We start from the raw sequence: 43,033 nt of genomic DNA, 5'->3' as shown, positions 1-43,033 counted from the left end.
AAATCAAGAAGGGGGGAAATAAATAAGGGTGTCGCTATCCTTCCCCAATCCGCTTTGCTGAGATTGGGGACTGTCGCAACGAACGTTCAATTCATTAAACAACCTGCTATTAGCCGTGTAATTTATTGCAAGGTGGGTAACGATACTAACCCAAAATTACAAAACCCAGCGCCCTCCACCAAACTCTTTTAAAAGATGCTGAAAAAATTTTAGATAAAATAATTAATTTTTTACATTGATTTGCTCTTGATAATTATTAAAATAATTATTAATAGTGGTGATCACTTATTATCGCTAATTAATGAAGTTTTAGAGCTATCAAAAATAGAAGCAGGGCAAATTAAAGTTAATAAAACGGTTTTTAATATAGTAGAACTATTAAACTCTTTACGTTCAATGTTACAAATGAAAGCTAATGAAAAATATCTTGATTTAGACTTTAAAATAGCGCCCGACATCCCAGAATATATCGTTAGTGATGAGCGTAAATTAAGACAAATTTTACTTAATTTGATCAGTAATGCTTTAAAATTTACTGAGGAAGGTAGTATCACCGTTGATGTTAAATTAGCAGAAGATAATCGAGTGAATCAAAAACTGCTAGTTAGTTTACTCAAAAAACTTAATTATCCTGCTGATATTGCTAGTGATGGTGTGGCAGTTTTGAGGGCGCTGGAAAAGCAAAATTATGATTTAATTTTTATGGATATAGAAATGCCAGAAATGGATGGTATTAGTGCAACTAAGACTATTTATGATACTATAGAAAAAAGTAAAATCCCTTTAATTGTTGCGATGACAGCGCATGAAGATGAAGAAAAACGTCAGATTTGCCGAGATGCAGGAATGAAAGATTATATTACTAAACCAATTAAATTAAATGAATTAGAAAGAGTTTTTAATCAGTATTTTAATGACTAAATACACTTATTTATTATTTTATAAACCTTATAATGTTTTGTGTCAATTCACTGATGATAGCGCCCTCCGCCATGGGCGAGAAACCTTAAAAGATTATATTAAAATTCCTGATATTTATTCAGTGGGAAGATTAGACTTAGATAGTGAAGGATTGCTATTATTAACCGATAATAATAGAGTAAAACATCGTTTATGTGACCCTAGTTTTGCCCATCCGCGCACCTACTGGGTGCAAGTGGAAAATATCCCTAATCAAGAAGCATTAAAAACATTGAAAAAAGGGGTAATTATACAAGGAAAAAAAACTAAACCAGCTAAAGCAAAATTATTAAATCCAGCGCCCCTCACCGCCCCTAGAACCCCCCCCATTAGGTATCGTAAGAGTATTCCGACCCAATGGCTAGAATTAACCCTCACAGAAGGCAGAAACCGCCAAGTGAGACGCATGACAGCGCAAATAAATCATCCTACCCTGCGTTTAATCCGTTATAGTATTACGATAAATCCTCAAGTTAAATTAACTTTAAATGGCTTAAAAATTGGTGAGTTTCGCTACCTTACTGATGAAGAGCGGAGGGCGCTGGAACATTTATTTAGAATGTAGAATGTAGAATGTAGAATTTAGAAAACAATTACTTCTACATTCCTTCAATTATCAATTGTAAATTATCTTCACCACTTTTTCATAAAACTCTAATTCGTAACCACCCGAAAACCGATAAAATTATAGGCAGAATCAGCTGAATAACTACTACGTTTAGCACTACGACAGTAACTAGAATCTAAAGACCATGAACCACCCCTGACAATGCGGGGTTGATTACTTATTTTAACCTCAAAAGCTGAACCATCCTTAGGTTTTTGTAGATAAGTAGGAGCATAATGATCTTCACACCATTCCCATACATTACCATGGGTATCATACAACCCAAAGGGATTTGGGAAAAAATTATCCACAGGGGTAGTTTTGCGGTCATATTTGCCTTCTTTTTTGTCGTCTTTTGATGTTTTGCGCCCGTCATAATTAGCAAATTCAGGGGTAATAATATCACCAAACCAAAAAGATGTATTTGTAGCACCACGACAGGCATATTCCCATTCTGCCTCGGTGGGTAAGCGGTAACTACGTTTAGTGAGATTACTCAAACGTAAACAAAATTCCTGTGCATCATACCAAGATACCCGATCCACTGGTAAATTATCCCCTTTAAAAGAAGAAGGATTATTTTTCAGCGCCCTCCCCACCCTAGGTAAATTGCTAACAACACGCCATTGTAACTGGGTGATGGGATATTTGCCTAAGAAGAAGGGCGCTATTTTTATTCTCGTTTGTGGCGTTTCATCTTTTTCTTTTGATTCATCTGTACTACCCGATCCCATTAAAAATGAACCGGCTGGAATGGCAATCATGTCCAAATTTACTGCTTCCCCCAAATACTCCACAAAAAAACGTCCTTGTTTGGTGACAGTATTTTTTTCTAAGCCTTCCATCAAACCAAATAACTTTTTCTTTTGAATAACGGTAAAAGTTTCAAATTCAAAAGTATCAATTTTAGGGTTTAAATCATTCTGAACAGCATTAGTAACCGATGGTAGAACAATACCATTATCATCAATGATAATGTCATCTTCTGGCGCAAAAGCAGATATAACTTCTTCATCTCGCGCTTTTACCGTCTCCATCGGCACAGTGGTAGCATCATCATCAAAACTACGTTGGGGAGGGGTGGAGGGCGCTGTATCACCCCGAAACAAATAAAACCAATCTCGAATACACTGAGGACGATCTTGCGGGTCTAAACTCATACCCCTTAGAATAGCTAAATTAGTATGATCCCTCAAAGTTGGGCTATACTGCTGGGGTGGTATTAACTCTTTATACTGACGAAACTGAGAGGGCGTAGGTAATTGCCCCGTCACTAAAACATATAAAGTAGCAGATAAAGAATAAATATCGCTAGAAAAACCCATCCTCATGCCTGTGCCAGAAATTTCAGGAGACGAGAAATAATCCATCATGGCATTTTTTGCCCGGCGCACGTCGTAGGAAAATAACTTAATAGCTAACCCATAGTCTAATAGAATTGGTTCTTGGGATTTTTTTTCAATGATAATATTTTGAGGTTTAATATCTTGATGAATGGTGCGATTTTGGTGTAATAAATTAATGGCTGAAGCAATTTTAGTAATTAATTTGAGTGCCGAATACTCATCTAATTTACCGTAGGTATCCAAATAAGTAGCTAAATCATCCCCTTCCAAATAATCCATCACCATATAAACAATCTCATCTTCTTGTAAGACATAAGGTTCGATTTTCACAAGATGGGGATGTTGACAGCGCGCTATTTTTTCGGCTTGTTTGACCAATTTTAGTTCTAAATCTTGACTATGGGGCTGACCTTGCCATACTTTTGGGGTAGTTTGAATAGTAACGAGTTTTCCGTTGGCAATTTCTTTGGCACGATAAGCAATTCCAGCGCCTCCCCGCAAAGACATAGACTCAATAACATATTGACCATGATTCAGCTGTTTTCCCTTTTTCCAGTTACTCATCGATATTTTTTCTTGATACTCTTATGTCAAATCCTATCTTAAATCAGTTGTGGTGAGGATTATAATTATTGTGAAAAATGATTTTGAGATTTAAATGTGATATTGACTGATGTTACGCAAAAATAGAATTAATTGTTGGTATCAGGTGTCGGGTGTTAGGTTAAAGAATTGACAAGAAACTTCTGTTTATTGATCTTTTTCTTGTACAAGAGTCTATGGAGGGAAGGGTTTTAAACCTGAAACCTGCTACCTGAAACCTCCCTTAACTTAACATTTGAATCAATGGGTAACGTCAGATATTAACATGAATGCAAAAATATTATTAATTGGTAGTACAGGACAAGTTGGCAGAGAATTATCTTTTACTTTATCATCTCTCGGTGAGGTGGTGGAGGGCGCCCGTCACCCCCATGCAAAAAATATGATTAAATTGGATTTAACAAATAATGAGCAAATTAGAGAAGTAATCCAAACCATTAAACCAGATTTAGTAGTTAATAGCGGTGCTTATACTGCCGTAGATAAAGCAGAATTAGAACCAGAATTAGCCTATCAAATCAACGCCATAGCGCCCTCCATCCTCGCTGAAGAAATGTCAAAATTAACAGGAAAATTAATCCATATTTCTACGGATTATGTCTTTGATGGCAGTAAAAATACACCTTATTTAGAGACAGATAAAACTAATCCTTTGGGGGTGTATGGCAAAACAAAATTAGCAGGAGAAGAAGCCATACAAAATACTAATGTTGATTATATTATTTTAAGAACGGCATGGGTTTACGGTATTTATGGACAAAAAAATTTTGTCAAAACTATGGTAAGATTAGCCCAAGAAAAAACACAATTTACCTACAGTGGCGCAAAACAATTAGTACCAGTTGCCAATAAACCAATTTTATGGTATGGCATTGAAGCTATCGTCAAAGCAGGGATTACAGACATCGGCATTATTATTAGCCCTGAAACTGGCACGGAAATTGAGCGGGTGACGGGCGCTGGGGAAAAATTTGGAGCAAAAATTACCTACATCTTACAAGAAAGCCCCGATGGTTTAGCCCATGCCGTGAAAATCGCTCAACCTTTTTTGGCAGATTCTCCATTTATTATGTATCTGGGAGATAACTTAATTGCTGATGATTTAGAAGAGTATTTAACAGAGTTTAAAAGTAATAATTTATCAGCTTTAATTCTGCTGAGAAAAGTATCAAATCCTTCCGCTTTTGGAGTAGCAAAAATTGACGAAAAAGGTAATATTTTAGCATTAGTCGAAAAACCAACCAATCCTCCTTCAAATCTTGCTTTAGTGGGCATTTATTTTTTTTCCCCCATAATCCATGAAATTATTGAAAATTTACAACCTTCCCCAAGGGGAGAGCTAGAAATTACTGATGCTTTACAAGGTTTAATCACAGAAGGGAAAAATGTTAAAGCCTGTCAACTCAAGGATTGGTGGTTAGATACGGGTAAAAAAGATGATTTACTAGAAGCAAATCGTATTATTTTAGACACTAATTTAACGTCAAATAATCAAGGCATTATTCAAGGTAATAGTCAAATTATCGGTAGAGTTGCCATTGGCAAAGATACAAAAATTATTAACTCAACCATAAGAGGTCCAGTTATAATAGGTGATAATTGTCATATTGAAAACTGTTTTATCGGACCTTATTCAAGTATTGCTAATAATGTGATTTTAACGGATGCAGATTTAGAACATAGTGTCATTTTAGACTCGGCACAATTAAAAGGTATTCATCATCGTATTGTCGATAGTGTCATTGGACAACGGGCTAAGTTAATTTTAGCACCCCAGCGCCCGAAAGCTCTCAGTTTTATGATCGGTGATGATTCATATATTCAATTAGTTTAATTTTTTATCAACACTTAACTAGGAAAGTTATGGTTTTTTACAGTGGTTATGATAAATTAATAAAGAACAATGCTTATAATTATTACTGAATAAGACTTACAGCAAAATAAAAATTAAAAGTTTATAAATTATTATTTAATAATTCTCTTTTCCCTCTTCCCTTTTCCCTATGTCAACCAGCAATTTATCATAATAAGAGAGCCAAAATTGTATTTATGAAAATTACTTTAGAATTACCAGATATTCCCAACGTGGATAAAATAATTGGCGTTGCTGAATCAAGGTATGAAAAGAAAAATCGAACTATCTCAAACAATGGTTATTTAATCGTTTCGTGATTGGTACTGAATAGAAATCATACTCAATATCAGCAAAGCCAATATACTTATACTTGCAATGTTTAAATGAAGATTTCTGAAATCAAAGTAATAATGGCTGAAACCTTTAAATACTAAGCATTTTAGACACAGATTGCCCCTGGTTGCACGAACCTTCTATTTACGACGCCTAACCATGAAAAACGCTATAAATAGATAATTTTTCCATCGATAATTTCAATTAATCCTAAATCCTGTAATCCTATCCATTGCCAAGTTGTAAATAATTGATAGAATTGTTGCCAATCTAAATATATTTTTTCTTCCTTTTCCGTTGCACATGCTTTTATTGCATCTAAGGTTTTTTTGGCATCTTCTAAATCAGGATGAATTCTACTAGCGGTAAATTGAACTAAGGCTAAATATTGATTCCAAGATTTTTTTCTTTTCGGGTTAATATACCAACAACCAATCATTATATAGTCTTGATATTCATCTACTATAGTAAATAAAGGCTCTCTAGCGTAGTATGGAACTTCTGAATCTTCTGATTTGAGCATAATACAAGTTAAGTCGATCGTAGGATGCTCCCTATCATGTCCTATTTCTTGCCATTGGGGAAATGTGATTAAAACGATTCGATGATCTGATAAATAATTAACAGTAGGTTTAGGATACAACCAACGTGCTAAATCTTTGAGATGATTAATCATTAGTGATTTCTTAGAAGTTAGTATTTTTAAGGAAAATGTCGAGGAAAATCAAAATTTGTGCCTCAAAAGTTCGATCGAACTCTATGATGTTTTAAGAATCTTCTGGTTTTTAATTCCTGTATTTGACGATTAGCTTCTTTTTTAGCCAGTAACCCACATTTATTAATTGAAGTTGTAGAGAGGAGATTAACAAATTGAGGGCGGTTAAAATTACCCATAAATGCCCCATAAGCACAAATAGCTTCAGGGTATTGAGTCACTAAACCGTAGTTTAAATCACGGGGTATCTGGGGGATATATTTTTCCCAACGAAATTCATCTACAGTTAACCATGCAGTAATAGCGATGGGCGCAATGACTCGATGAATGTCAGATTCCATCAATGATAGCAATACAGGGTGGTTATCTTGGGGAGAAACGCTATAGTCTCGCTGACTAATTTCTAATATTTGTTCGACAATTTCTGATCCTAATGCTAATAAACGAAAATAGCTAGAGACAAAATCGGGGATAGCGTAGTAACGACACCAGCCTTTTTGATGTAAGGGAGGAAAAGTAACGGCGGTTTCAGTAGCTAAAAACCAGTGGGCTTGATTGTGCAAAATTTTTTCACGGTAATAATTTCGTATAGTGATAGGGGGATATTGTTCTAAATAGCTGTTTTGGCTCATTTTGTTACAATTTATTTTGCTACTCTACTACTTTAATTCAAAGATTAAGAATTTAGTTGATCTCTGATGCTAATGACGAATTAAGTGTTTAATAGAGGAACGATCGAGTGGTCTGGAATGCGTTTTAATTCAATATAATGATTAATTTCTTCTGTAAATTCACTCTCTATAAGCAAGGGCAGAAAATACTTGACAAGGGACTTAAATGAAGCATTCGGTTAGAGATTTCTTCGGGTGTAATTCCCCATTATCATAATCTACTTTAATTTCATTCTGAATTATTTTAACTCTAATATTGTAAATACTTCATTTAACGGATTCTTACTATTATAATTAAAGATATTCTCTAGTTAACTCTTAAGGAACGATGGAAACAATTACCATTCAAGTTGATCCTGAAATTGCCAAGGCTTATCGAGAAACCAAACCTGAAAAACAGCAAAAAATTGGTATGTTTCTCAATGTAATGCTAAAAAAGGCTATTAATCAAAAACCACTGCTAGACATTATGGAAGAAGCAAGTCAACAAGCGATCTCTAATGGAATGACTCCAGAAATTTTACAATCAATTCTCAATGATGAAAACTAAACGAATCGTCATTGACACGAATGTAATAGTAAGTGCGTTGATTTTCTCTCAATCTACCACTATGCAAGTTTTTAGAATTTATCGCAGAAATCAACTAATAAAAAATGCGATCGCCCTAACAGAAGTACGAGTACCTTCAATAATTGGTTCACCGTTAAGAATTGATGAATCAGAAACAATATAACGATATTGTGTTGCCTGTAACATTTTTGTTAAAACATTAATTTAATTTTTAGGTTAACATTTTGAGGGAGATCAAGGGGGAAAAAAGGAAGTAAATATAAGTATAAAATGGTAATTCAATGGTATAATTTGGACTGAATTAGAAAATATGTCATAAAATACGGCAAACAATGAGTCTATCGGAAAAACAAAGATTTATTGAACAATTATCAAAAGAAAAGTCAGAATATAAATACCGAAGCCAAGCGGAAGATTCAGCAAACTCATTAGATATACTTTCCAATGATATATATTCAGAAAGTGAAAGATTTATCTATGAATTAATCCAAAATGCCGATGATGCTTCTGATGATTCAACAAAAGGAGTCAGTGTTATTATTGAATTTACGGATAATTTTATTATTATTTCTCATACGGGAAAAGAATTTACAGAAAAAGATATTAGATCTATTTGTGGAGTTGGAAAAAGTCAAAAATTAGAAGATCCCAATAAAACAGGATATAAAGGAATTGGGTTTAAATCTGTTTTCGGTAAATCAAATTATGTTTGTATTAAATCAAATGATTTTTGTTTTCGCTTTGATAAAAAACATTGGGAAAATAAAGAATATAAAATGCCTTGGCAAATAATTCCTATTTGGACAGATATAAATAATATTTCAGAATTAAAATCTGTGTCTTTTATTCATTTTTATAAAGTTTCTACTATTATTAAATATGAAAAAACGGATGAATTAAAACAAGATTTATTAAAGCTCTTAGAACATCCCCAAATAATGCTTTTTTTGAGAAAAGTAAATAAAATAATTATTAGGGAAAATAGTAAAGATATTGTAACGGTAGAAAAATTAACCACAAATGAAACTATAACTTTGAAAAAAAATGGATATATTGAAAGTGAATGGATAAAAAAAGATTTTATGGGATTTCCTATTAGTAAAGAAATACAAGAAAAGCTAAAAGGAGATGAATATTCACCAAAAAAACTAAAAGAAGCAAAATATTCTAGTATTTCTTTTGCCGCAAAAGTTGAAAATAATAAAATCATTCCCTTAAAAAATGATGAATCTTTAATTTTTACTTATCTGCCCACAAAAATTAGTTTAGGTTTTCCATTCCTGATCAATGCAGATTTTCTCACAAATGCACCAAGAGAGGGATTCCATGAAGATAGAGTTTGGAATCAATATCTTTTTGAACAAGTTGCTTTTAAGTTATTAGAATGGTTAGCAGAATTAGCTAAAAATCCAAGATATAAATATCAAATAAGTCAATTGATTCCTGATAAGTTAAAAGGTTATAATAAAATTATAGAGGCATTCAATAATGGATTAAATAAAGCTAAAAATAGTATTGCATTTATTCCTAGCGAAAGTTATAAATTATTGAAAATAAGTGAATCTTTGATTGATAAAACAGATATTAATTATGTTATAGGAAAAGAATCATTTTTGGAGTATTATAAAATAGCAATTAATAAAAATATTTCTGTTTATTTAGTTAATCATAATATTATTCATGTTAATAAATTAATTAATTTTGGGGTTAAAGAGTTTTCGTTAAAAGATATACCAAATTTATTTGAATCTGATATTTTTCAAAGTCAGTTATCTATAGATGATACATATCAGCTTATTGAATTTTTATACAATAAAGCACAAGATGAACAACAAGGAAAATACTGGAAAGAAAAACTGCCGAGTTTACCATTTCTTTTTAATCAATATCAACAATTAACTTCTCCTAATAAACCTATCTATTTTCCTGTAGAAGAATTAGATATGGATGATGAGGATGATGATTTAGTTGCTCATAACCAAGAACTTTCTTTTATTAATGAAGAAGTATTAGCACAAATATCTGAGAATAAATTGATATTGCAATGGCTGCAAAAAGACTTAAATATAACTTATCCAACCCAAAGTAATATTCTTGACAAAAATATTTTACCAAATCTTGATTCTCTGAGTGAAACTGCTGAAAAATCTATTCAAATTGTTAGATATTTATTTGATGCTCATAAACAAGGAGAAATAAATGAAAGTAATATATATCAATTAAAAAATTTATATTTGATAACTAAAAATAGTTTACCTTGTAAGTTATCAGAATATCATTTATATTTATCAGATGAATATGAACCTGAGTTGAATTTGGAAGAATATTTGGAGTCAAAATATTTTATATCATCTGAATATATTAGAGAAAATGATAATATAAAAGACTGGAATTATTTTTTTGTTTTGATAGGAGTAAAGGAAAAGATAGGAATCGAAGAAATACAAGAAAGAACAACGATAAGTAAACTAGAAAAGATATTTTCTACTGAATATTTTGATTTTTTGAAAAATACTCAACAATATCCTTTCACTGTATACCCACATTTAATGAGAAGTGACAATGAAATAAAATCATTAACAAAATTAACTTTTGTAGAAGAAACAAAAAATTATAAATTTTCTCGTTTTTTTTGGGAAAAAATTGTTAAAAATAATTTTTTATTAAAAATTAGTAATATAATTCAATATTATTGGGGGTATGGTAATCGAACAGGTAGATCTCAAGGAGATAATGTTGAACCAAATTATCTTATCTGGTTTTTAACACATGAAAGTTGTATTCCGACAGTTAAAGGTGAATGTTATAAAGCTGAAGAAGTAATTATTAATAGAAAAGAATTTCAGAAAATAGGAGGAAAAGATTTATCAATACTAGATTTAAAAGTAGAAATAAAACCAGAATTACAAAAATTATTTAACTTTAGAGAAACTATTAATCTTGAAGAATATCTTGATGTTTTGATGATAATTTCAGAAACCCAAGATGAAGATAAAGATATAAGTAATATTATTGAACGCATTGGATTAATTTATCAAGCTCTTACTAAATATGATCAAGACTATGAAAAAGAAATGATCAAGAAATGGGGAGAATCAAATAAGGTTATGGCAATTGATAACTCTTTTTATTCTCCTCAAGATTTATATTGGGTTGACACAAAAATTTGTGAACTTCCTGCTAATATTAATAATTTTGTAAAATTACCTAAAAAAGATTCTGAAGTTATAAATCTACTCAGATTATGGGGAGTAAAAATAATTACTGATGAGGACTTAAATTTTGTTACAAGTGAAGATAAAAATGAAGTATCAGATCTAAAAAGAAGATTAAAAAGTCGTTTACCTCTTATTGCTTTAGTTTCATCTACTCAATTAGAAGAAGATTGGCAAAATGTGTTTAGTAAAATGAGTAAAATTTTAGATGAAACCATTTTTTATGAAGTAAGCGAACTTTATATATCTTGTGAACAAAATGGAGTAGAAATATTTACACAAAAAAGAAATGCTCGGTTTAATCCTCAAAGTCAAGAGTTTTATTTTTCAGGGAATTGGGATAGTCCAAGAACTTTATATTCACTAACAGAAGAATTAGGAAGTCTCCTAAAAAATAAAAGGATGGAAAAAGAGTTAAATTTATTAATTTTAGATAATATAAGTAGTGGTTTAGAATGGCTAAAAGAACAAGGATATGATACTACACAAATTCTGTCTCAGTACTTAGAAGAAGAGCAAGAATTTATATTGCCCACTACAGATAGTTTAATTAACAATTCGTTGGCGAGGTCAAATGAACAAAAACAATTTGACGCTGAAACTGGAAAACTTGGAGAAGAATTTTTGTATAAAGAATTATTAGAAATAATTAAAGCAAATTATCAAGTATCAGATAATGAATTTAAAAATACAGAAAAAGGTTGCCGAGTAGAGATTAGAAAAGAAAATTGTCCGAAAGAGATTGAAATTGTTTGGGAGAATAAAAATGGAGAATCAACAAAACCTTATGACTTCAAAGTTATTAAATATTTTAAAATTATAGAAAATAATAGGTTACAAATTAAAGAACAAGTTATTTATATTGATTCAAAAGCAACCACAACAGATAAAATTAATAATGAATCAATACCATTTTATTTATCGCCCCAAGAATGGGTTTTTATGGATGAAAATAAAGATAATTACTATATTGCTAGAGTATTTAATGTGAGAACAAATCCATATATGAGTATCTTAAGAGGAAGTAATTGGAATAATTTATTAGATAGCAAAGATGATTTCTTGTTACAAATTTAATCATCTCGAAACTGATCCCATGCCGCATCATTAAAACTATCAGGATCTCCCCAATCTACGTCATCAAAAGGATCTGGATTACTATAGTAGTAATCATCATCATCATCATTATGGTCTTGATAATAATTTTGTTCTGGTTTTTCCTCATCCCAATCTTCTTCATCTTCTACATCATTGTCAAAAAAATCATTATTTTCCTGCTCTGATTCTATTGGGGAAACTTCTAAACCATTATCCCTAAATTCTTTGACGATTTCATCGATAGGATCTTCTAATAAATCTAACAATTTTTCAGGAGAAATTTTATCTTTATCAAGTTGTAAGGCTTCAATTAAATATTCTCCTATTTTGATATTTTTGCGACTATTCCAAGCCCCAACATATAATAGGATATTACTGCTTTTTTGATAATAATTATATAGATGTTGTTGGTAGTCTATCTCGGCTAAGTAGTAGTAAAGTTTATCAGGATTTTGAATGTTTAATTTAGATAAAGCCTCGCCAATTTTCTCATCATAATGATTCACTAATGCCATGTCTGTAGCGTTAGTCAAATAAACTGCTATATAGTAAGCACGTTCCTTAATTAATTTAGGTAAAATTTGGCACTCATTTTTATCATTACAACATATTTTAATTGTTAATAATTTTTGCTCAATTTGATTGTTAATACTTTGTAGAATTTCGGCTGATTTATCCCTTACTGCTGTATGTTGTCCAATTAATGAAGTTAAGGAATATTCTGATAATTGCCAAGGTTGAATAAGTTGCTGAAAAATGATTTTATCCTCTGTGTTAGGATTAGTCATAATTGGTTTTGGTGTTAGTTTTTAACGATTATATTTATCATAATCCGACATTTGTGAGATTATCTATCATTCAATGCGAATGAGGAAAATAATAGCCATGTGGAAATTTTGTATTATTCTTGGTCAGTTCTGTAGGTAATAATAAATGTACGCTATTACTCAAGATTTTGGATTTAATTAAATCACGCAAACCATTAATGTGGATGTCTAGTATGTTTACCATAAGTTTAATTCTATTTTGATTGTATTTATGGGGGGTATATAACAAAATATATATACGCTATAGCTTTATACTTGAGGTATATTTTTGGGGTTACATACTAATAATTTCGATGTCCGTAATATAATAGTGAAATATCTTCTCCTAACTTCTTAACTTTATTCACTAATTCAGGGGGATTAATTACCTTAACTTGTCCACCAAAACCAACAATCCACCGTAATAAATCAATGTCTTCTAATGACCATAATGGTAATTTTACTTGAAAACGATTAGGATAATTTTTATCTTCTGTCTTTTTAAGGGTAAAAGGTGGTTTTTTATGGTTGGTTTTATGAAGAGGGGGAGACATTTTCATTTGTTGTAAGGGAAAGCGATTTGTGCCTTCACTGATAAACTTAAAAATATAATCGTTGAACCATAATTCTATAGTTATTTCAGCCTTACTTCTCTGTTTTTTATCGAGGTATTCTTTTTGCCATTTAACATTATTACCGAGAAAGATTCCCCCACTAGCTTGATATAGTTCTTGCAATTTGTTTAGAGCGTTTACCTGTTGTTTTACATCCCTTAATTTATCTGTTTTTCTGCCTAAAAATAATCTATCTAATCTTTCAAATTTAAATAAACCTTTGTCTATTCCCTCTGCATATTCATAGGCTAAATACCAACCAATGTTATGAAAAACTATTTGTAATGGATACGCTAAAAAATAATTGTTATTAGTGGTAGTTTGACTAAATTTGGCACTGCCTGAAAAGCGATTTAATTCTAATAAATGTCCAGAGGCGATCGCACCTTCTAAGACATCAATTTTTTTGGCTAAAGAATCATTAGAAATACTGTTTAAATCGACAATGTTTTTATTATAAATTGCCCTGACGGGATAACTTTCGGGATGAGCAATTTTAGCATCTCCGAGACGATTTTTAAAAGTTTCATAAATAGATAAGGCAACAGGATCTGATAAACTATTAGCTTGAGCTTCCAATAGGCGAAAAACTTTAATTAAATCTGTTTGAGATAAAATGCCTGTGCCGATAAAATAGCCTTTTTTCATGGTAAAATCGGGGAAAATGCCAAAGGGTTTTAAAACTTTTTCTATATCTTTACGAATACTATCACCACAGTTAATATGGATAATTTGTTCATCTTGCATGGCTTGAACTAAACTTTGCAAACATCCTTCTTTTTTTTTGTAAATTAGGGGATGATGGATAATAAAATGAATAGTTTTTATTAGTCTGGTAAATGGTTCAATATCTGAGTAGGGATGGGTTACTAAATCATCAATATTTACTATTTCAATATCTGGTAATAGTTCATAATTTTGTAGATGAATAATGCCCATTTTCTCTAACCAGATTAAGTCTTGTTTAATGGCTTCGGGTTGGGCATAAATAGGGCTTATTTTCTTGGCTAAAATGGCACAAATTTCTTCGATTTCACAGGCAAATTTAGTTTCTTCCCCTAAGATTTCTGTGATTAATTCGGGGTTGGATTTAGATAAGTTGCCGAGGTTAGGATATTTAATTATAAGGCTAATTAAGTGGAAGATGCGATCGAAGTCTAGTAACCTTGAATAAGGATGAAATTGTATTTTACTATTGGCGGTGCGATTAGTGCGATTAACTTTTACTCGATTTAGTTTTGAAAGTTGATTATTAAACTCATTAACTTCTAATTTACCATCTTTAAATGGTATGTCATAAACAGCTAAAAACCCCTCCGCAGGAAGAGGTGGAAAATTTCTGAGGGATTGATATAAATTAGTTATAACATCATCTGGTACTTGTCGAGAACGCTTTTTATTCCAGTCTAAACAAACATTTAAAGGAGTTTTTAAATACCAACCAATCCAGTTGACATTTTCATATTCTGCTAACTTTTCTAAAAGAGTCATTCGCCACCATCTTTGAGCGTTAGTAGCATCATAAATAATCGGTTTTCCTACTTGAATATAACTGTCAATTTGTTTAAATATTTCTGCTTCAATTAATTGCCAATCTCTTTGTATATTTTCATCACCAAAAAGTTGTTTTCTAATGCTATCGGTGGAAATAATTTGATAATTTGAGTCTTGTTTAATAATATGTTTAGCTAGAGTTGATTTTCCACTACTTGGGCAACCAATTAAAATGTATGAAATCATTTTTATTTTCTTTGGGTATCTATTTTATTGCATAATATAGTGATAAATTCTTCGAGAACTTCCGTCACTAAATCATAATCTTTTTTTTCCGCACAATGATCTATTTCTTTGTGACTAGATGGTTGATTAAATTTAGGACGTAACTGATAGTTAGTCTCAGGGTAGTTAATGTTATAAAAATGATTAATAAATTCATTCTCTAATTGTTGATTATCTAAATAAATAAAACAGAATTTATATCCTTTATTTTTTAATTCAATTGACTTTTCTTTTATATTGAAGCCATGTTGAGAAAATAATTTTATCAATCCATTTATGGTAGCTTCATCAGGTAAATTTACATAAATTGTCATAAAATGCGAATCTCCATTTTTCTTCTATATAAATGGAATATCAAAAGCATCCCTATGACTGCCTTTATTTCTTTCGTTTTTTATGAGACGATTAATAATTTGTTTAATTTTTGTGATTTTTTCCTCATTACTTTTATTCATAATCATATTGCAACAAAATTCAACTTTATCACTAAGTGGAAGAAATTCATAAGATTCTTTTTTGTATTTTTCACCAGTAGCAATAACAGTGATAGATTTGATCGTATTATTAGGGGTTTGTTCTAAATCAATTAAATTTTTATGACTATAAAATCTAATAAAATGATCGACAACTAACTCAATTTGTAAACAACAAAGACGACAAAATTCAGTAAAATCATCATTTAATCTTGCTTTAATCATTAACACACAATCATCATTAAGTTTTTCTCTCAATTTATGATTTTTTTGAAGATAACTAATTTTAGAATAATTGATATTATAATTGATAACTTTTTGATAATTTTGAACTCCAGTAACTTTTACATAAGTTTCTAAATTACTGAGTAAACTGTGTAATTCATGAATTTGTTTTTTTAATTCATCAATTTCTGTTTTTTCATTGTTAGTCATTGAGAAATAAACCTATCTCTAATTTTCTAATTAATTTAAACTCATCAGATTGTTATATAAAGTTATATATTTTTGATAAATAAGATCGTCCTTACCCTTAACCATACCTATAAACTCTATTTTACCTTTTAATACGTCTTGAAAACGAGGGATTTCTTTCCCTGAAAATCTAGCCTTATGATGATACTTTTCTTCAAACTCCTTCTGTGCAGATTCTAAACCAAATTTAGCCCAAGCATGAAGCATCGCCCTGACTTGACGCACATAACGTCTATCCACATTGGGAAATTGATTAGTGGTTAAACCCGTTACCTCTTGATGATTCCCCTTAGTTTGTAAACGGGTTTTCTTTTCATTCACACTAAACCCATTCTCTCTGATGATAGTCGAAAGGCGATCGCCCAACACAACTTTTTTCCCCTCATCCTCATTAACAACATAAGCTAAATCCGCAGCAAAATCCTTGATAGTAGTAGAAAAAGTCATATCATCAGCATAACGAGTATAAGTTGCCTTACAATCTTTTGCCAGACGTTGTAACTGACTATCCATCTTCCCACAAATCATATTAGTAATAATAGGAGAAGTCGGCGCACCTTGAGGTAACTCATTATTCTGACAACAAATTTGAGCTAATACCGTAGCCACATTAGGAGGTAAATGATAAGGAGTTGCCATAAACATTCCCCTAACTCGCCCAAAATTGACAGAAGGAAAAAAGTTTTCTAAGTCTAAATTTAAAATATAACGTTTTTTTACATGGGCTTTGGCATTGGTAACAATATTTTTATCTTGCACAAAACCATGCACTGAAGGCTTAACCTGATAAACTGCCTGTAAAACCTGATTAAGTTTTTGTTGAATAATTTTTAACGCCGTAATCGGGGTTGATATTTGTCTTTCACCGCCAGATCTTTTGGGAATAGTAAAAGTTTTATAACGTCTCTGGGAGTCAACTAAATAAAGATGATAAACTAATCTTTTATGAGGAATATTTAAGAGTTTAGCAACATCTAAAGGAGTTTTTAATTCATAGAATTTTTGTTTTAATTCTTCAGGAGAGTCTGAGAGTAATAAACGATTCTTTTTATCCTGATTTGGTGAAATTAATTGCCCTTGAGGAAGATTTGCCGTCATTATTACTCTTAAATTAAAAAATAAAAACTTGTGACTAAAAAGAAAACTAAAATAAAAATCACTTGCAGGTTGTATTCTACCTTATCCATATATATTTATAGAATCTTCTTTGGTTACTGCTCAGATTCTATCGTAAAGCTAAGTTTGAAATACACCATCGCAGTATCCACAATGGAAATCAATATCTTACCCTACAAGTGATTTATTTAGTTTTAACCTTTTTTGAGGTCATACTATTAGCTTATCTTACCTTAACAAGAAAACTAATGATTTGATGCTAATGACGAAATTGGAAATCATCCCAAAGTTTGTAATTTCTATTGATACGCTCGGAGCCACATTCTGGACATTTCATCTTTTTTCCCTCAAATCCTTGTTTTCCCTACATCATACCTTGATTCAGCAACGCCAAAAATGTATCATCAGTTGAGCAAAATGATTATGTCTTGACACTCACACCATCAAGCAACTAGAGAATTTTCCATCGGAAGTCTGACGGTTTTAGGATAAAATCAATTACTATGCGGTATCGAAGCAATATATAAAATTTTTATGTCAAATCAAGTAGAATCAATAAAATTACCTCGCACCAGTGAATCAGAAAATTTAAAAAAAATTCGCCATACCACCTCCCACGTCATGGCTATGGCAGTACAAAAATTATATCCTAACGCTCAAGTAACCATCGGACCTTGGACAGAAAACGGTTTTTACTACGACTTTGATTTACCTGAATCCTTGACAGAAAGCGATCTCAAAGCAATTAAAAAAGAGATGACCAAAATCATCAATAAAAAATTACCCGTTGTCAGGGAAGTTGTTAGCAGAGAAGAAGCGCGCCAACGCATTGCCCATATTAACGAACCTTACAAACTGGAAATTCTTGATAGCATTAAAGAAGAACCCATTACAATTTATCACTTAGCGGATCAATGGTGGGATTTGTGTGCCGGTCCTCACGTGGAAAGTACCGCAGATTTGAACCCCAAGGCTATTGAGTTGGAATCGGTGGCGGGCGCTTATTGGCGCGGTGATGCCAGTAAACAGCAGTTACAAAGGGTTTATGGCACTGCTTGGGAAACCCCCGAACAATTAACGGAATATAAGCGCCGTAAGGAAGAAGCGTTAAAAAGAGATCATCGCAAATTAGGTAAAGAATTAGGCTTATTTATTTTCTCTGATTCTGTCGGACCCGGATTGCCTTTATGGACTCCCAAAGGTACTCTTATTCGTTCCACTTTAGAAGATTTTTTGAAACAAGAACAGGTTAAGCGTGGTTATTTACCTGTAGTTACTCCCCATATTGCTAGGGTGGATTTGTTTAAAATTTCGGGACATTGGCAGAATTATAAGGAAGATATGTTTCCCATGATGGCTGATAACCCTGAGGAAGCGGAAAAAGAAATTGGTTTTGTCATGAAACCCATGAATTGCCCTTTTCATATCCAAATTTATAAGAGTGAATTGCGCTCTTATCGCCAGTTACCTATGCGTCTAGCGGAATTTGGTACAGTATATCGTTATGAACAATCAGGAGAATTGGGCGGTTTAACTAGAGTAAGGGGTTTTACGGTGGATGATTCTCATTTATTTGTGACTTCCGATCAATTAGAGTCAGAATTTTTCAGCGTAGTTGATTTAATTCTCTCGGTTTTCAATAGTTTACAGTTAAAGAATTTTAAAGCGCGCCTCAGCTTCCGTGATCCCGCTTCTGATAAGTATATCGGTACTGATGAGGTTTGGGAAAAGGCGCAAAATGCCATTCGCAATGCGGTGCAAAAGTTGGATATGGAACATTTTGAAGCACCCGGGGAAGCGGCTTTTTATGGTCCCAAGTTAGATTTTATTTTCCAAGATGCTTTGGAAAGGGAATGGCAGTTAGGCACGGTGCAGGTGGATTATAATTTACCTGAAAGATTTAATTTGGAATATACAGCGCCCGACGGCGCGCGCCAACGCCCCATCATGATTCATCGAGCGCCCTTCGGTTCATTAGAACGTTTGATCGGTATTTTAATTGAGGAATACGCTGGAGATTTTCCGTTATGGTTAGCGCCCACCCAACTGCGGTTAATCACGGTTAATGAGGAATTTTTACCCTATGCCCAAGATGTTTGTCAGCAAATGTTAATGGCTGGAATTAGGGCTGAGGTGGACACCAGTGGGGAGAGATTAGGCAAAATGATCCGCAACGGTGAGAAGCAAAAAGTCCCTGTCATGGCTGTGGTAGGGGCGAATGAGGTGGAAAATAATACTCTCAGTCTTCGTACTCGTGCGGTGGGTGATTTAGGTACTTTACCCGTCGCTGAGGTGATTGCTAAAATCAATGATGCCATTACACGGCGAGGGGCGCTGGAATAATTCGGAAGTAATTTGAGGGCAAATTATTTTCTGTTAGTAGTGGTTGAATGGTATTCAACCCACCCAGAAAGTTATAAACATTTTTAAAGAATCTTATTTCGGGCTTCTAGCCCGATTAAGGTTGATCCCTGATACAAACTAGAAGAAGTACCAAAAAGAATCTTAGTTCAATTTATTGAACTTAATCCTGTTGGTTCCTTGTAATTCATTATACGGTGGCTAAATTACTTGAATTCCAGTAACTCTTTTTTTGCTACCTTTGCCTTTTTTCCGTTTCACTCATTCCCTAGCAAATAACGATGACTCGATTTGTGATCAAAATTGAAAATTTACCCGGCATTAGTAATCAAGATATTCAAATATTAAACAATGCCAAAATTTTTACCAATCTTGATCTATTAAATCAAGGCTATGAAAAAAATAAACGGATTTTATTAGCTCAAAAAATTAGTATCAATATCCGACAACTTAGTAAATGGATTGCCCTAGCTGATTTAGCAGGAGTTAAAAGCGTTAATAGTCAATATTGTGGACTTTTATTACACGCTGGAATTGCTTCCCTAGAAAGTTTAAGTCAAGCCAAAGCGCCCTCCCTCCAACGCCAAATTCTTCGTTTACAAGTAGCCACTCTGAAAAGACGAGATTTATGCCCATCGGTTTCGCTAATACAACAATGGATTACCGAAGCCCAAAAGTTAGTACGATTGTAGTGAAATCACCTGCTAAATATCTCACGAAATAGAATGAATGAAGCACCACCACAATTAAAGTTATTCGGATTAAATGCCCAACAGGGTAGATGGTTGCTAATTCCTCTGGGCATTATTGTTTTATTATGCTTAGGTAGTGTTTACTCTTGGAGTATTTTCAGAAAACCCCTCGAAACACAATTTAATATCAGCGCCACAGAAAGTTTACTACCCTACACCATTGCCCTTCTCTTTTATTCTTTGTTAATGCCCATTGCTGGTTTTTTTATTCCAAAAATCGGCGCAAGAAAAATGACAGCCATAGGTGGTATCGTGGTAGGTTTGGGCTATATTCTTGCGAGTTTTGGCTCTAATATTATTATCATTACTATTGCTTACGGTGTCATCGCTGGTAGTGGGGGAAGAAATTATTAATCTTAACCCTAATTTTTAGCAATGGCACCCACCATTACCCTAAAATTTTTTAACCCTGATAACTATGCCCAAAACTACGGTATTGTTTTTACTGCTTATGGTACAGGTGCGCTAATTGGGACATTATTTATTGGTCAAATACGAGATTTGTTTGGTAGTTATACTAACGGTTTCTATGTCATGGGTTTATTAGCAATTGTTGGTATTATCGTGGCACAATTTACCCTCAAAAGTCCTCATCATCTACGGTGAAGGGCGCTATAGGATTTGATTAAAAAGTCTATTCATGGGGATTATGAATTATGAATTATGAATTATTAGACTTGTTGCAAATTAAATATCTGCGTATGTGAAACCCTTATTAAATAAATAAGGACTAAATTTAGCAAAAAACCTATTTCGCAACAACTCTATTATCTCCCCTGCTTTCTCCTGTGTCTTTTAAATACTATTTGGTCTAATATCAAGTCCGTTTGATCAGCCGAAGGCTGCCGCTGCGCGATCACTTACAAATTAATTAAGAATAATCTTAGTTCAATTTATTGAACGTAATTCTGTTGGTTCCGTGTAATTTATTACACGGTGGGTAAAGTGCAAAGATACTAATAAGGGTTTGCTGAATAAATCAAAACCCTTATTAAACAAAGGTTTTAAGCATAATGAAACCCATAAAAAGTGCCAAAAATAATCTTTTTTCTCTACCCTTTTTTAACCTTTGCACCTTGCCCTTTTCACTTTGCTCTTTTAAAGCATTTTACCTGATACCTGACACCCAAAACCTCACACCTCCCCTCACCAAAATACTTTTTCAGCAACACCTAATTATCCGAACGTAATATTACTCATCAACTCCCTTGAGTTTAGCACGACCACGAATAGAAGCAATAGCTTCTAGCGCCGCTTCAGCGCCCGCCTTAATATCTCTCTCCGCACCACCAAGATAAAGCCTTCCGAAACTTCCCACAGCTTGAACCGTTAAAATATTAATCAGCGCAGCTTTCTCTGCCTCGTTAGCAGCCAGCGCTGCATACGCAGCCGGTTGAACCTCCAAAACATAAAGAGTTTCTCCAGCTAACAACATTTGTCCGCGCCGATTACGGTTAATAATTTGAGCTTGATAAGGATCAATATTGCGGATAATTTGACTGGATACCACCTCTGGTTTAATACTATCCCCTTCTTCAGCCCCCAGCGCCCTCAAAATAGCTTGACCGGCCGCCTTAGTCTCCCCTTGATTAGTAGAATGAATTTCTAACAATCCGTACAAACGTTCTACAAATTGCACACCCGGGCGCACCACAGCCGATTTAAGAGCTATATCAGTAATACGATTAATCTCAATACCCGGAGAGATTTCGATCCACAAAGACGCATCACCGGGTAAAGGTAAAAATCCTAAAGCCACCGTGCCAATATACGCAGCGTGTTGAGGTTGTAATCGATCTAAATATACATAGCTACGTAGTTCAACACCCATGTTTTGATTATTTCTGTGTTTAAGCAACAGCTTACAATTATAGCGCCCTCCCGTCCGAAGGGAAGTAGTATCCTACCTCCCCAAAAAATGCTTATTAACAAACAAAATCAAAATTAGGTGGTCGCTACCACACGACGACGACGACGAGTAAACTTACCATCCTCATCACCATTGTCATTTTGATCTTGAGTCGAATCAGGTTGAACCTGTAGCATAAAAATAACCAAAGGATTACTTCTTAATTCTCTTTGAATCAAGCGATCTAAACTAACCTCCACATCAAGACGAATACTCGACCAGTTAACCTGCTCATTAGGATTTAACAAGAAAGCACTTTTCAGACGATCAGCAATGGTTTTTTCCACATTACGACTAATTAAACGCTCCAACATCGACATTTCCACCTGACTAACCACCCCACGGAAGTTAATTTGTGGCTCATCCCACAAGCGCCCCTCACCATTCACATTAGCCACCACCGTAATCACACCATCCTCAGCAATCTGTCTTCTTTCCTCCATAATATTAGTACCATGGACTACCCCTGAACTATCCACCAACTCAATACCAGAAGGCACTCTTTCACCCTTACCAATACTATCAGGAGTCAATTCAATGGTATCTCCATTATCAATAATGACGATATTCTCCGCCGGAATCCCCACACTCTGAGCCGTTTGACTATGCTTAACCAGCATCCGATGTTCACCATGCACCGGCACCATGAACTTAGGCTTAGTCAAAGCCAACATCAACTTCTGATCCTCTTGACAACCATGACCAGAAACATGAAGTCCCATGCCCTTACCATATAATACATTTGCCCCTTGCATAATTAAATTATCAATAGTATTCACCACCGCAATCGTATTACCTGGAATCGGATGAGCCGAGAAAATAATCGTATCACCTTTTTTCACCCTGACCTGACGATGTTCATTTCTGGAAATTCTGGTCATCGCCGCAAATTTTTCCCCCTGAGAACCAGTACAAAGAATTAACACTTGTTCATCAGGTAAACTAGACAAATTGCGTAACGGTACAAACAAATCTTCAGGACAACGAATATAACCCAAATTACGTGCGTGGGCAATAACATTCAACATCGAGCGCCCGACAATACCAACCTTGCGATGATATTTTTGAGCCAATTCTAACACCATATTAACCCGATGAACCGAAGTCGCAAAGGTTGTCAACATCAAGCGCCCGTTGGTCTGACTAAAAATTCTTTCGAGGTTAGGATAAACAGAGCGCTCAGAGGGAGTAAAACCCGGAACTTCCGAATTAGTAGAATCACCTAATAAACATAGGACACCCTTTTCTCCCAACTCAGCCAAACGATGAAAGTCAAAATATTCCCCGTCCACAGGAGTATGATCCACCTTATAATCCCCCGTGTGAATTACTATTCCGACAGGTGTATGAATGGCGAGGGTAAAACTATCGGCAATAGAATGAGTATTACGGATAAATTCTACCTGAAAATGTTGACCGATTTTTACTACCTCTCTAGGACTAACTGTTTTAATGGTAGTCCTTTCCCCTAGACCAGCTTCCTCAATTTTATCTCTTAATAAAGCCATCGCCAAACGAGGACCATAAATTATCGGAGTATCAATTTGTCTGAGATGATAAGGAATACCGCCGATATGATCTTCATGACCATGGGTAACCACAAAAGCCTTGATTTTATGACTATTTTCTCTTAAATAAGTCATATCAGGCAACACCACATTAATGCCGTGCATTCCATCCGTAGGAAAACCAATCCCCGCATCCACTAAAATTATTTCTTCCCCATACTCATAAATACAAGTATTTTTACCAATTTCATGTAAACCACCAAGGGGAATTACCCTTAATCTATCTCCTTTATTTTGCTCTTTCTTTTGAATTACTTTTGGTTTAATTTGTGGAACTTCCTTAATATTGTCAATTCTTACTGGTGCATTACTGCTTTTTCTTTTTCTTCCTTGAATGGTGTAAATTTTACTCATAAACTTGTCTAATTTTTCCTTGTTTTGTTATGTTTTGTCTGGGAATAATCTAATAGATAATTAACCAATTCGTAGGTTGGGTTAGCGAAAGCGTAACCCAACAACAATCAATGTCATTTCATTTATTGATAACTGATCCAGTAAACCTAATATTAAGTTTACTCACATCAAGGGTGTTCGGGCTGTCACCCTGAAATACTGTGAAAAATGCTATTTTTTTGTAAATTATAATAGTTCTAGTCAACTAAACTACTATAGCTATCATATCAAATAGAAATTATTATTTGCTGTCAACTTAAAAAATAATTTTTTGTTTTTTAAGGCATAATCATAGACTTAGTGAAATATTTAATACCCACTAAAAATGATAATGTTTTTAGGCTTTTTTACAGTAGTTGTATTAAGTTACTAGGAAAGGATACTTATAACCGTGACTGAATAGCACTTATAGCAGCAGAAAAGTTAAAAGTTTACAAATTATTATTTAATAATTATCTTTTTCCTTTTCTCGGTACTAACCAATAATTTCTCATAGTAAGAGAGCCTGTTTTTATAAATTAATGAAAATAAACCTCCTTGTAATTCTTACACTTTCTTAAACTTCTTTTTTCCCATGAGAAAATCTTTTTATATCTGTAGAGTTCCATTCTTAAATTATTAACTTAATAACTTCATTTTGTCAAGCAATAATTTAATGTCAGTATAATTACTATCACCAATAGGAGACAAAGGCAATCTTACACCACCAACGTCCCAACCTTGGAGTTGTAATGCCGTTTTCAGGGGAATAGGGTTAGTATCACAAAACAAAATTTTGAATAGAGGATGTAACGTTTGTTGAATTTTTTGAGCTAAATTAACATTGCCCAACTGATATGCTTTAATCATCGATTGAATTTCTGTGCCTACTAAGTGACTAGCCACACTAACTACACCAATACTTCCTACCGTCATCATGGGTAAAGTCAAAAAATCTTCCCCAGAATAAATCAATAAGCTGTCTTCAGCGAGGATTTTAATTTCCATGGCTTGTTCTAAATTGCCACTTGCTTCCTTCACCGCTACTATGTTAGCAAATTCTTTTCCCAATTGAGCAATAGTTGCCGGTTCACAGTTTTTTCCCGTGCGCCCGGGTATATTGTACAACATGATGGGAACATCAGGACAAGCAGAAGCAATGGCACTAAAATGAAGATATAAACCTTCTTGAGGGGGTTTGTTGTAGTAAGGCACAACTTGTAAAGAGCCATCAATGCCTATTTTTTCAGCTTTCCGAGTTAAATCAATAGCTTTAGTTGTAGAATTAGCGCCCGTCCCCATGATCACTTTACCACGACTGCCCACAGCGCCCTTCACCACTTTTAACAATTCTTCTTTTTCTCCTTCCTCTAAGGCTGGGGATTCTCCCGTAGTGCCACATACTACAATACCATCACTACCATGATCCACTAGGTGACTAGCTAGTTTTTCAGCCATGGCATAATTAACGGAACCATCGCCATGAAAAGGTGTCACCATGGCTGTTAAAACTTGACCAAAAATATAATCACTCATCACAATAAAATACTTTTAGGGGAATTTTCGTCCAACCCTGAGCTAATTTAGATATACTCGCCCATTTTATCACCTCAGTGTAATTAGAGGATAGTGGATAATGGATAATGAAGAATGGATAATTATGAAGTTTGACTGTAGCTATGATAAGGGGTTTAAACCCCTCGCTTACTGACAATTAACTTTGTACAAGAACTAATTTACTATGGTTTTGTATTAACGCTGATTGGTCCATTAACCAAAGTTTGACAGGCTAGGCGATAATTGTCAGGCTTCTTCTTCAGTCTTCTTTCCTCAAAATCAGTTTTGGGAGATAAATTTTCCTTGCCTTCCACTATTTCCACTACACAAGTGGCACATTGACCTGCCCCTCCGCAATTCATCAATTTTCCTCTAAATTTATAAATATCCACACCATTTTGAAGGGCTTTTTCTCTCAAATTAGCTCCATCTGCCGCTATAACTTCTTTATTTTCTTTGAGAAAGGTGATTGTAGCCATGTCTCTTTGTCTCCTAATATTATTAAGTTTCTATAATAACCTTAAAGAATTATAAAGAACTTTGACCAATTATGAATTATGAATTATGAATTATGAATTATAATCATCCTGTGTCCCCGTCTTCCTGTATCCCTAATTCTGTGATGGTTGGGTTACGCTGTCGCACTTCCCAACCTACAAAATCTAGGCGTGAGTTTAGACAAAAGAAAAATTAGCGCCCGTGCAAAAACAGTAAATTAACACCGAGAGTAATACCATCATTAGACTGGGTAACGACATTACCAATGCCGTTGCTACCGATGGCATTAGTGCCATAAACACCGATACCCCAGTTAGTTTGAGGGCGCATATAACGGGCGCCCACCGCCCAAACCAAAGGGTCATTACTTACCATAGGAGTTAACTCGCCAATTAATTGTAAACCCGTGATAGGTTGATAATTCACACCTAAACCAGCGCCCAAAATTCGTTGATCGCCAAATAAACCGGCTTTGGGGCTAAGGAAAAAGGCAAATTGCTCACTATTTTGATAGTTAAAAATAGCTTGGGCGGTAAAACTACCGGGTGCGGTGACGCTTTCAGTCATGGTTTGCCCATTACCAAGATTAGTTACCTTATCTACCGTACCTTTCCAAATATCAAATGTTCCTCTCACACTGAAGGAAAAAGGATCACCTTGACTTTGATTTAAAAATCGAACTTTGGTAGCCACTGCCAATTTAAAACCGTTACCCAAACTCTGATCATTATCGGCTAAACTTTGCCCCAAAAGTTCTAACTGCACATCGTCACTTAAACCATAAGCCAATTGAAACCCAGAGTTTTCGCTCACGTTTCCTTGAACCAAAAAGCGATCTTTTCGCAACGTTTCGGCGGTATTGAGGGTAAAACCATCGAAGAGTAATTGTTTATCTCTGGCAGTAAGGGGGGTAAGAGGTCGATCGGAGAAACTAGCTTGATAATTTTTGCCGAAATAATCTGGACTCCAGCGCAGGTTTAAGCCCACAGCAACTTGTTTACCATCGGGAATAAATGTTAATAGTTTAGTAGCTGGAGTCGTGCCTAAAGTGTTGGTAACGTATAAATCGAAGGCAACTGCTGGGCTATGAAGATAGTTAACCATGGCACTCCACACGGGATTTTTAGTAACTTCCCCTTGATTATTAACACTATTGCCACCACCAATAAGAGGATAGCTGAAATCAGCAGAAGCGCCAAAACGTTCGGAAAATCGAGCCGTTATGCCAGCGCCACCGTGAAAAAATGTCCCGTAAAAATCAGCACCGTTATTAACGGTATCGGGAAATATGGCTAAACCTCCTACGAAATGAAACTTTACGTTATCGGTGTAGTCAAAGGTGACGGGCGCTTGTATGGTGGCGGCCAGAATATTATCTGTTCTATTTTGATTATCGGGGGTAAATAAACCGTTATTTCCACCCACCTGTAATAGTTCGGCTGATCCTGTCACAGCAAGGCTATAGGATGGTTGATTAATGAGTTGATATTTAAAATTAGGAGCAAATCCCTTCAATTGTAAGAAAACAGGTTGATTATTGACTCTTTGTCCTAAAATGTCATCAAAATCAGTGTAAGCTAATCCTACTTGTAATTTATCGTTGATGCCGACATCAACAGAACCGCCATATATCTGTAATCCTGTGCCGAATCCCTCAGCGCCCGTCGTAAAAACATGGGCGCCATTGGTGATAGTTACTCCCCCTTTGGGCATAATTTCGGCGCTGGGGATAATCATGGTTTTGGTTAAATCCACTTGTAGGGGGGAAGGAGAAAATCGATTTTCTTCTCCTTGCACGATTTCCCAAGTGGGAGTGTTATTTTCTGTTTGAAAAAAGTTTTTATCAACGGTAGGGTTAAATTGTAATTGCTCTGCTTTACTCGTAAAACCTTCTGCGTTAATTTCTGCTAAGGTGCGAGGGGCGCTGGATTCATCCGCTAAAGCTGGAAAAGCTATACTGGAACTAATTAATAGAGAATTAACAATAACTGCTGATGATTTTAAAGACATTTTTGTAAAATAATTTTGATAAATGTACTCAGCATTTTATCTCATCATTCACTTATTGACCTCAATTATTATGAAAACGGCGGAGTGCGCTAGATGCTCTCAATTAGTATCCCTACGGTATCGTATTCAGTGGCAAAAAAATCAATCATGGCAATTAGTTTGCCCTCAATGTTGGCAGGAAGTAGCGCCCGACAACACCTTCTATCGCTATGGTGGCACTTGGAAAGGGAAAAAAAATAAATGATAATGGATAGTTAATTATCTTCCCTTTTCCCTCTTTCCTTTTCCCTACCTTAACTAAAATACTTTTCAGCAACCCCTAAATAATAAATTGAATTTCATTAAAATTACCTGTACCGGTAAGATAATCCCTCATTTGTTGCTCACTTTGATAATTGGCGTATTGAATATTACCGTCACCGTGCATCAGCGCCCGTAAATAAGCCGTACCATCCCCAGTTTTCCAATACAATTCTTGAAAACCATCCCTATCATAATCACCCGAAGCCCTTAACTCCAAGTTATCAATTAATAAATCATTTTGAAAACGGCGCTGACTATCCAACTCTGAGTTTTTTTGTACTACTCCTTGGGCAACTAAAGGATCAGTGTATATTCCCACTACACGGGTACTACCATTACTGCCAAAGCGAGAATAATCCACTTCTCCCGTGAGAGGATCAGTTTCTACGGTAGCCCAGCGCCCGGTAAACTGGTTGGTAAACACTAATTCGCGCTTACCATTACCTTGTACATCAAATTGTCCTTGATATTTATAGCTGTCGGAAATTGCCAAATCACCGTTAAAATTACTCACGCCGTGGGCGTTACCGTCAAAATCTCGAATGGTAATTAATCCATAAAGACTACCGATTTGTAAACCACTATCATCATTGAAAAAATCATCATCATCAAAAGAGTTGGAGTTACTAACATCAATGGCGACATTGTAAGAAGCAGAAAAAACACTATTGCGACTGACGGCAAAAATATATTCGCCCGGTGAAAGGGTTAAAAGTCCTGTTTGATTAGAGTTACGGGCGCTACCTCCCAGAAAAAAATCATCTAATACCAGTTCATCAAAATTGAGAAAACCATTACGATTTTCGTCTTTAACTAGCTCAAAAAATCCTTGGGGTTGAGCGGTTGAGCCACTGCTGGCATTATAGTCAATTAAAATATTAACGGTGGTGGTACGGTCTAAACTAAAAAAATAAAGATCATTATTATTAGTTTGGGTGAGATTTTCGCCAAAATTACGATCTTCTTGTAAAGTGCCTAAGCGAATATTATCGTCACCATTGGGAGAGGTGGTTTTTATAAAAGTCGTCATGATTGATCTTTTTACCATTTTTTATCTTCAATGGTTTAGACGAATTTCTCCCAATAAAGTTTCTTTTTTCGCACCCGTCACCGCAGGTAAATTACCCGGATAGTTATTCACGCGCCAATAAGCAAGAATGGCAAAAGCTATGGCTTCCTTAAATTCACTACTAATGTGAAAATCATCGCTAGTTAACACTTTGGTGTGAAGTAAGTTAGCCTGTAAACGCTCCATCAAATAACTATTGCGACTACCACCACCAGCTAAAATCATCTCATGGGGCATGGATGGTAAAAAATGTTGGTAACTATGAACTATGGAAAGGGCGGTTAATTCCGTTAAAGTTGCCAAAAAATCCGCTTCACCTAAATCATACTTTTCTGCTTCCTGTTGACATTTAGCGAGGTAATGATGTCCAAATAACTCCCTTCCTGTGGATTTAGGCGGTTTTTGCTGAAAAAAGTCTTCTTTTAACCATTTTTGCACTAAAGGTAAGCAGGGTTTGCCCTGACGACTCCAATGGCCGTTATTGTCGTAGGTGCGCTGATTATCGGTAAATTTTTGCACTGCTAAGTCAATTAAAGCATTTCCCGGACCTGTATCCCAACCACTGATTAAATTTTGGCTATGGGTAGCCGGTAAATAAGTTACGTTACCGATACCGCCAATATTCTGTAAGCAACGATGATGGCGATGGTGCGCAAATAAACATAAGTCTATTTTGGAGACGAGGGGCGCCCCTTGCCCTCCCCAAGCAATGTCACCTTGACGAAAGTTATTAACCGTAGTGATTCCCGTCATGTGGGCAATGACTTCACCTCTACCTAATTGCAGGGTATAGCCTAATTGATTTTTGCTCGGTGGTTGATGATAAACTGTCTGCCCATGAGAGCCAATTAAATCCACTTTCACATCCTCAGGAATTACATTCAGGGTAGCCTTGGCAAATTCTTCGGCAATGGCTTGATCTAATTGGGCTAACTCTGCCATGGTGTGGAGGGCGCCTTCACATACCGCTAAAATTTTTGTTCTTAATTCGTCAGGATAAGGGAAGGTTTGCCCGGCTATCATCTCTATTTTTAAGTCTAATTCTTGCCCGGTAATTTCTACCACCACCGCATCAATACCATCCACTGATGTACCACTCATTAAGCCAACAACAATCATGTTTTTCACAAAATAATTTAAAATCAATGTTATTTCATTTTGTCATTTACTATCTCATCTAGTGTCCATTACAGCAATTTTCATTTCTTTAAACCACACTTAGCACTCTTCTTTGCGACTTGGCGACTTTGCGAGACATAAAAAATGTGGTTTATTCATTAGAAAAGCACTGTAATAAAAATAAATCGGCTAACAGAAAAAATCTCCCCTTTCTCCTCTGCTTCCCCAGCTAAACAAATCAATTTTGTATCTGACTTTGAAAACCTCCTGCTTACAAAGGTGGAGAATTGTTTTGGGTGTGGTGGAGGGCACTTTTTAAGCAATTAAAGAGAAAATGTGGAAAACATCACAAATTAGCTTACAATTCATGAAGACGGATCATAAAACTGTCCCACTATAAAAATCGACAATAACACATAGACATATTATGGCTCTCGGCTATCTCGCCCTCGTGTTACACGCACATCTTCCCTTTGTTCGCCATCCGGAAAGTGATTATGTCCTCGAAGAAGAATGGTTATACGAAGCTATCACCGAAACTTATATTCCTTTGTTACAGGTTTTTCAGGGATTAAAACGAGACGGAGTTGATTTTAAAATCACTATGAGTATGACACCTCCTCTGGTGTCCATGTTAAGAGATAAACTACTACAAGAGCGCTACGACGAACATTTAAGTAAGTTACAAGAATTAATTACTAAAGAAATCGAGCTTAATAAACACAATGGACATATTAAATATCTTGCTGAACATTATGATCAAGAATTTAAAGCCACTCGTGAGGTCTGGGAATTTTATAAAGGGGATTTAGTTAGCGCTTTTAAACAGTTTCAGGATAGTAATAATCTGGAGATTATCACTTGCGGTGCAACCCATGGTTATTTACCTTTGATGAAAATGTATCCTCAAGCGGTATGGGCTCAAATTGAGGTGGCTTGTCAGCATTATGAAGAAAATTTCGGCGCGCGCCCTAGAGGTATTTGGTTGCCGGAGTGCGCTTACTATGAAGGTTTAGAAAGAATGTTAGCTGATGCTGGTTTGCGTTACTTCCTAACGGATGGTCATGGTTTGCTCTACGCGCGCCCTCGCCCTCGTTTTGGCACTTATGCACCGATTTTTACTGAAACAGGGGTAGCAGTATTTGGACGTGATCATGAGTCTTCTCAGCAGGTTTGGTCTTCTGAAGTGGGTTATCCGGGTGATCCTGTTTACCGTGAATTTTATAAGGATATTGGTTGGGAAGCTGATTACGACTACATTAAACCTTATATTATGCCCAATGGTCAAAGGAAAAATGTCGGTATAAAGTATCATAAGATTACCAGTCGTCAAGCTGGTTTATCTGACAAGGCGTTATATGATCCTTATTGGGCAAAGGAAAAAGCCGCTGAACACGCTGGAAATTTCTTGTATAATCGTATGCAACAGGTTCAGCATTTAGCCGGAATTATGCAACGAGAACCCATTGTAGTATCACCGTATGATGCTGAGTTATATGGTCATTGGTGGTATGAAGGTCCTCAATTTATTGATTTTCTGTTCCGTAAGGCTTGGTTTGATCAGGATACTCTATCTATGATTCATTTAGCCGACTATCTCAAAGGGCATCCTCAACAACAGGTGGCGATTCCTTCTCAATCTAGTTGGGGTTATAAAGGTTTCCATGAATATTGGTTAAATACTACCAATGCTTGGATTTATCCTCATCTCCACAAGGGTGCTGAAAAAATGATCAATTTGGCAAAAAGAGAACCCGCAGACGATTTGGAGTGGCGCGCGCTGAATCAGTGTGCCAGAGAGTTGTTATTGGCGCAGTCGTCTGATTGGGCGTTTATTATGCGTACTGGTACAATGGTACCCTATGCCGAACGGCGCACGAAAAGTCATTTATTGCGTTTGAATAAATTAGAGCAGGATATTTATAGCGGTGAAATTGATTCTGGTTGGTTAGAAAAAGTGGAAGCTATTGATAACATTTTCCCTAGTATTAATTATCGGGTTTATCGTCCTCTTTAGGCTTTTGTCTAGGAGTTTAAACCCCTTGTTTTGCATTAAACATCTCAAAAAAAAACTTTTTCACCGTATTTCGGGCTTCTAGCCCGAATCTGGTCAAAGTATTGCAAAACATAGAGGATTTTTAGAAAAAAAGGGTATTTTGGGTGTGGGAATCAAAAATAATTGACACAAAATAGCAATTTATGGAAAATGATTATTATGGCAAAGTCTTTGATTTATATGAGCATTTCACCTAACACCCGAAACCTGACACCTCACCACTCCACTTTTTTAGCAAACCCTAAATAATCTTAGTTCAATTTATTGAACGTAAACTTATTAGCCGTGTAATTCATTACACGGTGGAATGTAGGACTTGATCTAATGGGTTGAACAATGTTCAACCCCTACGAAAATTGAAAATGTGTCAAAAATTTTTTTGGGTACAAAATTGAGGGGAAGATTTTTAATATTATTTCCTCTTTCTTATAAATTAAGTAAGCTAACTAAGGCACGGGGGAGGGGAAATAAAATGACAATTAATAATAATAAAGAAAGCAAACCGAGAAAATCGCGCTTATTATCCAATTCTGTGACATCATTAAGCGCCGGTTGATCGGCAATGGGCATAAAGAGAAGGATTAGCGCCCACAACAAAAACTCTCCTCGCACAAATGCTAATAAAATCATCAGAAAACGGGTAATTTGACCGATAATCACCGCTTTACTTTGTCCAAACATAGCATGGACAATATGTCCGCCGTCTAACTGCCCTACAGGCATTAAATTTAAGGCAGTGACAATTAAACCAATATATCCCGATACAGCAATGGGATGTAAGCTAAGGGCATCTCCTACCCCTAATTCAGAGCCAAAAACAATTTTGCTAATTATGGCAAAAATTAGGGAAAAACGTGGATCAAGGGCATTAAAATCGAGCATATTAGGGGTTTCAGCCATGGGTACTACCCCTGAAAAATTTAAGCCCCACACTAATACAGGTATGGTAATCAAAAATCCCCCCAAAGGTCCAGCGAGGGCAACATCAAACATCGCTTTGCGGTTAGGCATGGGTGATTTCATGGAAATAAACGCCCCAAATGTGCCTAAAAAGAAGGGAATGGGAATGAAGTAGGGGAGGGTAGTCTTGATGCGATAATAAACAGCAAATAGATAATGGCTTAATTCATGGATACCCAGAATGAGCAACAAAGATAAGCTGTAGGGTAAACCATTGAATACTAATCGAGCATTATTTTCTAATTCTGTCACTGTCACGCCGTCAATTTCTGTGCCGATGATGGTGGTGGTGACGAGGGTTAAAATTAGTAATACCAGTGCGGTTAAGGGTTTAGTTAGTTTTTCTGTCGGTTGTTTAGCTTGATTCTCGGCGGAGTCGGGATTGGGCACAAGGGCAAAAAAAGGTTTACCTTGCATGGTTTCTTGGAAGATGACAAAAAAACGATCTTGAAAGACTTTTTCGAGGTTGGCTTTGACGGTGGGATAGGCTTTTTCGGGCGCTGTGCGTAGTTTTCCTAAACAGACGATGGCTTGGGGTAAATAGTCGATTTTTTGTAGATAATACACTCCCCAAGGAAAACAATCTTTCAGCGCCCTCTCCTCTTCATCATTAATAGGGCGAGGTAGGGATTTTTGCTGGGGTGGTAAGTTAGATTTAGGGGAAAAAGGATCGTTATTCATATTATTTTCAGAAGAAACAGGCTTTTTTGCCTCTGGCTGATTTGATTTTGGTTTACCAATTTGAATTAACCACCGGTAAACAATGGGAGAAATTAAGAGGGGTAAATAGAGAAGAATTGCGGGGGGATTATCATTACCTTGATGCCAGAGTTGCCACCCTAACCAAATCAAACTCGGTGTCATTAATGCTAACCATAATAACCAAGGGGGAGTTGTGGTGATTTTTTTGACAGTTTTATTGATAATAAAGTAAATAACAACGCTGAGAACAAGAAAGATAATAATTGATTCCATTTTAATTTAAAAAAGTTTTTATTCTCAATGTCAAAGGGTAATGGAAAATTGGTAATTTAGGATTTACGCAGAGATGATTAAGTATTAAAACTTCATTATTCATTATTCATTATTCATTATCCATTATTCATTATTTGATACTATAGAAATTAATTATTTTGATCTCCATGAACCCTATTAATAATTTTACTGAAAAAAACATCTTAACGAAGGGGAAGGGCGCTACTAAACCTCCCAAACAAATTTTAGATAATATTTGGGCTTTTCCTCCTAATCGAGATATTCTCGGTGGTACAGCGTATTTTATTATTAGTGATGAGGGTAATATTTTAATTGATTGCCCACCTTATCATGAAGATAATTTACAATTTTTACAACGACAAGGGGGTGTTACATACCTTTTTATTACTAATCGAGACGGTATAAGTAAGCATATCAAGCAAATAACCCAAGCTCTTGATTGTCAATTAGTGATTCAAGAACAAGAGTTATACTTATTGCCGGGGTTGAGGGCGCACTCCTTCGAGGCAGAATATCAGTTAACTTCGGAATGTGAGCTAATTTGGACTTGTGGTTACTCTCCCGGCTCATCGTGTTTCTATTATCAACCATTGGGAGGGGTTTTATTTTCTGGTCGTCATCTTTTACCCAATAAAAACGGCAAACCAGCGCCCCTCCTGCTCAAAAAAACCTTTCATTGGCGCCGTCAATTACGCCACAGCGAATTAATTTATCAACGTCTCGAAAAATCAGGGCTAAAATATATTTGTCCGGGTGCTAATACAGGTTTACTACGAGGACAAGGCTATTTTAGGTGTTGCTGAGAAAGTGGAGTCGTGAGAGGAAATTGACAATGGATAATTGACAATGGAAAGAATGCAGAATGTAGAACGCAGAAGTAATTATTTTCTAAATTCTAAATTCTAAATTTTTTGCCCCTTGCCCTTTTGATCAATTATCAATTGCTTTTTAGCGAGGTTATAATAAAATTTGGGATGTTGTTAAAAGACAATAAAGAGAATATGGATAAAGTTGTAGTTGGTTTATCAGGAGGAGTAGATAGTTCAGTGGCGGCAGCGAGTCTGCACCATCAAGGTTATCATGTGGAAGGGTTAACCCTCTGGTTAATGAAAGGTAAAGGGCAATGTTGCTCAGAAGGTATGGTAGATGCGGCTGCCATTTGTGAACAATTAGGCATTCCTCATCATATTGTCGATACCCGTGATTTATTTCAAACCCATATTATTGATTACGTTATCGCTGGTTATGAGGATGGTATCACCCCGTTACCTTGTTCTCAGTGTAATCGTACCGTAAAATTTCCCCCCATGTTGCGTTATGCTCAAGAAACCCTCGGTATTGATAAAATCGCTACGGGGCATTATGCGAGAATCCAATATGATGAAAATACTAATCGTTTTCAGTTACTAAAAGCGGTAGATAGCAATAAAGATCAAAGTTATTTTTTATACGATTTAAGTCAAGAAATTTTAGCCCATTTAGTATTTCCTCTCGGTAATCATACTAAAACTGAGACAAGGGCGCTGGCCAATGAATTTAATCTCAGCACTGCTGAAAAGCCTGAAAGTCAAGATTTATGCCTAATTGAAGCCCATGGCTCCATGAAAGACTTTTTAGATCAATATATTAAACCCAAAGCTGGGGAAATTGTCGATTTATCAGGGAATGTGTTAGGGGCGCATGAGGGGGTACATCATTATACTATTGGGCAACGCAAAGGGCTAGGGGTTGCCTATTCAGAGCCGTTATATGTAGTGAAATTAGACACAGTGATGAATCGTGTGGTAGTTGCCACCCGTGAGGAAGGGGGTAAAAGTGAATGTATTGTCGAGAGGATGAATTGGGTATCCATAGCGCCCACCACCACTCCTTTAACGGCAGAAGCTAAAATTCGTTATCGTACACCTCCTCAACCAGTTAACGTCATCCCTTTAGCGGAAGGTAAAATAAAGTTAGTATTTAATGAGCCTCAATTTGGAGTTACTCCCGGACAGGCGGCAGTGATTTATCATGGTGAGATGTTATTAGGCGGTGGCATTATCAGTAAATTTTAATTAATAATAATTTTAGTAGAGAAGTAAAGTTTTACGTCTCTGCAATGGTTTTGGGCATTGAAAGTTTAATTTTCGGAGATGTTTAATACACAATTCATTACAAATCAAGTAAAGCGTCTTCTTGATGAGTTTTAATAACACAATCAGAAGTAGCGTAGGCTTTGCAAGTCAAGAAAAATCCAGCATCTATTTCTTTTTGCTTCAAAAAATCATAATCATGGTCTACACTACCTTCTGTTAGTTTAGCAGTACAACTGACGCAAACTCCTGCACGACAGGAATAGGGCAGATTAAATCCTTGTCTTTCCGCAGCGTCTAAAATGTACTCATCTGCCATGACTTCTATGGTACTATCTAAATTTTTTTGGGCATTAACTAAACGAACTTGATAACTATTAGGCATTGGAATAAAAATTTTTTCACAATATAATTTATCTTTAGTTTATGACAAAAACCTGTTTACTTTCAGTCAATGTTATAAAAATTTATCATTTTCTCGTTTTTTTTGTAATAGTTTAAGTGCTTTTTTAATATCTTGAGTATTATTTTTATGGGCTATTAAAGTAGCATTGCCGTCTCTAACAATAACTAAATCTTCTACTCCGATAGTCATGATTATTTCTTCTTTTTCACTGCTATAAATAATCGAATTTTTAGTATCATAAGTAATATTATTACTGTTGGAAATATTACTGTCATTACTATCTAATAGTCTTTCCAGCGCCCCCCAATCCCCCAAATCATCCCAACCGAAATCAGCAGGTAAAATGTAAGCTAAATCAGTCTTTTCCATCAAGGCATAATCGATACTAATTTTAGGCAAATCTTCATAAGCGCCCTCCCCCTTTTCTTGTAGGGGATTCATAATTTCAGGGGCGTATTTGTTTAATTCTCCTATAACTAAATCAACGGGAAAAATAAACATTCCACTATTCCAATTATATTGACCAGTAGCGATAAATTTAGTAGCCGTTTCTTGATCTGGTTTTTCAGTAAAACGACTCACTTTATAAACAGGTAAATTATTAATTTCTCCTTGACTTTCGCCCTGTTCTATGTATCCATAACCTGTGGATGGATAAGTAGGATTAATACCAAGAGTGACGATGGCTTGTTGTTGTTGCGCAAAGTTAATCCCTGCTTCGATTGTAGCTAAAAATTGGTCTTGATTACCAATCCAATGATCGGAGGGAAAAAAACCAGCCAGCGCCCCTCCCCCAAATTTTTCCGCTATGATAAGACTTGACCATGCTACGGCTGGGGCGGTATCCTTGCCTACTGGTTCGACTAAAATATTGCTATCAGGTAATTGGGGTAATTGTTGCCTGACGTTGTCTGCCACCAATGCAGAGGTAATCACCAATAAATTTTCCCAACCATCTGCTAAGGGTAATAAACGTTCGGCGGTCGCTTGTAATAAACTTGTACCACTATCATCAAGGGAAAGAAATTGTTTCGGGCGCTTTTGGCGACTGAGGGGCCAGAATCTTTCACCTTTTCCACCAGCGAGGATGACAGGAATAAATTTTTTGCTCATCATATTACAAGGATTATAGGGAGTTTTCACCTATTTAAGCATATTTAGATAGGGGTTGCTGAAAAAGTATTTTGGTGAGGGGGAGGTGTCAGGTGTCGGGTGTCGCGGTGTCGCGGTGAAATGCTTATAAATTATGAATTATCAATTGTCCATTATCAATTATCAATTATTAATAATGCTCCTCGATAAAAAATAAATGCCATTAACCAAGCATAGGCAAAAGAAAATAAGAGAGAAAAAATAGTCAACTTCCATGATTTACTCTCGGCTTTGAGGGTGGCAACGGTAGTTAAACAAGGGGTATAGAGTAAGCAAAAGACACAAAAAGATAAAGCGGATGGTATGGAAATAGTAGCGCCAAAATAAGTGGCAAGGGCGCTGGTATTCATAGCATAAATAGTCACAAATGAACCGATAACAATTTCTTTGGCAATAAAACCGAAAATCAATGATAAAGTTAAATAGGGATCAATTCCAATGGGTTGCATAATAGGAGCGAGAAATTGCCCTAATTGTCCTCCCCAAGTATCTAAACCTGTGGTATTGGTAGGAAAGGAAGTTAAAAACCACACGGCAACACAACCAATAATAATAAAATTAGTAGCGCGCCTCAAAAATTCTCTCACTTCTCCCCACCCTCTTAATAATACTTGTTTTACCGTAGGCACACGATAGGGCGGTAATTCAATAATAAAAGGCTCTTTACTTTGAAACTCTTGACTTTGACTAAATACCCACGCCACCGCAAAACTAGCCATAAAACTCAGCACATAAAGGGAAAATAGCACCAGTGGGGCAATGTGAGGGGGAAAAATGGCAGAGATGATAAAAACAAATACGGCGAGGCGCGCTGAGCATAACGCAAAGGGTATAATTAACATACTCAGCGCCCTCATCCGTGAATCACGAATAATTCTAGTACCCATTAACGCTGGTACATTACAACCAAAACCCATCATTTGCATCACAAATGCCCTACCATCTAAGCCCATTTTTGCCATGAAACTATCCATCAAATAAGCAGAACGGGAAAGATAACCGCTATCTTCTACCCCTGCCATAACAAAAAAGAAAATCACAATTAATGGCACGAAAGACGCTACGGTAGCAAATCCTAGCCATACTCCGTTAATAATAAAACTCTGGATAATATCAGGCAAAGGAGAAACTAAAGGAAAAATCACCTTGTCAGCGATGGCAGTAGTAATAAAATCCATCACATCTTGGGAGGGTAAACCTAAATACCAAATTAAAAAGAAAATCCCCAACATGGAAGCGAAAAAAATTGGTAAGCCGAAAATAGGATGTAATAAGATATTGTCAAGGGTATCCGTTAAAGTTTTAATGCCTTCACTGGGTAACTTTACGGTATCGGCAAGAATTTGCTCTTTTTCTCCAGCCTTGAGGTTATTTTCTAAATATGCCTTAATTTCCGGTACTTGAAAAGAGTCTTTTTCACGGTGAATCTCTCGCTTCACCTCACGCAACAAGGGCTGAAAACCTTTATCATATTTAGCACTGACGGAAAAAACAGGGATAGCTAACTTTTCAGCTAAAAGATGATGATTGATGTCGATACCATAGCGCTTCGCTTCATCCGCCATATTCAACAGCACAATACAAGGTAAACCCAGCGCCCTCAACTCTAAAATTAAATTTAACTGCCTTTCAATTTGACTAGCATTAACCACCACCAACACCAAATCAAAAGCAAAATCAGCAAAAAACTTTTGTACTACCGTTTCATCTTCTGAAAAACCCCGTAAGTCATAAATACCGGGTAAATCAACTATTTCTACCAACTCATCATCAAGATTAATTTCTCCCTGCAACAAATCCACCGTAATGCCATGCCAATTACCCACATGGGCATTTAAACCCGTTAAGCGATTAAAAACCGTTGATTTCCCTGTGTTGGGTTGCCCAATCAAAATAATCCGTTTTTGAGCATTTCCCGAAACTCTCGTTATGGCGCTGTGGCAATTTTTCATAAATAATTAGTAAAATAATTAGTAAAAAGGTCAAGGGGCAAAGGGCAAGGGGCAAAGGTAAATTTAAAAAAGATAGCTTGAACTACCGTTAAATTTATTATGACTTACGAACTAATATAGAAGTCCTAAATCATTTATGAAAAATCAATTATTAGAAAAAAATATCGAAGATACCACCCCGTCTCCCTTTCTCCCCTTTCTCCCCTTCTCCCTTTCTCCCCGTCTCCCTTTCTCCACTTCTCAAATTTAACGGTTTAAATCAATCCAATCACTGGGCAACATATTTGCCACTAAACGGAATCCTCCAGCGCCATCAGGTTGCACCACATAAGCCATGCCTTGGGGATCGGGATAAATGCCTGTGGTTGCCTCAAATAAGTCATCATGACCAACGATAACCGTATTCATGCCTTGGGGTGGTAATTTGGTTAACATGGGCATTAATTGCGTTTTCATCATTGCCAATTGTTCATCGGTATAATCTTCCGCTTTCGGAAAGTTGAGGGCGCTGTTTTTGACATAGCGCCCGAAAGCCAAATCAGCCGTTTGCCATGCCCGACAATACTGACTACTAATCACTTCCCCCACGGGAATTGAATAATAATTAAAGGCTTTACCAATCATTCGAGCTTCTTGCCATCCCTTCTCACTTAAAGTTCTTTGGGTAGAACAATTTCCCATGGTGGCGCTAACTTGATCGGCGTAGTCTTTTTCCGTGGAAGCATGACGAAAATAAATTACATAACCTCCTTTTTGTAATTCTGTTAGTAATTGCTTACTATTCAAGGTGTCTCTAAAATCAGCGTTAGCCTTTTCTCCTGCGGTTAATTCTTCAGCAGTTAGAGGTTTGAGAGAGAATACATCAACAGCGCCCGTCACCGTTATACCCATGACAGTGGCTAAACCGATGGTGGTAAATAGCTTTGATGACCAAGATATTCTATTTTTAATCACGACTAACTTTCCTCTTTTTTCTGTTAATTATTAATAATTTCTATTACTAAATAATAATATATCTCTGCTATTAATGCAACTAATTAGCAATATTAACTAATGAGGGAAGAGAGAAAATAAAAAACTTGCGTTACTTCCAATAAATCACAGATAATAGACCATGGATAATTAAAAGAATAGGAATAGTATGTTAAGAGCAGGAATTGTGGGCTTACCTAACGTGGGCAAATCGACCTTATTTAACGCTGTGGTGGCTAATGCCAAGGCTGATGCAGCTAATTTTCCTTTTTGCACCATTGAGCCTAATGTGGGAGTGGTAGCCGTTCCTGATGAACGTTTACAAGTATTGGCAAAAATTTCTAATTCTGCTAAAGTTGTCCCCACGCGCATGGAATTTGTGGATATTGCTGGATTGGTGAAGGGCGCTAGTAAAGGGGAAGGTTTAGGGAATCAATTTTTAGCAAATATTAGGGAAGTGGATGCCATTATCCATGTGGTGAGATGTTTTGATAGTGATGATATTATCCATGTTTCTGGCTCAGTTGATCCCGTGCGTGATATGGAAGTGATTAACCTTGAGTTATCCCTTGCTGATTTAAGTCAAGTTGAGCGCCGTTTGGAAAGGTTGAGAAAACAGGCACGGGGTAATAGTAAAGAGGCAGCGGAAGAATTGGAGATATTAGAGCGTATTTTCCCCGTGTTAGACGATGGTAAAGCAGTGAGGGAAGTAGATTTAAGTGAAGATGAATTGGCAATCATTAAACCTTTGGGATTATTAACCGCAAAACCTGTCATTTATGCCGCTAATGTGAGCGATGAGGATTTAGCAACGGGTAATGAGTGGGTAGAAAAAGTTAAGGAAGAAGCACAAAAAGAAAATGCGTTGGTGATTGTGGTGTCAGCGCAGGTAGAATCCGAGTTGGTGGATTTGTCTTCAGAAGAAAAGGCGGAGTTTTTAGAGTCTTTAGGGGTGACAGAAGGGGGTTTACAGTCTCTGATTAAAGCAACCTATCAATTATTAGGATTGCGCACTTATTTAACTACAGGGGAAACAGAAACTAGGGCATGGACGATTATTGCTGGAATGAAAGCACCTCAAGCCGCCGGGGTTATTCATTCTGACTTTGAAAGGGGTTTTATTCGCGCGGAAACTGTTGCCTATAATGATTTAGTCAAAACTGGGGGGATGGGCGCTGCGAAAGAGCAAGGTTTGGTGCGATCTGAGGGAAAAGAGTATGTAGTACAAGAAGGGGATGTATTACTTTTCCGTTTTAATGTTTAATTTTGTTCATCAACAAACATATACAGCAGTTTTCATTTCCTTAAACCACACTTTAGATTATTACAAATATTATCTTTGCGTCTTTGCGCATCGAGGCGAGACACAAAAAACGTGGTTTATTCATTTGAAATGCGCTGTCAACTGGGGTGGAGGGCGCCCTCCACCCCCTAACAACACTTACGCCTCTCTCTTGTGGCAGAGGGGTTGGGGTGAGGGTTAGAAAATGAAATCAGTAGAACTTAAAGTAGAAACACCTTGTAAACGAAGGAAACTGACGGCGCGCGCCGCCCCATTACCATCAGGATCGATTTGCAAAATACCACTACCACGAACATCAACGATATTAACATAACCCTCACTGAGAGATTTACTAAATCCCCAGTTTTCTACACAAAACGATACTTTATGATATAATCGCATCAATCTAATTGAGGAAAAGAAGATCGTAA

The 43,033-nt window shown here is 35.8% G+C and carries 34 protein-coding genes and 1 pseudogene; 13 read left to right on the top strand and 22 right to left on the bottom strand.

What is annotated here, in order from left to right:
- The first annotated feature begins 405 nt into the window (after positions 1 to 405).
- Entirely contained in the window at positions 406 to 921 is a 516-nt protein-coding gene (locus IGQ45_04020) for a response regulator (GenBank protein ID MBF2056393.1), read from the top strand.
- On the top strand, positions 914 to 1,525 hold the full coding sequence (locus tag IGQ45_04015; protein ID MBF2056392.1) for a pseudouridine synthase: 612 nt from the start codon (positions 914 to 916) through the stop codon (positions 1,523 to 1,525). The genes IGQ45_04020 and IGQ45_04015 overlap by 8 nt, the downstream gene beginning before the upstream one ends.
- 89 nt (positions 1,526 to 1,614) lie before the next feature.
- Here IGQ45_04015 and IGQ45_04010 read toward each other — a convergent pair whose 3' ends face one another.
- Positions 1,615 to 3,477 carry an SUMF1/EgtB/PvdO family nonheme iron enzyme gene (locus tag IGQ45_04010; protein MBF2056391.1) on the bottom strand — a complete coding sequence of 621 codons (1,863 nt, stop codon included), beginning with the start codon at positions 3,475 to 3,477 and terminating at the stop codon, positions 1,615 to 1,617.
- A gap of 304 nt (positions 3,478 to 3,781) precedes the next feature.
- On the opposite strand from IGQ45_04010, the gene IGQ45_04005 reads away from it, so the two are divergent.
- The gene (locus IGQ45_04005; GenBank protein MBF2056390.1) at positions 3,782 to 5,350 is read left to right on the top strand and encodes a glucose-1-phosphate thymidylyltransferase; all 1,569 of its coding nucleotides are present in this window, start codon (positions 3,782 to 3,784) and stop codon (positions 5,348 to 5,350) included.
- Positions 5,351 to 5,873: 523 nt separating this feature from the next.
- On the opposite strand, the gene IGQ45_04000 is transcribed toward IGQ45_04005, so the two are convergent.
- Together IGQ45_04000 and IGQ45_03995 are read right to left on the bottom strand one after the other, a co-directional pair.
- Complete coding sequence (locus tag IGQ45_04000) at positions 5,874 to 6,380, bottom strand: hypothetical protein (GenBank protein ID MBF2056389.1); 507 nt, start codon at positions 6,378 to 6,380, stop codon at positions 5,874 to 5,876.
- 62 nt (positions 6,381 to 6,442) lie between these two features.
- Positions 6,443 to 7,051: a hypothetical protein gene (locus tag IGQ45_03995; protein MBF2056388.1), complete on the bottom strand. Its 609-nt coding sequence runs from the start codon at positions 7,049 to 7,051 to the stop codon at positions 6,443 to 6,445.
- A 367-nt stretch (positions 7,052 to 7,418) separates the two neighbouring features.
- Here IGQ45_03995 and IGQ45_03990 point away from each other — a divergent pair, with 367 nt between their 5' ends.
- On the top strand, positions 7,419 to 7,640 hold the full coding sequence (locus IGQ45_03990) for a hypothetical protein (protein MBF2056387.1): 222 nt from the start codon (positions 7,419 to 7,421) through the stop codon (positions 7,638 to 7,640).
- A gap of 90 nt (positions 7,641 to 7,730) precedes the next feature.
- On the opposite strand, the gene IGQ45_03985 is transcribed toward IGQ45_03990, so the two are convergent.
- Positions 7,731 to 7,847, bottom strand: a complete 117-nt coding sequence (locus tag IGQ45_03985; GenBank protein ID MBF2056386.1) for a DUF433 domain-containing protein — start codon at positions 7,845 to 7,847, stop codon at positions 7,731 to 7,733.
- 146 nt (positions 7,848 to 7,993) lie between these two features.
- On the opposite strand from IGQ45_03985, the gene IGQ45_03980 reads away from it, so the two are divergent.
- Positions 7,994 to 11,953 (top strand): DUF3883 domain-containing protein, encoded by a 3,960-nt coding sequence (locus IGQ45_03980; GenBank protein MBF2056385.1) that lies wholly within the window; start codon positions 7,994 to 7,996, stop codon positions 11,951 to 11,953.
- Here IGQ45_03980 and IGQ45_03975 read toward each other — a convergent pair.
- The 5 genes from IGQ45_03975 to IGQ45_03955 all read right to left on the bottom strand — a co-directional run bounded on the left by IGQ45_03975 (position 11,950) and on the right by IGQ45_03955 (position 17,218).
- Positions 11,950 to 12,762, bottom strand: a complete 813-nt coding sequence (locus IGQ45_03975) for a hypothetical protein (protein MBF2056384.1) — start codon at positions 12,760 to 12,762, stop codon at positions 11,950 to 11,952. The two genes, IGQ45_03980 and IGQ45_03975, sit on opposite strands and share 4 nt — an antisense overlap.
- A gap of 320 nt (positions 12,763 to 13,082) precedes the next feature.
- Entirely contained in the window at positions 13,083 to 15,134 is a 2,052-nt protein-coding gene (locus tag IGQ45_03970; protein ID MBF2056383.1) for a WYL domain-containing protein, read from the bottom strand.
- A 2-nt stretch (positions 15,135 to 15,136) separates the two neighbouring features.
- Positions 15,137 to 15,487, bottom strand: a complete 351-nt coding sequence (locus IGQ45_03965) for a hypothetical protein (protein ID MBF2056382.1) — start codon at positions 15,485 to 15,487, stop codon at positions 15,137 to 15,139.
- A 24-nt stretch (positions 15,488 to 15,511) separates the two neighbouring features.
- Positions 15,512 to 16,081: a hypothetical protein gene (locus tag IGQ45_03960; GenBank protein MBF2056381.1), complete on the bottom strand. Its 570-nt coding sequence runs from the start codon at positions 16,079 to 16,081 to the stop codon at positions 15,512 to 15,514.
- 30 nt (positions 16,082 to 16,111) lie between these two features.
- Positions 16,112 to 17,218, bottom strand: coding sequence for an RNA-directed DNA polymerase (locus IGQ45_03955; GenBank protein MBF2056380.1), 1,107 nt, complete (start codon positions 17,216 to 17,218; stop codon positions 16,112 to 16,114).
- Positions 17,219 to 17,770: 552 nt separating this feature from the next.
- Here IGQ45_03955 and IGQ45_03950 point away from each other — a divergent pair.
- The 3 genes and pseudogenes from IGQ45_03950 (at position 17,771) to IGQ45_03940 (ending at position 20,955) form a co-directional block, all read left to right on the top strand.
- The gene (locus IGQ45_03950) at positions 17,771 to 19,579 is read left to right on the top strand and encodes a threonine--tRNA ligase (protein ID MBF2056379.1); all 1,809 of its coding nucleotides are present in this window, start codon (positions 17,771 to 17,773) and stop codon (positions 19,577 to 19,579) included.
- 299 nt (positions 19,580 to 19,878) lie between these two features.
- Positions 19,879 to 20,289: a DUF4332 domain-containing protein gene (locus IGQ45_03945; GenBank protein ID MBF2056378.1), complete on the top strand. Its 411-nt coding sequence runs from the start codon at positions 19,879 to 19,881 to the stop codon at positions 20,287 to 20,289.
- A gap of 33 nt (positions 20,290 to 20,322) precedes the next feature.
- Positions 20,323 to 20,955: pseudogene (locus IGQ45_03940) on the top strand (MFS transporter).
- A 586-nt stretch (positions 20,956 to 21,541) separates the two neighbouring features.
- Here IGQ45_03940 and IGQ45_03935 read toward each other — a convergent pair.
- The 5 genes from IGQ45_03935 to IGQ45_03915 all read right to left on the bottom strand — a co-directional run bounded on the left by IGQ45_03935 (position 21,542) and on the right by IGQ45_03915 (position 28,263).
- Positions 21,542 to 22,180 carry a hypothetical protein gene (locus IGQ45_03935; protein MBF2056377.1) on the bottom strand — a complete coding sequence of 213 codons (639 nt, stop codon included), beginning with the start codon at positions 22,178 to 22,180 and terminating at the stop codon, positions 21,542 to 21,544.
- 113 nt (positions 22,181 to 22,293) lie between these two features.
- The gene (locus tag IGQ45_03930) at positions 22,294 to 24,180 is read right to left on the bottom strand and encodes a ribonuclease J (GenBank protein ID MBF2056376.1); all 1,887 of its coding nucleotides are present in this window, start codon (positions 24,178 to 24,180) and stop codon (positions 22,294 to 22,296) included.
- A 657-nt stretch (positions 24,181 to 24,837) separates the two neighbouring features.
- A complete protein-coding gene (dapA, locus tag IGQ45_03925; protein ID MBF2056375.1) occupies positions 24,838 to 25,734 on the bottom strand; it encodes a 4-hydroxy-tetrahydrodipicolinate synthase in 897 nt (298 codons plus the stop codon).
- A 203-nt stretch (positions 25,735 to 25,937) separates the two neighbouring features.
- Entirely contained in the window at positions 25,938 to 26,234 is a 297-nt protein-coding gene (locus IGQ45_03920; protein MBF2056374.1) for a (2Fe-2S)-binding protein, read from the bottom strand.
- A gap of 211 nt (positions 26,235 to 26,445) precedes the next feature.
- Positions 26,446 to 28,263 carry a hypothetical protein gene (locus tag IGQ45_03915; protein MBF2056373.1) on the bottom strand — a complete coding sequence of 606 codons (1,818 nt, stop codon included), beginning with the start codon at positions 28,261 to 28,263 and terminating at the stop codon, positions 26,446 to 26,448.
- Positions 28,264 to 28,285: 22 nt separating this feature from the next.
- On the opposite strand from IGQ45_03915, the gene IGQ45_03910 reads away from it, so the two are divergent.
- Positions 28,286 to 28,507, top strand: coding sequence for a hypothetical protein (locus tag IGQ45_03910; GenBank protein MBF2056372.1), 222 nt, complete (start codon positions 28,286 to 28,288; stop codon positions 28,505 to 28,507).
- A 75-nt stretch (positions 28,508 to 28,582) separates the two neighbouring features.
- Here the strand turns inward: IGQ45_03910 and IGQ45_03905 are convergent, their stop codons facing one another.
- On the bottom strand, positions 28,583 to 29,596 hold the full coding sequence (locus IGQ45_03905; GenBank protein ID MBF2056371.1) for a hypothetical protein: 1,014 nt from the start codon (positions 29,594 to 29,596) through the stop codon (positions 28,583 to 28,585).
- A 27-nt stretch (positions 29,597 to 29,623) separates the two neighbouring features.
- Positions 29,624 to 30,754, bottom strand: a complete 1,131-nt coding sequence (locus tag IGQ45_03900) for an anhydro-N-acetylmuramic acid kinase (GenBank protein MBF2056370.1) — start codon at positions 30,752 to 30,754, stop codon at positions 29,624 to 29,626.
- A gap of 427 nt (positions 30,755 to 31,181) precedes the next feature.
- On the opposite strand from IGQ45_03900, the gene IGQ45_03895 reads away from it, so the two are divergent.
- The gene (locus tag IGQ45_03895; protein ID MBF2056369.1) at positions 31,182 to 32,771 is read left to right on the top strand and encodes a DUF1957 domain-containing protein; all 1,590 of its coding nucleotides are present in this window, start codon (positions 31,182 to 31,184) and stop codon (positions 32,769 to 32,771) included.
- 465 nt (positions 32,772 to 33,236) lie between these two features.
- On the opposite strand, the gene IGQ45_03890 is transcribed toward IGQ45_03895, so the two are convergent.
- Positions 33,237 to 34,745, bottom strand: coding sequence for a site-2 protease family protein (locus IGQ45_03890; protein ID MBF2056368.1), 1,509 nt, complete (start codon positions 34,743 to 34,745; stop codon positions 33,237 to 33,239).
- Positions 34,746 to 34,912: 167 nt separating this feature from the next.
- On the opposite strand from IGQ45_03890, the gene IGQ45_03885 reads away from it, so the two are divergent.
- Positions 34,913 to 35,569, top strand: a complete 657-nt coding sequence (locus tag IGQ45_03885) for an MBL fold metallo-hydrolase (protein ID MBF2056367.1) — start codon at positions 34,913 to 34,915, stop codon at positions 35,567 to 35,569.
- A gap of 198 nt (positions 35,570 to 35,767) precedes the next feature.
- Entirely contained in the window at positions 35,768 to 36,820 is a 1,053-nt protein-coding gene (gene mnmA, locus IGQ45_03880) for a tRNA 2-thiouridine(34) synthase MnmA (protein MBF2056366.1), read from the top strand.
- Positions 36,821 to 36,917: 97 nt separating this feature from the next.
- Here the strand turns inward: mnmA and IGQ45_03875 are convergent, their stop codons facing one another.
- From IGQ45_03875 to IGQ45_03860, 4 genes are all read right to left on the bottom strand, one after another.
- Positions 36,918 to 37,223 (bottom strand): 2Fe-2S iron-sulfur cluster binding domain-containing protein, encoded by a 306-nt coding sequence (locus IGQ45_03875; protein MBF2056365.1) that lies wholly within the window; start codon positions 37,221 to 37,223, stop codon positions 36,918 to 36,920.
- A 72-nt stretch (positions 37,224 to 37,295) separates the two neighbouring features.
- Positions 37,296 to 38,357, bottom strand: a complete 1,062-nt coding sequence (locus tag IGQ45_03870; GenBank protein ID MBF2056364.1) for a mannose-1-phosphate guanylyltransferase — start codon at positions 38,355 to 38,357, stop codon at positions 37,296 to 37,298.
- Between the two features lie 155 nt (positions 38,358 to 38,512).
- A complete protein-coding gene (feoB, locus tag IGQ45_03865) occupies positions 38,513 to 40,348 on the bottom strand; it encodes a ferrous iron transport protein B (protein MBF2056363.1) in 1,836 nt (611 codons plus the stop codon).
- Between the two features lie 246 nt (positions 40,349 to 40,594).
- Positions 40,595 to 41,239 (bottom strand): histidine phosphatase family protein, encoded by a 645-nt coding sequence (locus IGQ45_03860; protein ID MBF2056362.1) that lies wholly within the window; start codon positions 41,237 to 41,239, stop codon positions 40,595 to 40,597.
- Between the two features lie 250 nt (positions 41,240 to 41,489).
- On the opposite strand from IGQ45_03860, the gene ychF reads away from it, so the two are divergent.
- Positions 41,490 to 42,584, top strand: coding sequence for a redox-regulated ATPase YchF (gene ychF / locus IGQ45_03855; protein MBF2056361.1), 1,095 nt, complete (start codon positions 41,490 to 41,492; stop codon positions 42,582 to 42,584).
- 216 nt (positions 42,585 to 42,800) lie between these two features.
- Here ychF and IGQ45_03850 read toward each other — a convergent pair whose 3' ends face one another.
- Positions 42,801 to 43,004, bottom strand: a complete 204-nt coding sequence (locus IGQ45_03850) for a hypothetical protein (GenBank protein MBF2056360.1) — start codon at positions 43,002 to 43,004, stop codon at positions 42,801 to 42,803.
- Between the last annotated feature and the right edge of the window lie 29 nt (positions 43,005 to 43,033).

The organism is Cyanobacterium sp. T60_A2020_053 (assembly GCA_015272165.1).
Taxonomy (GTDB): domain Bacteria; phylum Cyanobacteriota; class Cyanobacteriia; order Cyanobacteriales; family Cyanobacteriaceae; genus Cyanobacterium.
The sequence above is the reverse complement of the archived record's forward strand: the minus strand, read 5'-3'. Positions and strand labels throughout refer to the sequence as shown.

Excerpts from the sequence above, each read along its gene's own strand:
- IGQ45_04020 (MBF2056393.1), top strand. The coding sequence starts at position 406 with ATGAAAGCTAATGAAAAATATCTTGATTTAGACTTTAAAATAGCGCCC.
- IGQ45_04015 (MBF2056392.1), top strand. The coding sequence starts at position 914 with ATGACTAAATACACTTATTTATTATTTTATAAACCTTATAATGTTTTG.
- IGQ45_04010 (MBF2056391.1), bottom strand. The coding sequence starts at position 3,477 with ATGAGTAACTGGAAAAAGGGAAAACAGCTGAATCATGGTCAATATGTT.
- IGQ45_04005 (MBF2056390.1), top strand. The coding sequence starts at position 3,782 with ATGAATGCAAAAATATTATTAATTGGTAGTACAGGACAAGTTGGCAGA.
- IGQ45_04000 (MBF2056389.1), bottom strand. The coding sequence starts at position 6,380 with ATGATTAATCATCTCAAAGATTTAGCACGTTGGTTGTATCCTAAACCT.
- IGQ45_03995 (MBF2056388.1), bottom strand. The coding sequence starts at position 7,051 with ATGAGCCAAAACAGCTATTTAGAACAATATCCCCCTATCACTATACGA.
- IGQ45_03990 (MBF2056387.1), top strand. The coding sequence starts at position 7,419 with ATGGAAACAATTACCATTCAAGTTGATCCTGAAATTGCCAAGGCTTAT.
- IGQ45_03985 (MBF2056386.1), bottom strand. The coding sequence starts at position 7,847 with ATGTTACAGGCAACACAATATCGTTATATTGTTTCTGATTCATCAATT.
- IGQ45_03980 (MBF2056385.1), top strand. The coding sequence starts at position 7,994 with ATGAGTCTATCGGAAAAACAAAGATTTATTGAACAATTATCAAAAGAA.
- IGQ45_03975 (MBF2056384.1), bottom strand. The coding sequence starts at position 12,762 with ATGACTAATCCTAACACAGAGGATAAAATCATTTTTCAGCAACTTATT.
- IGQ45_03970 (MBF2056383.1), bottom strand. The coding sequence starts at position 15,134 with ATGATTTCATACATTTTAATTGGTTGCCCAAGTAGTGGAAAATCAACT.
- IGQ45_03965 (MBF2056382.1), bottom strand. The coding sequence starts at position 15,487 with ATGACAATTTATGTAAATTTACCTGATGAAGCTACCATAAATGGATTG.
- IGQ45_03960 (MBF2056381.1), bottom strand. The coding sequence starts at position 16,081 with ATGACTAACAATGAAAAAACAGAAATTGATGAATTAAAAAAACAAATT.
- IGQ45_03955 (MBF2056380.1), bottom strand. The coding sequence starts at position 17,218 with ATGACGGCAAATCTTCCTCAAGGGCAATTAATTTCACCAAATCAGGAT.
- IGQ45_03950 (MBF2056379.1), top strand. The coding sequence starts at position 17,771 with ATGTCAAATCAAGTAGAATCAATAAAATTACCTCGCACCAGTGAATCA.
- IGQ45_03945 (MBF2056378.1), top strand. The coding sequence starts at position 19,879 with ATGACTCGATTTGTGATCAAAATTGAAAATTTACCCGGCATTAGTAAT.
- IGQ45_03935 (MBF2056377.1), bottom strand. The coding sequence starts at position 22,180 with ATGGGTGTTGAACTACGTAGCTATGTATATTTAGATCGATTACAACCT.
- IGQ45_03930 (MBF2056376.1), bottom strand. The coding sequence starts at position 24,180 with ATGAGTAAAATTTACACCATTCAAGGAAGAAAAAGAAAAAGCAGTAAT.
- dapA (MBF2056375.1), bottom strand. The coding sequence starts at position 25,734 with ATGAGTGATTATATTTTTGGTCAAGTTTTAACAGCCATGGTGACACCT.
- IGQ45_03920 (MBF2056374.1), bottom strand. The coding sequence starts at position 26,234 with ATGGCTACAATCACCTTTCTCAAAGAAAATAAAGAAGTTATAGCGGCA.
- IGQ45_03915 (MBF2056373.1), bottom strand. The coding sequence starts at position 28,263 with ATGTCTTTAAAATCATCAGCAGTTATTGTTAATTCTCTATTAATTAGT.
- IGQ45_03910 (MBF2056372.1), top strand. The coding sequence starts at position 28,286 with ATGTACTCAGCATTTTATCTCATCATTCACTTATTGACCTCAATTATT.
- IGQ45_03905 (MBF2056371.1), bottom strand. The coding sequence starts at position 29,596 with ATGACGACTTTTATAAAAACCACCTCTCCCAATGGTGACGATAATATT.
- IGQ45_03900 (MBF2056370.1), bottom strand. The coding sequence starts at position 30,754 with ATGATTGTTGTTGGCTTAATGAGTGGTACATCAGTGGATGGTATTGAT.
- IGQ45_03895 (MBF2056369.1), top strand. The coding sequence starts at position 31,182 with ATGGCTCTCGGCTATCTCGCCCTCGTGTTACACGCACATCTTCCCTTT.
- IGQ45_03890 (MBF2056368.1), bottom strand. The coding sequence starts at position 34,745 with ATGGAATCAATTATTATCTTTCTTGTTCTCAGCGTTGTTATTTACTTT.
- IGQ45_03885 (MBF2056367.1), top strand. The coding sequence starts at position 34,913 with ATGAACCCTATTAATAATTTTACTGAAAAAAACATCTTAACGAAGGGG.
- mnmA (MBF2056366.1), top strand. The coding sequence starts at position 35,768 with ATGGATAAAGTTGTAGTTGGTTTATCAGGAGGAGTAGATAGTTCAGTG.
- IGQ45_03875 (MBF2056365.1), bottom strand. The coding sequence starts at position 37,223 with ATGCCTAATAGTTATCAAGTTCGTTTAGTTAATGCCCAAAAAAATTTA.
- IGQ45_03870 (MBF2056364.1), bottom strand. The coding sequence starts at position 38,357 with ATGAGCAAAAAATTTATTCCTGTCATCCTCGCTGGTGGAAAAGGTGAA.
- feoB (MBF2056363.1), bottom strand. The coding sequence starts at position 40,348 with ATGAAAAATTGCCACAGCGCCATAACGAGAGTTTCGGGAAATGCTCAA.
- IGQ45_03860 (MBF2056362.1), bottom strand. The coding sequence starts at position 41,239 with ATGGGTATAACGGTGACGGGCGCTGTTGATGTATTCTCTCTCAAACCT.
- ychF (MBF2056361.1), top strand. The coding sequence starts at position 41,490 with ATGTTAAGAGCAGGAATTGTGGGCTTACCTAACGTGGGCAAATCGACC.
- IGQ45_03850 (MBF2056360.1), bottom strand. The coding sequence starts at position 43,004 with ATGCGATTATATCATAAAGTATCGTTTTGTGTAGAAAACTGGGGATTT.